Source organism: Rhizobium sp. BK418, from assembly GCF_004341105.1.
Classification (GTDB): Bacteria; Pseudomonadota; Alphaproteobacteria; order Rhizobiales; family Rhizobiaceae; genus Rhizobium.
The window spans coordinates 1-57671 of sequence record NZ_SLZK01000004.1 but is presented as its reverse complement, the minus strand read 5'-3'; the positions used below and the strand labels follow the sequence as shown (position 1 = coordinate 57671).

Annotated in this window: 52 protein-coding genes and 4 pseudogenes (1 of these 56 running past the window's edge); 28 read left to right on the top strand and 28 right to left on the bottom strand. The window is 59.6% G+C overall.

The annotated features are described in order from the left end of the window. Both EV281_RS17275 and EV281_RS17270 read right to left on the bottom strand, forming a co-directional pair. Positions 1-337, bottom strand: the 5' end (the start) of a protein-coding gene (locus EV281_RS17275; protein WP_165911930.1) for a sugar ABC transporter ATP-binding protein. Its footprint begins 1202 nt before the window's first position; only the first 337 of its 1539 coding nucleotides appear in the window; its start codon is at positions 335-337; its stop codon lies beyond the left edge, outside the window. Between the two features lie 52 nt (positions 338-389). Continuing rightward, entirely contained in the window at positions 390-1091 is a 702-nt protein-coding gene (locus EV281_RS17270) for a GntR family transcriptional regulator (protein ID WP_132655411.1), read from the bottom strand. A gap of 510 nt (positions 1092-1601) precedes the next feature. Here EV281_RS17270 and EV281_RS17265 point away from each other — a divergent pair. The 3 genes from EV281_RS17265 to EV281_RS17255 are packed head-to-tail and all read left to right on the top strand — an operon-like array spanning position 1602 to position 5164. Further along, positions 1602-2825 (top strand): iron-containing alcohol dehydrogenase, encoded by a 1224-nt coding sequence (locus EV281_RS17265; RefSeq protein WP_132654479.1) that lies wholly within the window; start codon positions 1602-1604, stop codon positions 2823-2825. Between the two features lie 16 nt (positions 2826-2841). Continuing rightward, positions 2842-4329 (top strand): NAD-dependent succinate-semialdehyde dehydrogenase, encoded by a 1488-nt coding sequence (locus EV281_RS17260; protein WP_132654477.1) that lies wholly within the window; start codon positions 2842-2844, stop codon positions 4327-4329. A 13-nt stretch (positions 4330-4342) separates the two neighbouring features. Beyond that, positions 4343-5164 carry an alpha/beta hydrolase gene (locus EV281_RS17255; protein WP_132654475.1) on the top strand — a complete coding sequence of 274 codons (822 nt, stop codon included), beginning with the start codon at positions 4343-4345 and terminating at the stop codon, positions 5162-5164. Positions 5165-5375: 211 nt separating this feature from the next. Here the strand turns inward: EV281_RS17255 and EV281_RS17245 are convergent, their stop codons facing one another. Both EV281_RS17245 and EV281_RS17240 read right to left on the bottom strand, forming a co-directional pair. After that, positions 5376-6020: a TenA family protein gene (locus EV281_RS17245; protein WP_132654473.1), complete on the bottom strand. Its 645-nt coding sequence runs from the start codon at positions 6018-6020 to the stop codon at positions 5376-5378. A 5-nt stretch (positions 6021-6025) separates the two neighbouring features. Then, complete coding sequence (locus EV281_RS17240; RefSeq protein WP_132654471.1) at positions 6026-6868, bottom strand: BtpA/SgcQ family protein; 843 nt, start codon at positions 6866-6868, stop codon at positions 6026-6028. 25 nt (positions 6869-6893) lie between these two features. Here EV281_RS17240 and EV281_RS17235 point away from each other — a divergent pair, with 25 nt between their 5' ends. Then, on the top strand, positions 6894-7796 hold the full coding sequence (locus EV281_RS17235; RefSeq protein WP_132654469.1) for a PfkB family carbohydrate kinase: 903 nt from the start codon (positions 6894-6896) through the stop codon (positions 7794-7796). 3 nt (positions 7797-7799) lie between these two features. On the opposite strand, the gene EV281_RS17230 is transcribed toward EV281_RS17235, so the two are convergent. The 6 genes from EV281_RS17230 to EV281_RS17205 are packed head-to-tail and all read right to left on the bottom strand — an operon-like array spanning position 7800 to position 13487. Further along, the gene (locus EV281_RS17230; protein WP_132654467.1) at positions 7800-8570 is read right to left on the bottom strand and encodes a glutamine amidotransferase; all 771 of its coding nucleotides are present in this window, start codon (positions 8568-8570) and stop codon (positions 7800-7802) included. 31 nt (positions 8571-8601) lie between these two features. Continuing rightward, positions 8602-9672 carry a phosphotriesterase gene (locus tag EV281_RS17225; protein ID WP_132654465.1) on the bottom strand — a complete coding sequence of 357 codons (1071 nt, stop codon included), beginning with the start codon at positions 9670-9672 and terminating at the stop codon, positions 8602-8604. After that, entirely contained in the window at positions 9672-10676 is a 1005-nt protein-coding gene (locus tag EV281_RS17220; protein WP_132654463.1) for an ABC transporter permease, read from the bottom strand. Before EV281_RS17220 ends, EV281_RS17225 begins: the two co-directional genes overlap by 1 nt. Then, positions 10673-11479 (bottom strand): ATP-binding cassette domain-containing protein, encoded by an 807-nt coding sequence (locus tag EV281_RS17215; RefSeq protein ID WP_245508316.1) that lies wholly within the window; start codon positions 11477-11479, stop codon positions 10673-10675. The genes EV281_RS17220 and EV281_RS17215 overlap by 4 nt, the downstream gene beginning before the upstream one ends. Then, positions 11479-12429 (bottom strand): substrate-binding domain-containing protein, encoded by a 951-nt coding sequence (locus EV281_RS17210; protein WP_132654459.1) that lies wholly within the window; start codon positions 12427-12429, stop codon positions 11479-11481. Before EV281_RS17210 ends, EV281_RS17215 begins: the two co-directional genes overlap by 1 nt. 20 nt (positions 12430-12449) lie before the next feature. Continuing rightward, complete coding sequence (locus EV281_RS17205; RefSeq protein WP_132654457.1) at positions 12450-13487, bottom strand: LacI family DNA-binding transcriptional regulator; 1038 nt, start codon at positions 13485-13487, stop codon at positions 12450-12452. A gap of 87 nt (positions 13488-13574) precedes the next feature. Here EV281_RS17205 and EV281_RS17200 point away from each other — a divergent pair. Continuing rightward, a pseudogene (locus EV281_RS17200) lies at positions 13575-14054 on the top strand (TOBE domain-containing protein); the annotation flags it as partial. Positions 14055-14160: 106 nt separating this feature from the next. Here the strand turns inward: EV281_RS17200 and EV281_RS17195 are convergent. The 7 genes from EV281_RS17195 to ugpB all read right to left on the bottom strand — a co-directional run bounded on the left by EV281_RS17195 (position 14161) and on the right by ugpB (position 20749). Beyond that, the gene (locus tag EV281_RS17195; RefSeq protein WP_132654453.1) at positions 14161-14958 is read right to left on the bottom strand and encodes an HAD-IIB family hydrolase; all 798 of its coding nucleotides are present in this window, start codon (positions 14956-14958) and stop codon (positions 14161-14163) included. Beyond that, the gene (locus tag EV281_RS17190) at positions 14958-15740 is read right to left on the bottom strand and encodes a DeoR/GlpR family DNA-binding transcription regulator (protein ID WP_132654451.1); all 783 of its coding nucleotides are present in this window, start codon (positions 15738-15740) and stop codon (positions 14958-14960) included. The genes EV281_RS17195 and EV281_RS17190 overlap by 1 nt, the downstream gene beginning before the upstream one ends. Before the next feature lie 9 nt (positions 15741-15749). Beyond that, the gene (locus EV281_RS17185; RefSeq protein WP_245508296.1) at positions 15750-16484 is read right to left on the bottom strand and encodes a glycerophosphodiester phosphodiesterase family protein; all 735 of its coding nucleotides are present in this window, start codon (positions 16482-16484) and stop codon (positions 15750-15752) included. Positions 16485-16545: 61 nt separating this feature from the next. Next, positions 16546-17613, bottom strand: coding sequence for a sn-glycerol-3-phosphate import ATP-binding protein UgpC (locus EV281_RS17180; RefSeq protein ID WP_132654449.1), 1068 nt, complete (start codon positions 17611-17613; stop codon positions 16546-16548). Position 17614: 1 nt separating this feature from the next. Then, positions 17615-18463, bottom strand: coding sequence for a sn-glycerol-3-phosphate ABC transporter permease UgpE (gene ugpE, locus EV281_RS17175; protein WP_132654447.1), 849 nt, complete (start codon positions 18461-18463; stop codon positions 17615-17617). An 11-nt stretch (positions 18464-18474) separates the two neighbouring features. After that, the gene (gene ugpA / locus EV281_RS17170; protein ID WP_132654445.1) at positions 18475-19359 is read right to left on the bottom strand and encodes a sn-glycerol-3-phosphate ABC transporter permease UgpA; all 885 of its coding nucleotides are present in this window, start codon (positions 19357-19359) and stop codon (positions 18475-18477) included. Between the two features lie 64 nt (positions 19360-19423). Further along, positions 19424-20749 (bottom strand): sn-glycerol-3-phosphate ABC transporter substrate-binding protein UgpB, encoded by a 1326-nt coding sequence (gene ugpB, locus EV281_RS17165; protein WP_132654444.1) that lies wholly within the window; start codon positions 20747-20749, stop codon positions 19424-19426. A 965-nt stretch (positions 20750-21714) separates the two neighbouring features. Here ugpB and EV281_RS17160 point away from each other — a divergent pair. Further along, the gene (locus EV281_RS17160; protein ID WP_132654442.1) at positions 21715-22020 is read left to right on the top strand and encodes a hypothetical protein; all 306 of its coding nucleotides are present in this window, start codon (positions 21715-21717) and stop codon (positions 22018-22020) included. A 418-nt stretch (positions 22021-22438) separates the two neighbouring features. Further along, positions 22439-23117 (top strand): annotated as a pseudogene (locus EV281_RS17155) (LacI family DNA-binding transcriptional regulator); the annotation flags it as partial. Positions 23118-23271: 154 nt separating this feature from the next. Here the strand turns inward: EV281_RS17155 and EV281_RS17150 are convergent. Continuing rightward, complete coding sequence (locus tag EV281_RS17150) at positions 23272-24564, bottom strand: MFS transporter (protein ID WP_132654440.1); 1293 nt, start codon at positions 24562-24564, stop codon at positions 23272-23274. A 172-nt stretch (positions 24565-24736) separates the two neighbouring features. Here EV281_RS17150 and EV281_RS17145 point away from each other — a divergent pair, with 172 nt between their 5' ends. Next, the gene (locus EV281_RS17145) at positions 24737-26002 is read left to right on the top strand and encodes a glycerate kinase (protein ID WP_132654438.1); all 1266 of its coding nucleotides are present in this window, start codon (positions 24737-24739) and stop codon (positions 26000-26002) included. 35 nt (positions 26003-26037) lie between these two features. Here EV281_RS17145 and EV281_RS17140 read toward each other — a convergent pair whose 3' ends face one another. After that, entirely contained in the window at positions 26038-26877 is an 840-nt protein-coding gene (locus tag EV281_RS17140; protein WP_245508295.1) for a DUF1989 domain-containing protein, read from the bottom strand. Positions 26878-27037: 160 nt separating this feature from the next. Here EV281_RS17140 and EV281_RS17135 point away from each other — a divergent pair, with 160 nt between their 5' ends. Then, positions 27038-27907, top strand: coding sequence for a LysR substrate-binding domain-containing protein (locus tag EV281_RS17135; RefSeq protein ID WP_132654434.1), 870 nt, complete (start codon positions 27038-27040; stop codon positions 27905-27907). An 8-nt stretch (positions 27908-27915) separates the two neighbouring features. Here EV281_RS17135 and EV281_RS17130 read toward each other — a convergent pair whose 3' ends face one another. Then, a complete protein-coding gene (locus EV281_RS17130) occupies positions 27916-29484 on the bottom strand; it encodes a diguanylate cyclase (protein WP_245508294.1) in 1569 nt (522 codons plus the stop codon). A 429-nt stretch (positions 29485-29913) separates the two neighbouring features. Here EV281_RS17130 and EV281_RS17125 point away from each other — a divergent pair, with 429 nt between their 5' ends. From EV281_RS17125 to EV281_RS17105, 5 genes and pseudogenes are all read left to right on the top strand, one after another. Next, positions 29914-30942 carry an ABC transporter substrate-binding protein gene (locus EV281_RS17125; protein WP_132654432.1) on the top strand — a complete coding sequence of 343 codons (1029 nt, stop codon included), beginning with the start codon at positions 29914-29916 and terminating at the stop codon, positions 30940-30942. 44 nt (positions 30943-30986) lie between these two features. Then, positions 30987-31865: an ABC transporter permease gene (locus EV281_RS17120; RefSeq protein WP_132654430.1), complete on the top strand. Its 879-nt coding sequence runs from the start codon at positions 30987-30989 to the stop codon at positions 31863-31865. After that, the gene (locus tag EV281_RS17115; protein ID WP_132654428.1) at positions 31841-32581 is read left to right on the top strand and encodes an ABC transporter ATP-binding protein; all 741 of its coding nucleotides are present in this window, start codon (positions 31841-31843) and stop codon (positions 32579-32581) included. Before EV281_RS17120 ends, EV281_RS17115 begins: the two co-directional genes overlap by 25 nt. An 18-nt stretch (positions 32582-32599) precedes the next feature. Beyond that, entirely contained in the window at positions 32600-33976 is a 1377-nt protein-coding gene (locus EV281_RS17110; RefSeq protein ID WP_132654426.1) for an LLM class flavin-dependent oxidoreductase, read from the top strand. Between the two features lie 88 nt (positions 33977-34064). Further along, positions 34065-35129: pseudogene (locus EV281_RS17105) on the top strand (LLM class flavin-dependent oxidoreductase); the annotation flags it as partial. A 140-nt stretch (positions 35130-35269) separates the two neighbouring features. On the opposite strand, the gene EV281_RS17100 reads toward EV281_RS17105, so the two are convergent. Together EV281_RS17100 and EV281_RS17095 are read right to left on the bottom strand one after the other, a co-directional pair. Beyond that, on the bottom strand, positions 35270-36853 hold the full coding sequence (locus EV281_RS17100; RefSeq protein ID WP_132654424.1) for a DHA2 family efflux MFS transporter permease subunit: 1584 nt from the start codon (positions 36851-36853) through the stop codon (positions 35270-35272). A gap of 24 nt (positions 36854-36877) precedes the next feature. Then, positions 36878-38089, bottom strand: a complete 1212-nt coding sequence (locus EV281_RS17095) for an HlyD family secretion protein (protein WP_132654422.1) — start codon at positions 38087-38089, stop codon at positions 36878-36880. Positions 38090-38225: 136 nt separating this feature from the next. Here EV281_RS17095 and EV281_RS17090 point away from each other — a divergent pair, with 136 nt between their 5' ends. Beyond that, entirely contained in the window at positions 38226-38873 is a 648-nt protein-coding gene (locus EV281_RS17090; RefSeq protein ID WP_132654420.1) for a TetR/AcrR family transcriptional regulator, read from the top strand. A 170-nt stretch (positions 38874-39043) separates the two neighbouring features. Here EV281_RS17090 and gfa read toward each other — a convergent pair whose 3' ends face one another. Beyond that, on the bottom strand, positions 39044-39616 hold the full coding sequence (gene gfa, locus EV281_RS17085; protein WP_132654418.1) for an S-(hydroxymethyl)glutathione synthase: 573 nt from the start codon (positions 39614-39616) through the stop codon (positions 39044-39046). A 199-nt stretch (positions 39617-39815) separates the two neighbouring features. Further along, on the bottom strand, positions 39816-40841 hold the full coding sequence (locus tag EV281_RS17080; RefSeq protein WP_132654416.1) for a substrate-binding domain-containing protein: 1026 nt from the start codon (positions 40839-40841) through the stop codon (positions 39816-39818). Between the two features lie 297 nt (positions 40842-41138). On the opposite strand from EV281_RS17080, the gene EV281_RS17075 reads away from it, so the two are divergent. The 6 genes from EV281_RS17075 to EV281_RS17050 all read left to right on the top strand — a co-directional run bounded on the left by EV281_RS17075 (position 41139) and on the right by EV281_RS17050 (position 47337). After that, entirely contained in the window at positions 41139-42404 is a 1266-nt protein-coding gene (locus EV281_RS17075) for an ABC transporter substrate-binding protein (RefSeq protein WP_132654414.1), read from the top strand. Positions 42405-42486: 82 nt separating this feature from the next. Beyond that, a complete protein-coding gene (locus EV281_RS17070) occupies positions 42487-43473 on the top strand; it encodes a sugar ABC transporter permease (protein WP_132654412.1) in 987 nt (328 codons plus the stop codon). Next, positions 43473-44303 (top strand): carbohydrate ABC transporter permease, encoded by an 831-nt coding sequence (locus tag EV281_RS17065; RefSeq protein WP_132654410.1) that lies wholly within the window; start codon positions 43473-43475, stop codon positions 44301-44303. The genes EV281_RS17070 and EV281_RS17065 overlap by 1 nt, the downstream gene beginning before the upstream one ends. 12 nt (positions 44304-44315) lie before the next feature. After that, positions 44316-45344, top strand: coding sequence for an ABC transporter ATP-binding protein (locus EV281_RS17060; RefSeq protein ID WP_132654408.1), 1029 nt, complete (start codon positions 44316-44318; stop codon positions 45342-45344). Between the two features lie 74 nt (positions 45345-45418). After that, complete coding sequence (locus EV281_RS17055) at positions 45419-46204, top strand: ThuA domain-containing protein (RefSeq protein ID WP_132654406.1); 786 nt, start codon at positions 45419-45421, stop codon at positions 46202-46204. A gap of 11 nt (positions 46205-46215) precedes the next feature. Further along, entirely contained in the window at positions 46216-47337 is a 1122-nt protein-coding gene (locus tag EV281_RS17050) for a Gfo/Idh/MocA family oxidoreductase (protein ID WP_132654404.1), read from the top strand. An 80-nt stretch (positions 47338-47417) separates the two neighbouring features. Here the strand turns inward: EV281_RS17050 and EV281_RS17045 are convergent, their stop codons facing one another. Further along, positions 47418-48701 carry a cystathionine gamma-synthase family protein gene (locus EV281_RS17045; RefSeq protein WP_132654402.1) on the bottom strand — a complete coding sequence of 428 codons (1284 nt, stop codon included), beginning with the start codon at positions 48699-48701 and terminating at the stop codon, positions 47418-47420. Positions 48702-48923: 222 nt separating this feature from the next. On the opposite strand from EV281_RS17045, the pseudogene EV281_RS31665 reads away from it, so the two are divergent. The 7 genes and pseudogenes from EV281_RS31665 to EV281_RS17010 form a co-directional block, all read left to right on the top strand. Then, positions 48924-49046, top strand: a pseudogene (locus tag EV281_RS31665) (class II aldolase/adducin family protein); the annotation flags it as partial. 223 nt (positions 49047-49269) lie between these two features. Beyond that, the gene (locus tag EV281_RS17035) at positions 49270-49704 is read left to right on the top strand and encodes a helix-turn-helix transcriptional regulator (protein ID WP_132655405.1); all 435 of its coding nucleotides are present in this window, start codon (positions 49270-49272) and stop codon (positions 49702-49704) included. 9 nt (positions 49705-49713) lie between these two features. Further along, positions 49714-51555 carry a peptide antibiotic resistance protein gene (locus EV281_RS17030; protein ID WP_132654400.1) on the top strand — a complete coding sequence of 614 codons (1842 nt, stop codon included), beginning with the start codon at positions 49714-49716 and terminating at the stop codon, positions 51553-51555. Between the two features lie 10 nt (positions 51556-51565). Further along, positions 51566-51784, top strand: a complete 219-nt coding sequence (locus EV281_RS17025; RefSeq protein ID WP_132654398.1) for a hypothetical protein — start codon at positions 51566-51568, stop codon at positions 51782-51784. A gap of 48 nt (positions 51785-51832) precedes the next feature. Beyond that, positions 51833-52987 carry a YcaO-like family protein gene (locus EV281_RS17020; RefSeq protein WP_165911929.1) on the top strand — a complete coding sequence of 385 codons (1155 nt, stop codon included), beginning with the start codon at positions 51833-51835 and terminating at the stop codon, positions 52985-52987. Beyond that, complete coding sequence (locus EV281_RS17015) at positions 52984-53703, top strand: TfuA-like protein (RefSeq protein WP_132654394.1); 720 nt, start codon at positions 52984-52986, stop codon at positions 53701-53703. The genes EV281_RS17020 and EV281_RS17015 overlap by 4 nt, the downstream gene beginning before the upstream one ends. A 92-nt stretch (positions 53704-53795) precedes the next feature. Then, positions 53796-54050 (top strand): hypothetical protein, encoded by a 255-nt coding sequence (locus tag EV281_RS17010; protein ID WP_132654392.1) that lies wholly within the window; start codon positions 53796-53798, stop codon positions 54048-54050. 249 nt (positions 54051-54299) lie between these two features. On the opposite strand, the gene EV281_RS17005 is transcribed toward EV281_RS17010, so the two are convergent. The 3 genes from EV281_RS17005 to EV281_RS16995 all read right to left on the bottom strand — a co-directional run. Then, positions 54300-55745, bottom strand: a complete 1446-nt coding sequence (locus tag EV281_RS17005; RefSeq protein ID WP_132655403.1) for a right-handed parallel beta-helix repeat-containing protein — start codon at positions 55743-55745, stop codon at positions 54300-54302. Between the two features lie 316 nt (positions 55746-56061). After that, positions 56062-57243, bottom strand: a complete 1182-nt coding sequence (locus EV281_RS17000; protein WP_132655401.1) for a GTP-binding protein — start codon at positions 57241-57243, stop codon at positions 56062-56064. A gap of 101 nt (positions 57244-57344) precedes the next feature. Further along, positions 57345-57671: DUF4082 domain-containing protein (locus EV281_RS16995; protein WP_132654390.1), on the bottom strand; the 327-nt coding region annotated here is incomplete at its 5' end.

Below are 57671 nucleotides of genomic sequence, written 5' to 3'. Positions count from 1 at the left end.
CACGCCCGAGAAAAAGGTTTTCAGCAACTGTCAACGCATCGGCAAGCAGAATCTCCTGATGGACCAGAACGATCCCGGCCTGCTGAGCCTGCTCCGGCCGGGCAAAGCGAATATCGCGGCCGCCCATGCGGATCGACCCTGTCGTCGGCTCCGCATAGCCAGACAAGAGACGCATGAAAGTCGATTTGCCGGCGCCGTTTTCACCGATGATGGCGTGTATTTCGCCTGGCAGAATGTCGAGCGTTACATCCGAAAGAACCGTCACCGTCCCGTATTGCTTGGAGAGGTTCTGAGCCTGCAGTACAGGACTGCCCCCGGCGTCTTCGGCCTGGACCATCGGCGGATGTCCTTCTCTCTTGATGCTGACGACGCTCGACATCGAAAATCCTTCAATCGAAAGCCGGCAACAACCGGTCGCGAGAATGCTCAAGGTGGACACGCATCGCTTTTTCAGCCGCAGCAGGATCAGCGGCTGCGAAGGCATCGAGAAGCGCCTCATGTTCGTCGAGCGCCTCTTCGGTGACGCGCGAATGGAACATCAAGCGAAAAATATGGAAGTGGGTATGCTGATGATTGAGCGTTTCACGGATGAGTTCGTTTCCGGCAAACTCGAGAATGCGGTCATGGAACATGGCGTCCTGCCGCGCGAATGTCGAATAACGCACGCGCTCGTCGGTACCATCCCGGCGCCCCATCACGCCGGCTGCTTCGCGCAATATCTTAAGCTTTTCGTCATCCATCGCGATGGCCGCCCGAGCCGCACTGTCGGGCTCGAGGAGAAGGCGCAGGTGATAAAGTTCATCAAACCGTCGGCGGGCGATCTGCGGGGCGGCGCTATAGCCGATCAGATGTGTCTTGACGACAAGTCCCTCGCCGGCGAGGCGGCCGAGCGCCTCCCGGATCGGCGTCTGGGAAACGTTGAGCTCACGCACCAGATTGTCCACATTGATCCGCGCGCCAGGGGGGATCTTCAACGACATCAGCTGGGCGAAGATCGCCTCGTAGACGCTTCCAGCCAGACTGTTGTTTCGCGGAATGAACCCGGCGGCGTCGGGTGCGTCCTTGAAGATCGAAGGTGTTCTGTTCTGCATCATCTATTGCCTCTTGACAGAACCAACCGCTACCACGATGCTCGCCTATATACAATACCATATCCTATAGGATTTTATTTTGAAGAAAGCTGGGACGGCGGGAGGAACGGGGATGGGGGCGACGACGCGCCGGGTCAGCGGGCAAAACAGCCCATGCCTTGCGCAAGGTGAAGGGGAGGCGGCCCGCTTTGCGGCGTTGTGTCGGCGCCTTTTCAAAGAGGCAAGTTGCGGGTGTCTTTACGGGGCATGGGGACCGTGATGCCCGTCGCGCGTAAGTTTCACAGTGTTGGAGGAGGTTCGGCGTTGGACCTTGCGGTCGCCCTCAACCGGTTAGACCGCGGGGGCTCAATCCGCCAGCCCAGCCAGAACGCTGATCGCCCTTTCGAGAACCTCAGCGACGGTGTTCCGCCGAAAGGCACTTCGAGATGCGATCACGCTCTCCTCACCTGCAGGCGGACAGACAGACTGCATTTTCCTCTTGAACCAAGCTCTAGCCAAAGGACATCAACGATGACCCTTTTCGCCGCCATCCGGCTCCCACAGGAAATTCTCTTCGGGAAGGGACAGCGCCACGCGCTGCCGCTTGTCGCGGCAAGGCTTGGCAGGCGGGCATTGATTTGTACGGACCAGAGGTTCGCAAGCACGCCTCTCTTCAGCGACATCGTCAAGGCGCTCGAGGCTGCATCAATTGCCGTTTTGATTCATGACGACGTTCAGCCCGACGTTCCAAGCGAGACGGTCGCTGTCTGCGTCGAGGACGCACGCCCCTTCGATCCTGAGCTTGTGATCGGTATTGGCGGAGGAAGCTGCCTGGACATGGCAAAGTGCGCTGCACTTCTTCTGAGCCACGGCGGGCAATTGCGGGACTACTACGGCGAATACAAGGTACCGGGTCCAAGCCTTCCCATCATCGCCCTCCCGACGACGGCCGGAACCGGATCCGAAGTTACGCCGGTCGCCGTCGTCTCCGATGCAGAACGCACCCTCAAGGTCGGGATATCCAGCCCTTATCTCATTCCAACGGCCGCAGTCTGCGATCCTGAATTGACGATGACCTGCCCGCCTCGATTGACAGCCATCGCCGGAGCCGACGCCCTCACCCACGCGATCGAGGCCTTCACGGCTGCGCGGCGCGGCGCCGATCCCCTCTTGGCTCAGGACCACGTGTTCATCGGCAAGAGCGCCCTGACCGATCATTTCGCGCTGCTGGCCGTCAAGCTGCTAGGCCGTAGCCTCGAGAAAGCATATAGGGACGGTTCCGACGAGGATGCTCGAGCCGACGTGATGATGGGTGCGCTCGCCGCAGGCTGTGCATTCGGAACCGCAGGAACCGCTGCCGCGCACGCTATTCAATACCCGGCTGGTGCGCTCACCCACACGGCTCACGGCCTCGGCGTCGCCACCGTTATGCCGTATGTGATGAACTTCAATCGATCGGCGTCCATTGCCGAAATGGCGGAGATCGGAACGGCTCTCGGTCTCGGACAGTCGCCAAATCGCGAGAAACTCGCCACCGCCGCAATCGAGGAGATTCGCAGGCTGTTTGCGGCAATCGGTATCACCCGGACGCTTGCCGATCTCGGCTTGGCCGCTGACAAGCTGGACTGGACCGCCGAGCAGGCCTTCGGGATCGACAGGCTCATCAAGAACAACCCGAGGCCCTTCGATCTCGACGCCATGAAGCGGCTTGTCAGGGCTGCGTACGAAGGCGATCTCGCCGCATCCGCCATCTAATAATTGAGGAAACATCATGACTATTGCCCAACACCGCGCCCCAGTCGATCATCAAATGCCGGACGTCAAGTCCGCCGCGCGCGGCCTCTATATCAACGGAGGCTGGCATCCATCCCGATCAGGTCGACTGATCGAGGTCGTGGACCCATCCACGGGTGCCGTTCTCGCCGAGGTGCCGGATGCCACAGTCGAGGACGCGCATGCGTGCGTCGAGGCCGCTTCGGCGGCGGCTTCCGTGTGGCGCGCCACTGCGCCGCGCAAGCGCTCAGAAATCCTGCACCGCTGTTTCGAATTGATGATCGAGCGTCAGGACATGCTGGCGACGCTGATTTCGATGGAGAACGGGAAAGCTCTGCGCGACGCCCGCAGCGAGGTTGCCTACGCCGCCGAATTCTTTCGCTGGAACGCGGAGGAGGCTGTCCGCATCACCGGCGAGTTCGGTATCGCTCCGTCCGGGACCAACCGCATCATCGTCGACTATCAGCCGATGGGCGTGTGCTTGCTGATTACCCCATGGAACTTTCCCGCCGCCATGGCGACCCGAAAGATCGCTCCGGCGCTGGCTGCGGGATGCACCGTAATATTGAAGCCCGCCAGCGAGACGCCGCTGACTGCCTTTGCCCTTGCTGCACTTTACGAGGAAGCCGGTGTTCCTCCAGGCGTCGTCAACGTCGTCACGACGAGCGCGCCCGGTCCCCTGACCGCCGAAATCCTCGCAGATCCCCGTGTCAGAAAGCTTTCCTTCACAGGATCGACCGGTGTTGGGCGTCTTTTGCTCGCAGAGGCTGCCAAACATGTCATCTCCTGCTCGATGGAACTCGGCGGCAACGCACCCTTCGTTGTCTTTGACGATGCCGACCTCGACGCAGCGCTCGACGGAGCAATGATCGCCAAGATGAGGAATGCCGGCGAAGCCTGCACCGCCGCCAACCGGTTCTATGTTCAGTCGGGAATTTACGACGCCTTCGCGCACGGACTCGCAAGCAGGATGTCTGCTCTGAAAGTAGGCTCCGGCGTCGAGCCCGAAACCGAGTGCGGCCCGATGATCACCCGCAAGGCCGTCGAGAAGATCGACCGCCTGGTGAGCGAATCGAAAGCGAGAGGCGCACGCGTTCTGTGTGGCGGCGAGGCACTCTCGGGCAACGGCTTTTTCTATCCTCCGACGGTCATGACCGGTGTGCCCGATGATGCCGAGATGGCGCATGAAGAAATCTTCGGCCCCGTCGCTCCCCTCTATCGATTCGAGACGGAAGATGAAGCGATCGACCGCGCCAACAATACCGAATACGGCCTTGCGGCCTATGTCTACACGAGGGACCTCGCAAGGGGCCTGCGCGTCTCCTCCGGGATCGAGGCGGGGATGATTGCGTTGAACCGTGGCCTGGTGTCCGATCCTGCCGCGCCGTTCGGCGGCGTCAAGCAGAGCGGCCTCGGGCGCGAGGGGGGACAGCACCATGGCATCGCCGAGTTTATGGAAGCCAAGTATATCGCCACCAGTTTCTGACCGGGAGCCAAACTTGGAGACCGATCCATTTCGCATCCGCGACCACGTCGCCGACTTCGACGACATCGTCGGGGACATCGTCGAACGTAGCGAAAGAACCCGCAGTTCACTGCCAATGATGGGGGATGTCGCTTATGGTGACGGCCCCGCCGAGAGCATCGACATCTTCTTCCCCAGTGGCCCGAGGAAGAACCTGCCGGTTCACATGTTCATCCACGGTGGCTACTGGCGGATGTTCTCGAAACGTGACTATTCCTACATCGCCGACACCGTCACACAGGCAGGCGCGATTGCCGTCATCGTCGACTACGTGCTGATGCCTGGTCAGCGAATGGCGGTGCTGGTCGATCAGGTCCGGAGAGCAAAACGATGGGTGCTTGAGCACATCGCCGAACTCGGCGGCGACCCGTCGTCACTGACGGTGAGCGGACACTCGGCAGGTGCCCACCTCGCAACGTTCCTGTTCACGCGGGAGCCTGAACCGTCCAACCTGAAGAGCGCGCTGCTGCTCGGTGGCCTGTACGATCTCGCGCCGCTGCAGCAGTCGTTCCTTCACCATGAGATCGCTCTGACGGAACAGGAGGTCAGTCGGTTCACGCCTTTGTCGCAGCGACATGATCGGGCCTGCCGCGTGACACTTGCCGTCGGGGAACAAGAGACGAGACCCTTTCATTCGCAGCTCGATGCGTTCAAGATCCACCTGCGGGACGAAAGCGTGCCCGTATCCGTCAGGGTCTTGTCGGGACGCAACCACATGGACTCGGTTCGCGATCTCGGAATCCCGGGAACCGAGGCAGGCGATCTCTTGAGCGCCCTGGTGAGCGGCCGACCCTGACATTCGTTTTCGTAGACATAAAATAAACGGGCCTTACCGGACCTAGCACCGCGTTCTGTCGTCAGCTCTGCCATCAACGCCCGCGCTTCGCGGTCCAGCCCAGTCAGAGCCTGCCGACTGACGCCGTCGCACCGATCTCGGCAAATCGGTCGAGGCGAGCAAAAAAAGAGCGCGCCATTGATGTCGATATCGGCAGCCATCGCATCGCCTCTTAAGAATAGGCGGCCTCGTGAAAGTCGATCTCAAGACGTTGCACATGGCCAAATATGGCGCTCAACCGCTTCCGCTCGGCCGAATCCATAGTCTCGCCGGCCTTGTCCAAAACAGCCCTCAGCCAGCGCGCCTGCGCCTCGAACTCGGGTTCTGCATGAAGCGTAACCCATTCCTTGAGAAGAGGATCGCTGATTGCCGTCATATTCGCGGTGATCGACCAGGTCCAGTACATCCATTCTGCGGCGAACATGGCAGCAATCGTATCGAGGAAACCGCCATCGCGGGCAATTGCCAGCATACCGTCGCGGAAGGCCGCGACATCCGCCCGGCCGGTATCATAGCAGGATGGATCGATACCGCGCGCTGCGAATGTTTTTTCGAAATAGGCGATCTGCTGGTTTGCAAGCGAATCCAGAACGCCGATCAGCCAGCGCTTCTGTTCAATGCTCTCTGCCTTGGCGGTCGCATAGGAGAAGATCGCAATCGCCGTGTCGACGAAGTCGCCTTCGAAGACCAGGTATCGCTCGAAAGCCTCCTTCGAAAGGCGGTCAGCCTTGATATCCTCGACAAATCGATGGTTCACCATCGCTTCGAAGACGTCGCGGTTTTCATCGAGCATCTGTTGCGAGAGGGTGCCGGTCATGCGCCTTAGGCCTCCAGCCCAGGTTTTGCAGCTTCGACGAAGGCTGCAACGCGCGCAGGCTCGACGGGATTCCACCAGACGCCGCTTTCCTTGAGCGACGAGGCGACGATGACGCCGTTGGTGCGCTTGAGGATTTCGACGACGTTGTCCTTCGTCACGCCCGACCCGACGAGCAACGGCAGATGGGTAGCGGCACCGATCTCCTCGATCTCTTCCATCGTCGCGCTGTTGCCCGTTCTCTGACCGGTGGCGATCACCACGTCGGCATCGAAGAAGGCCAGATCGCGGGTCAATTCGTCGATCGTGCGATCGGCGGTAATGGCATGCGCCCCGTGCTTCACATGGCTGTCCGCAAACACCTTGATATGCTCGGCGCGCAGAGCCGAGCGATAGCGCATCGCCTCGGCTGCCCGGCCTTCCATGAAGCCTTCATTGGCGACATAGGCATTGGCCCATTGATTGACGCGGATGAAGCGCGCGCCGCCTGCCATTGCGATCGCGAAGGCAGGAATCGGTGCATTGGCAAGCACGTTGATCCCGAGCGGCACGCCAGCGGCGCGCGCGATGCGATCGGTCACAACCGACATGAAGGCTGCGGTCTCGTGGCCGATATCCTCGGGCTTGGAAAAGGGAATATCGCCGTGATTTTCCACGATCAATCCGTGGATGCCACCTTTGACGAGCGCGTCCGCGTCACGCATGCACGCATCGTAGATCGTCTCCATCGCCGCGCTGCGATAGCGTGGGGCACCCGGAAAAGGCGGGCAATGGATCATTCCGATCAACGCCTTGTCAGTGCCGAATATTTCCCGTATGGCGCTTGTGGCCTTATCCGATATCTGCTGCATTTTCTTTCCTTTCTGAAAGCCAGCCATGCGTGCCTATGTCATCGGTAACGTCGCCGTCGACGAAACCATTTCCGTAATGTCCATGCCTGAAGCGGGCGCCTCGATCCTTGGTCGAGAGGAAACCCGCGACCTTGGCGGCAAGGGCGCCAATCAGGCCGTCGTAATGGCCCGGACGGGCCTTCCCACGACGCTTGTGACGGCCGTCGGCGAGGATTTCCGCGCTCAGACGATCCGCGACCAGCTTGCCGGCGAAGCATTAGATGCCCGTCTATTGGGCAGCCCGAACCGCACCAGCGATTTCTCCATCATCTTCACCACACCGGACGGCGAAAACGCCATCGTCACCACGACGGAATCGGCCGAAGCCCTGACCCTGTCAGAGGCGCTTGCCCCGCTTGGCGATGCCGTCAGCGGCGACCTCGTCGTGCTGCAGGGCAATCTCAGCGAAGGCGTCACCCGCGGCATTCTCGCCGAAGCCAGACACCGCGGCCTCAAGACTGCCTTCAATCCCTCGCCGCTCCGCTCTTACTTTGCCGAGCTCTGGCCGCTTATCGACATCGCCTTTCTCAACAGGGGCGAGGCTGAAAGCCTGACCGGATCCTCCGGCGAGGCCGCGATCCGTCACCTGGCAGAAGCCGGAGTGGCACAGACCGTCCTGACGCTCGGCGGCAGCGGCGCTATCCTTGCAAGCGGACATCAGGTGCTTGCAACCGTTCCCGCCTGCGTCACCGAGGTCGTTGACACGACCGGCGCCGGCGACACGTTCATGGCCGTGGCACTTGCCTCGGCCGCGCTCCGCTCCACAGCACTCGACGCCAAAGCGATCCATCACGCAACCGCGGCCGCAGCCATCACAGTCGGCCGCCGGGGCACGCGCTCGGCCTTCCCGAGCAAGGCAGAGCTTGCCGGCATTCTTGCTGGCAAGTAACAGCTATTTCGCCTCCGTCAGCCAGCCAAGGATATTCTTCCAGAGACGCCCATAACCTTCCCATTCGCAGAAGGCGGGCGAAAGCCAGTGCGGACCGATATCGGACGTCCATGCGGCAGTCTTGCCCTTGCCGAAACGGCCGGTCACCAGGAGCGGATGACCGCCCTCCTCGGCAGGCAGACGAGCGATGACCTCCACATCGTCACGCTCGCGCACTTCCACCTCGTTCACTCCGAGAAGAACCGGCCATTCCCCCGAGAGGCCGGCGACGGTCTCGTGACCGGACTTGACGAGGACAGCTGCCGTACCCTCGGGGATTTCGACCCGGTCGTCATAGGGAAGGCAGGTGACGGGGAGAACGTCCTCGACCGGTGTGCGGCGCCAGCGCGCCTTGCCATCAATGCCCTGGAAGGAAAAATAGCCGCCGACCATCAAGAGGCCGCCACCCTTCTCGACCCACGCCTTGATGAGTTTCAGGCGGTTCGGAACGGTCTTCGACTGCAGCCAGACCGCAGGCGGAAGAAGCAGCGAATTGGCGCCGATATCAGACAGGATGATGGCGTCATAGACATCGAGCCCTGCCATATCGAAAGGGAATTGTTCGACCGCTTCGTGGGCCGGCATGTAAGTGAGCTCGAATGCGCTACCCTTGAGCGCCTTGACGAGCGGTTCGGCACCGAGATGGAAGGTGACGCTGCCGAACTGATCGAAGCCCTTGTAGTGCGTAGCCGAGCTGACCCAGCTTTCGCCGACGAGAAGAACCTTCTTTGTCATGATGTTTCCATTTCTTTTTATGGTTTGCGGGTCAGGCACCCGCCTGAAAGACCGATCGCGGATTGGCGCGCATGAAAATGTCGAGCGTCGCATCATCAAGACCGTGACGCTTCAGACGCGGCAGGAAGTGACGCAGAATGTAGGCATAGCCGTTGCCCCCGTAATGCTTGAGCATCATCTTCAGGAACACGTCGTGGGACAGGAGCAGACGGTCGGCATGGCCCATCTCGACGAGTTTGACGAGCGCGCGCGCCGCCTCCTCGTCGCTCGGGCACTGCACCTGCTGGTCGGCGTAGAAGAAATCCATGCCGATCATGTCATATTCGAGAAAAGCGCCGCGGGCAGCGAGCTCGGACTGGTATGCGAGATCGTCATGCGACGGGTTCATATGGCAGAGCACCGTGTGCCTGAGATCGCCACCTTCGGAGGCAACCACGTCCAGGACCCTGTGCCCCAGGCGAAACCAGCCCGGAAGATGAACCATCAAGGGCAGGCCGGTGCGTACCTGCGCCTGTGCGGCACCCCGCAACGACTTTTCCTCCTCGGCAGTGAAATCCGACGACACCCCGATCTCGCCGATCAGGCCGATTCTGACATCGGTGCCGTCAGCACCAACAATTGCCTCGGAGACGATCTCGTCGGCAATCTGCCGAACCGACATGCCGGCAACCTTTTGTGGATGCGAGGAACCGAGATAGAATCCAGCCCCCATGACGATGTTCAGTCCCGTCGCCCCGGAGATCCGACGCAATGCAGGCGGATCGCGGCCGATGCCCTGGCATGTCGGCTCGACGACCGTGTGGCCGCCAAGGCCGGCAAAATCCTCGAGCTCGGTGACAGCAAGCTTCTCGTCGTCGAGCGTGATGTTGTGCTTGTTGACGAATGGATCCTGCCTGAGTTCACTGAGGATCTCCATGCAGACGAAACCTTCGGCAAGATATTGCCGCTCGGGTTCCTTCGGTGCGTGCCACCAGCAACGGCAATCATTGAGGATGTGCTCATGCATCAGCGTGATGCCGATGTCCGCCACTGGAACTGGCCCCCGGACCGTCATCACATTGCCGGAGCGTACGTGGCCCGGCGATAGCTCGTTTGTCGCCATCAGCTCTTCCTCCTTGCCGCCAAGCGGAAATTGGCGGTGAAGATGCGGGTGTTCAGCCAGATCGCAACCAGGATGATTGCGCCGGTGACGATTTGGGTGAAGAAGGGCGAGATATGCATCAGGATCAGGCCATTACCGATGACAGCAATCGTCATGGTGCCGAGGACGGTCCCGATCATCGTGCCGCGCCCGCCCATCAGCGAGGTGCCGCCGAGCACGACCGCGGCGATGACCTGCAGTTCGAAGCCGACGGCCGCATTCGACGAGCCGGAACCGAGACGGGCTGCAATCAAAAGGCCCGCCAGGGCAGAGGCCACACCCGATACGAGATAGACCGAGGCGACGATCCATTTTGCGGGCATGCCGACCCGGCGTGCGGCCTCCATGTTGGACCCGACCGCCACGATCTGCCGTCCGTATTTCGTAACGGCCATGACGACATATCCGACGATCGCGACCAGAATGGCAATCAACGCCGGGACGGGAAAGCCGGCCAGTTCGCCGCGACCCAAATAGAAGAAGCCCGGCTCGTTGTTGATCGGAATGGAATAGCCCTGTGTCAGATAAAGCGCCACGCCGCGTAGGATGGAAAGCCCGGCAAGAGTGACGATGAAGGCAGGAATATTCTGATAGGCGATGAACCATCCCTGCAGAAGGCCGACGATGCCGCCGAGAGCGAGCATGCCGAGGCAGACGACCGGCCAGGGAATGCCGGTGGCGAGCGCAATGGCAGCGACAGCGTTGATAAGGGCCAGCATGGAGCCGACCGACAGATCGATGCCACCGGTTACGATCACGAGCGTCATGGCGACCGCAACGGCGAGGATGGGTGCTGCCTGCCGCACGATGTTCAGGATGTTTCCTGCCGTCATGAAGGTGGTGGTCGTCAATGAAAAGAAGACGAGGCATGCGAGAAAGAAGAAGGCGATCGACAGGACCTGGGCATTTTCGCTCAGGAAGTCAGCCATCGGCGAGCCCTTGGCGCGTTCTGTGTAGACGGTCAATGTCTTTCTCCCCCGACGATGAGCTTGACGAGATCCTCGAGATTGGTTTTGGCGATATCGCGCTCGGCGACCTTCGTACCCTCATACATGACGGCGATCCGGTCGCAGACGCGGAACAGGTCCTGAAGACGGTGAGTAATGAGGACGACGGAAACGCCCTTTGCCTTGACCCTGTTTATCAGGGAAAGCACGGCTTCGACTTCGGCGACCGCGAGGGCAGAGGTCGGCTCGTCCATGATCAGAACCTTGGGGTTGAATGATGCCGCTCGGGCGATCGCAATCGCCTGGCGTTGGCCACCCGACAGCTTCTCCACCTTGGCAGAGAGACGCGGGATGCGGATCTCGAGGGCGTCCAGCATCCTGCGCGCCTCGCTCATCATTTTCCGACGGTCGAGAAACGGTCCTCTGGTGAGCTCACGGCCGAGAAACAGATTGCCGACAACATCGATGTGATCGCACAGGCTCAGATCCTGGAAAACCATTTCGATATTGCGATCGCGGGCATCCGCAGGCCCGGAAAAGCGAACCTCTTCGCCGTTGAGCAAAATTGTCCCTTCGTCCGGCAAGTAGGTTCCGGAAATGATCTTGGTCAGCGTTGACTTGCCGGCGGCATTATCGCCGACAAGGCCGAGGCATTCGCCAGGGAAGAGATCCAGGTCAACGCCACGTAGCGCCTGATGCGAACCGAAGGTCTTGCGAATACCGCGAAGGGAGACGGCAGGCGTTCGCGCGGACGAGCCGGAGAAATGCGGAGAGGCTTGCGCCTCCCCGGCTCCGGCATGAACAGGCCGGTTGTCACTCATCATTTGAAGACGGCCCGGTATGGCTCGACATTTTCCTTCGTCACGATGGTAATCGGGACGGAGATGTTCTTTTCGACGCTCTGGCCCGCGGTCAGCTTGGCGAGGGCCTCGACCGCCGCCTTACCTTCACCGGCAGGATCCTGCTGGACGACAGCAACGACGTAGCCATCATCAAGGCCGGAGATCGCCTGCGCGGTCAGATCCCAGCCGAAGACCTTGATGCTGTCCTGCTTGCCCTGGCTCTGAACGGCGGCGATAGCGCCGAGAAGTGCCGGCTCGCCGGTTGCGTAGATCGCCGTCATGTCCGGATTGCCGGTGATGAGGTTTTCGGCGGCGGCAAGTGCGTTGTCCTGGATATTCTGGCCGTCGACGACCCCAGAGGTCTCAATGCCATCGCTCTTGATGGCATCCTCGAAGCCTTTCTGCCGAAGGTTCTGAATGTAGGAGTTCAAGGCGCCGACTATGCCGACCTTGGCCTTGCCGCCCATGTTCTTCCTTACGTAGTCGAGAAAATAGGCGCCCATGTCGGCGCCGGCCTTGCCGTTGTCGACGCCAATCTGCGACTTTTGAGGACCGTCCGGCAGGACCGCGTCGATGGCAACGACCGGGATGCCGGCATCCGACGCTTGTTTGACGGCCGGCATGATGCCGTTGACATCGATCGCCACGACGATCAGTCCATCGACCTTCTGCTGGATATAATTTTCGATGGCGCTGTTCTGTGCGGAAGCGTCATTATTGGCGTTGAAGATGACCAGCTTGTCGCCGGATGCATCGGCCGCCTTCTGGGCGCCCTCGTTGATCTGGTTGAAGAAAAGCGCCTGCTGATTGATCTGCACAAGCGCATAGGTCTTGCCGGCAGCCTGGGCCAGGCTAGCGCAAAGGGTGGCGCCGGCGAGCGCGGTGAAGGCAAGAGCGGCAGTAAACGCCCGACGTCTGATCTGTTTCATGTTCTCATCCTCTGGTTTCGTTATCGTTGCTTATTATGGGTCGACGGCGGCGCAACGGAGTTCCGCACGACGATTTCGACTGGCACGAGTTCCTCGATGGCGAGCGATTTGCTCTCTTGCCAGTTTGTCTCGAGAAGAAGGGACAGGGCACGACGGCCGATGGCGCGCACGGGCTGCCTGATCGCGGTCAAAGGAGGCGCGAAGAGATGCAGCGGGCTGACGTCGTCAAAGCCGATGAGCGACAGGTCCTCAGGGATAGAAATACCTCTTTCCCGCAGGACTTCGATCATGCCGATTGCGATTTCATCGGAGCTGGCAAAGATCGCCGTCGCCGGCATGCCTTCGTCCAGGAACCGGCGCGCCATATCGCGCCCGCAGTCGATCGTATATTCGCCGCTGTAACGCCTTATCGATATACTATCTCCGAATCGCTCCCGAAGCCCTTCACGCAATCCTTTAAAACGCCGTTGAGTACTGATCATAGCATCGGGACCGCCGACATAGAGTACGTGGCGATGGCCAAAATCGGCCAGATGACGACCCGCTAGATGGCCGCCTTGAAAATTGTCGCAGAAGAGCTTGGGAACGGCGGCAAGGGGAACGTCTTCGTCGACGACGATGACCTTTCCGGTCCGGTTGATGAGCGCCGCCAGATCGCCGTTGTCGGGGTGATTGGTGACGAAGACAAGTCCGTCGACATGATTGTGCTCGATCAGCCTTAGATAGGCGACTTCGCGACCCGTTCTGTTGAGCGTGGCATAGAGCGAAACGGCAAGACCTCTGTCATTTGCCTCTTCCTCGACTGCGGCCACCATGGTTGCAAAGAACGGATTGGCGATATCGGGGACAACGAGGCCGATCGTGTCGGAACGACCGCGGCTCAGACGCCGGGCGTGCGGATTCGGTTGGTATTTGAGCGAGGCAATGGCGTTTTCGATGCGCTGCTTGGTAAGAGCTGGCAGATCCAGTGAGCCGTTCAGCATGCGCGAGACGGTCGTCACCGAAACGCCGGCGGCTTTCGCAACATCTTTTAGCCCTGCAGTTCGTTCCTGCGCCATTGAGGCCGCCTCTTGTAAAACGCTTTAGTAAAGCGGTTTACTTACTTTCCACCGAGGGACATGAACTGTCAAGAGAGGCAAGACGACCACGTTGCGCATGCTCGCTGGTCACTGGCCGTCTCCGACGAGATCATCGTCATGAAGGACGGCGAAATCGCCCAGAAGGGTGCTCCGCGCACCCGCTATGACGAACCGGCGTCGGCCTTCATCGCAGACTTCATGGGTGAGGCCAACGTGGTGTCGTGCAACGTCGTCGATGTCGACCGCTGCAAGGCCACGATCAAGGTCGAGGGCCTTATCCATCGGCTGACGGGCCGCAATGTCCGCCCCGGACCGGCCAAGCTCGCAGTTCGACCGAACGCCATCACGCTTTCGCCGAAAAATGGCGGCGCATTCAGCGGCGAGGTCACCCACGCTGCTTATCTCGGTGATCACGTCGAATATGAAGTCAAGACGAAGAACGGCACGCTCTTCGTCGTCTATCCCGAAGTCGAAAAGCCCCTTGCAATGGCAGCCGAAGTCGAGATCGGGTTCAAGGACCGCGGCCTGGCGATCGTAACTAGCTGACGACTGCTGGCGCGACAAAGGCGCATGTCATCGCAGGGGCCGGAGGGCCGCCTGATCGACCAGCGACGGCTGCCTCCCATGCCCAGATCTTGGGATTATACCGGCTTCAGGCTTTTGTATGTCTGGCGGCAGCGAGAATGGTTGCCCCGATATCCGCAAAACCGAGACCCGCCGGACGGTTCGAAATCCATCGAGGGGCATGGGGTAGCTGCGGCAATACCGACAGGACATTGTTCACGCCGAAAGAGTTGCCGATGTAGCCGAACATCGGTGCATCGTTGCGGGAATCGCCGACAAAGGCCGTCACCCGCGCAACGTCGTCCGGACTCACGCCGAACTCATGGATGAGGACACGTTCACTCATTGCGCGCTTGTCGTAGTTGCCAATCCACGTGTTGATGTGAACCGAGCTGACGGCAACCGTTGCCCCACGGGCGCGCAGCGACCCCGCGAGACGGTCAACCTCCGCCGCAGGGTGGCCAACGATATCGACGGCGACGTCCGCCAGCCGAAAGGCTTGATCGTGCGCAATCTCAAACGGCAGGCCCTCCCGTGCAATAATGTCGACCACAGTTTCGAGATGACGCCGTTGCCGCTCGCTTTGGGTTGCCTGCCCCTCCCAATAGTCGAAGACCACATTGCGTCCGCGGCGGAACACGGCGTAGGCGCCGCTTTCGCCGACGACGGCCCTGACGGGCCAGGCGCGGACAATGTGCTCGCACCAGCCCGCCGAACCGCCCGTGACGGGAATGACGGCAATGCCGGCATCGTTCAGATCCCAAAGCACCTGATAAGTCTCAGGCAACAACTGCCCTTCGGTTGTGAGCGTGTCGTCAATATCAGTAAAGAGAAAGCGGACGCCCCTTAGTTCGTCTGCAGATGGCGCTCGATCAACAAAAGTCATCAATTTTCCTCGTCGCTCGTGACGATTTCGACGCCGCTTGCGGCAAGTGCTTGCCGGCTCTGCACATCGCTTGGCAGGCGGTCGGTGTAGAAGCGGTTGAGTTGCTTGAACGGAGCGACGCGAACAGCTGCCGTTCGCTCCCATTTACTGACGTCAGCAACGAGAAAACGCGTTTGCGAATTCTCGATCAGCGCATTGGTGATCTGCGCCTCGCCGTAGCTGAAATCCATGATCCCGTTGGCTGCGCTCAGCGCACCGGCGCCAAAGACCGCGTAATTGGCGTAGAACTTCTCGACGAACTTGACGACATCGGCCCCGACCACGTCGCGGTCGTCGTGGCGCAGCAGCCCTCCCGTCAGATGCACTTCCACACTCGGCGCATCGCAAAGGGTCAGCGCGACATGGATATTGTTGGTCACCACCGTGAGGCCCTTGTGGTCGCGAAGCGCCTCGGCCACAAACTGGACCGTGCTGCCGATCCCGAGAAAAACCGTTGCATCGGGGCCGATATCGCTCGCCAGGCGCCTGGCAATCGAGCGCTTGGCCCGCTTATTGAGTTGGGCGCGCGCATTGAGCGAGATGTTGCTACCCTCGACGGGAAGATCCACTCCGCCATGAAATCGCCGTGCGAAACCAAGGTCGCACAAGGTGTTGATATCGCGGCGGATTGTCTGCGTCGTCAGGTCGTAACGGCGCGCGAGCTCCTCGATGAACTGGGTTCCTTCATTTTCGATCAGCGTCAGGATTTCACGCTGTCGCGCCGAGATCGTGCGCTGCGCCATCGGCCGTTCCTACTTCAGAAAAAGGCTCGGATCGTCGGTTATCACGCCAGTCAGTCCAGCCGACCAGAAGGATGTCAACAGACGGGGATCATTGCAGGTCCACGCACGCACTTTGATGCCACGACTGGCTGCATCTTCCAGGAAGCCGATGCTCAGCGATTTGTAGAGGAGATGGATCGTCCGTGCCGGCACGGCTGCAAGGCGGTCCGCCCAATCCTCGGGCAGCTTGCTCCAAAGCATCGCGAGATCATAGCTCGCGTCCAGTGCATGCATCGCCCTCAATGCGTCCGGATCGAAGCTGGAGATCATCACCTGTGTTTGAGCTGCGCGGTTTTGCAGGTGCTCGTGGACTGTCCTGGTCAGGTGCTCGAGCGATGTCTGATGCGGATGCTGCTTGATCTCTACGTTGATGTTAAGACCGAGGCGCCCCAACTCCGGCACGACATCGGCAAGCAGCGGGATCCTCTCGCCCTTGAACGCCTCTCCGAACCACGAGCCTGCATCGATCCCCGAGAGATCGGCGGCAGTCATGTCCTTGAGGTGCCCCTTCGAAGAGGTACAGCGGTCCACGGTCACGTCGTGAATGACGACGGCGGTTCCATCGCCTAGAAGCGCCACGTCCAGTTCAACCCATTGGGCGCCCTGTTCAGCAGCTGCCTTGAATCCGGCGATGGTGTTTTCGGGTGCGACGGCAGATGCGCCGCGATGCGCCTGGATCTCGTTTCTTGCTGGGCCCGTAGCCATTCGGTGCTCTGTCATCATGTCCACTTTTCAAAATGAAGATCGGTATCGTTGACGTTGTTTACTATGCTGCGACGTGTGGGGACTTATCTGTTCGTTTGCCTGTCTGGCGATCGAAAAGATGAAGAGCTGAAGCGCGAATATAGACGGGGATCCTGGCGGCTTCGCTGAGGTCTGGTCGTCCAGGCACCGTCAGAACGGCCGTCTGATTACTATCACCCAAGCGGATGTGCAAATGACTTTCGCCACCGATCGGCTCCAGCAGCTCCACCGTCGCACCGAGGCGGATTGAAGGCTCACTCGGCTTCTCTGTTAAGATGTCGTCGGGTCGGATGCCGATCGTGTCCGTTCCGGCCGGCAGCTTCAGCAATCCACCATCGTCGGCTTGCATGAGGAGGTCGAGCGGCAGGATGTTCATTGGTGGCGAGCCGATGAAGCTCGCGACAAAAAGGCTGGCAGGACGGTCGTACACATCAACAGGTGTTCCTACCTGCTCGACAAGGCCGCCGTTCATCACCACGAGGCGATCTGCCAAAGTCATCGCCTCGAGCTGGTCGTGGGTGACATAGATGCTGGTCGTCTTCAGTCGGCGTTGCAGGCGGCGAATTTCCACCCGCATCTGCACCCTCAGCTTGGCATCGAGGTTGGACAGCGGCTCGTCGAAGAGGAAGGCGGCCGGCTCGCGGACGATGGCCCGTCCCATGGCGACGCGCTGGCGCTGACCGCCAGACAGTTGGCGCGGCTTGCGCTCGAGCATCGGGCCGATCTCCAGGATATCGGCGACCTCTGCGATCCGGCGATCGATTTCCGCCCGTGGCGTGCCGCGGTTCTTCAGGCCGTATTCCAGATTCTTGCGCACGCTCATATGCGGATAGAGCGCATAATTCTGAAACACCATGGCAATATCCCGTTCGGCAGGCTCTGCCCTGTTGACGTTGCGTCCGCCGATCTGGATCTCACCGCCGCTGACTGTTTCCAGCCCCGCAATCATTCTCAACAGGGTCGATTTTCCACAGCCCGACGGCCCAACCAAAACGATGAATTCGCCATCTGCGACCGAAAGATTGATGCCTTTGACCGCAGGGACCGAACCATAGCTCTTCTTGATGTCGATTATATTGATCGTTGCCATTTCATTTCTCCGTTTCGACCAAGCCCTTAACGAAAAGGCGCTGCATGGCGACGATGACGAGGACAGGGGGAAGAGCCGCCAGAATGACGGCCGACATGACGAGGTTCCAGCGTGGCTCTGCATCAGCGACGGCCGCCATGCGCTGAATTCCCATCACCACGGTATAGAGACTCTGATCGGTGGTGACGATCAACGGCCAGAGATACTGGTTCCAGCCGAGCACGAAGAGGATGATGAAGAGCGCGGCGATGTTGGTAACCGATAGCGGCAGGAGGATGTCCCAGAAGAATTTCATCGGACCCGCGCCATCGACGCGAGCCGCCTCCATCAGTTCGTCGGGTACGGTAAGGAAGAACTGACGGAACAGGAATGTCGCCGTGGCCGACGCAATCAACGGGACGATAAGGCCGCCGTAATTGTTGAGCATGCCGAGATCCGCCACAACCTTGTAGGTCGGGACGATCCGAACCTCGACCGGCAGCATCAGAGTGATGAAGATCATCCAGAACGCCAGATTCCTGAACGGAAATCTGAAATAGACGATCGCGAATGCCGACAGGATCGAAATGGCGATCTTGCCGACTGCGACACCGACTGCCATGACCAAGGAGTTCAGCATCATCGGGCCGATGGGCGGCGCGCCCGCATTCGTCATGCCGGCGCTCAGCATCGTGGAATAGTTTTCGATCAGGTGCGAGCTCGGCGTGAGCGGCACGACACCAGAGAGAAAGTCATTGGACCCATGGGTCGATGCGATGAAGGCGACATAGACTGGGAAGACTACGACAACGACGCCGACAATTAGAACCAGATGGGCAAGGAAAGTAAGAAAAGGACGATTTTCGACCATTGCCGTGACCCTCAATACTGAACGCGCCGCTCGATGAATCGGAACTGGATGGCCGTCAGCGCGACGACGATCAGCATCAGGATCACGGATTGGGCGGCCGAAGAACCGAGATTGAGGCCGATGAACCCGTCAAAATAGACCTTGTAGACGAGGATTTCGGTCGCCCGTGCGGGACCGCCTTGCGTCGTTGCATGGATAATGCCGAAAGTATCGAACATCGCGTAGACGATGTTGATGACGACGAGATAGAAGGTCGTCGGCGAGATCAGCGGCAAGACGATCGTCCAGAAGCGTTTGAGGGGACCCGCTCCGTCAATAGCTCCCGCCTCCTGCAGCGATTGCGGTACGGACTGAAGCGCGGCCAGAAAAAACAGGAAATTGTAGGAAATCTGCTTCCAGGTCGCGGCGATGACGATGAGCACCATCGCATCGTTCGGATTGATCAGATGGTTCCAATTGACGCCCATCGATCGCAACAGGTAGGCAATGATGCCGATCGATGGATTGAACATGAACCACCACAGAATGCCCGCGATCGCGGGCGCCACGGCATAAGGCCAGATCAGCAGGGTCGAATAGACCCGTGAGGTGCGCAGCACGCGGGTTGCCGCCGCTGCCAGGATCAGGGCGATCGATGTCGACAATGCTGTGACCAGAACGGCAAAGACCAGAGTATGGCCGAAGGCGTCGAGATAGAGTGGATCGGCAAACAGCCGTCGGTAGTTGTCAAACCACACGAAGCTGGTTTTGAAGCCGAAGGCGTCCTGGCGCAGAAATGATTGCCAGAACGCCGTTGCGGCTGGCCAAAGAAAGAAGACGACGGTCACAAGGATCTGCGGGGCAATCAGCAGATAAGGCAAAAGCTTGCCTGGAAAGACAGTCCGTTTGGTTTGCATAAGTCCTCACGTCCCGATGGGTTTGTGGAAAGGGCCGGCGCAAAAGCCGGCCCTTGGGTGCGGACTATTGATTGGAGGACTGGAAGTCGCGAAGCTGTTCGTTGCCGCGTGCCACGACGGAATCGAGCGCTTCCTTGGCCGTTTTCTTGCCCGACAGAAGAGCGGCAAATTCATCGTCGATGATGCCGCGGACCTGTACGTAGTTTCCGAAGCGGATGCCCTTCGAATTTTCCGTAGGGGTTACGCGCGTCAGCTGCTTGATGCCGATATCAGCGCCGGGGTTCTTGTCGTAATAGCCCTGCTCCTGTCCGAGCTTGTAAGCAGCTTCGGTGATCGGCAGGTAGCCGGAGAACTGATGCCAGTCGGCCTGGACTTCGGGCTTTTGCAGATAGCTGTAGAACTTTGCGACACCCTTGTATTCTTCCTCGGGCCGCCCCTTGAGCGTCCACAGCGTGGCACCGCCGATGATCGAGTTCAAAGGCTGCTCGATGACATCATTATAGTATGGGAGAGGCGCAAACCCGACTTCGAAGCCCTTGGCATTGTTCACGACACCAGCCCGGCCTGCGGACGAATTCATGTACATGGCGCATTCCTGCGAATAGAACATCGGCGGGGCGTTATCGCCGCCGCCAGGCCCGCCGAACTTGAACAGGCCTTCGTCCTGCCATTTTTTCAGATTGCCCCAATGGCGAACCGTCAGCTCGTTGTTGAAGGTGAATTCGGCGTCGAGACCACCAAAACCGTTGGCCTTGGTCGAATAGGGCTTGTCATGCAGTGCATTGAGGTTCTCGGTCTGGATCCAGGAGATCCAGGCGCTAGTAAACCCGCATTTGGCCGCGCCCGATTGCATGATCTTGCGCGAAAATGCCTCGACATCGGCCCAGGTCTTAGGTGGCGTTTGAGGATCAAGTCCCGCTTTTTTGAAGACATCCTTGTTGTAATACATGATCGGGGTCGAGGAATTGAACGGCAAGGACAGGACATTTCCGTTCGTGTCCGAATAATATCCTACGACGGGAGCGATGAACTTGCTCTGGTCCCAAGCTTCCCCTTCGTCCTTCATGAGTTCGTAGACGGGATAGATGGCGCCTTGCGCTGCCATCATCGTTCCGGTTCCCACCTCGTAGACCTGAACGATTGCCGGCTGCTGGTTGGCGCGGAAAGCAGCAATGGCTCCGGTAAGGGTCTCGTCATAGGTTCCCTTGAAGACGGGGACGATCTCATAATCGGTCTGCGACGCGTTGAAGTTCTTGGCGATTTCCTCAAGCTTGGCGCCGTTCTCGCCACCCATCGCGTGCCACCATTGTATCTTGGTCGCCGCCATGGCTGGCACAGTCAAAGACAGGCTGAGCAGGCCCGCAGACAGATAATAAGCAGCCTTATTCATCTCTCACTCCCAATGTTGATGTTTGGAGCCTCCCGCTCCGAACGCCGCACAACCCTACCAGCTGACCTTCCTATTGCAACAAGGAAATGTTCAAATGAACATCTTCGACACGTCTTCGAGCAAAAGAAGCGTCAAAACGCGGGGAATATGTTGGCATTAAGGAGCAACATCCCCCCTGGCTGAAAACGGGAAGCTCTCTGGAGGGTGCCGGCCCAAAGAGCGAAGACCGGAATGTTCAAATGAACATTGGCGGCGGGAACATTTCGGACTACTGTATCCACTGTCGCGCCGTTGCCATTGCGACGGCGTCTCGGTGTCATTGCCGTCCCCTGCGGGCCTTACTAGGTGCTTGATTGAGCTTTGGGAGATATGACTTGCCTGCCGCTGGACGGCGGACTGCGCATTTAGCAGGAATGAATTTCGGTCCGATGTCGTCCTATGCGGCGTTTGGACAGATTGAGGTGATGGCGCATGATGAAAATCGCTCGGAGCAGAAATCGGGGCGTTCTCACACGATCGCGGCGGCGTCAGCCAGACGAATGCCATCGACGACGACTAGTTCCGGCGGAATACGATTCCTCCACCGCACACGTCCGCCGCTGGGCAGCCCCCTCCGCCGATTCCCAATATTCGGCCTGAGGTACCGGTGCAGCTGATCGCGCCGCTGGTAACGCAACGAATGGGCGCGGAGACAATCGCTTCTGATGGGCCGCGCAGTGCTTTAGTATATTCCGGGCCTGGCGCACGGGGAGGTGCGTCAGAGGGCGGCGTCAACGGACCACCGCCCGGCGTCTGGGGTCGCATCTTTGGCGCCAACAGCGATCTTGGTCCCATCGGGCGTTATTTTGAGGGTTGCGCCGATACTGACGGAGGGTCTGCCTTAAAAGGCGCACGATTTGAACGAACAAACGCCGTGCTCACGCATTTATATTCCATGGGGCGTTTGAGACTAAATGGAGAATGCCATGAAGAAAATTATTAGCAGTCTGTTGATCGCGACGGCCCTGCTGGGCGCAGCCATTCAGCCTGCTGCCGCGCGCGACCATCATCACCACGACAATACGGGGCGCATCATTGCCGGCGGCGTTGCCGCAGGTGTTGTGGGCGGCCTGGTCGGTGGTGCGCTCGCCAATAGCGGACCGCGTTATGTCGAGGGTCCTCGTTATTATGATGCAGGCCCGCCGCCTCCGAGATGCTGGTATGAGGACCGTGATGTCCGGAACCATTACGATGGCGGCTATCATACGGAAACAGTGCGGGTCTGCGACTAGCCATCCGCCGACCCATGGCCGGTTAACCCAGGTCTTGTAGCGGCGCTGGCTCGATCATTCGTCACTGCCGCTGAACTCTGCCCCTTTGTCGAGATTGCATCCGGCAATCTCGACTTTCCACGACAGCTGAGATCAACGAGCGCCGCCGTCCGTCGCTGCGAAATCTGATGCCTTTGCGAGCGATTTTATTCCTCTGTCATTCGCGTCGAGAACGATGTCGATACTTGGCTGGTCAACGGCTCGCGGAGCCTCTTTTCAACGGTCCGCGTCCTCACGCCGGCTCCTTAGCGATGCCTTTCGTTCCTCCGGAAAATCCCGCGGAATTCAAAGCCAGCGCTTTCGTCGGTGCTCGGGTGTCGATTTACTGCCATTGCTTCTCTATACAGTGGTAGGGAAAGCCGATGAGCAACGGCCCGTAATGAACGACACGAAGGCGACGAAAAAAGACCGCATGCGCTTCGTGAGCGCCGAACCGGTGGCGCAACTCGCCGGCGTTTCCCGCTCGGCGGTCTCGCGTACACACCCGGGGCAAGCGTTGCGCCGGCAACGCGCGAGAAAGTGCTGCGCGCTTTCGAGGAGCTCGGCTACCACGTCAACGATCTCGCGCGGCGTACTTGCGAACCAGAGTCGCCTCGTCGGTTGCCACCAGCCGGAAGTCGGCTTTCGTGCGCATCTCGCCGCAGCACTTGCCAAATTACTTATTCAGCGTGGCAGCATCCCTATCCTCATCGATACCGGCCAGACCGAAGACGAACTACTGCTCGCCCAGAAGATGCTGATCGGCCGTCGCGCAGAAGCAATCGCCATTTCTCCGGCTGACCGCCCGCAAGTTCCTTCCAGCTCGCGCAGCGCAACGGTCAGCCGCCATCGTCATCGGCTGTTCCGAACCGGACGCCAATCATGTGCGTGCCGAAATTCGGAAGCCTCGCGCAAGGCGGCAACAGTGTTTTTCGAGGCTGGACCGCGCCGGTTGGCGGTCGCCGGCTCCAACACGGGCACGCCGAGCATGATCGAGCGCGAAAGCGCTTTCTTGCCGATCGCCGAAGGACTCGACGCCGAGGTCTTCACTCGGTCGCCGAGCGGATTCGGATTACGAGAGCGCATGACCGCGGGCCGCGCGCCGTTTTCGAAAACCGTGCGCCGGACGTCGGAGAGGCTTCCTCCTAGGCGCCGCCATACGCTTCCCCGGCAGCCCGTCCCATGCAAAGAGACCCGGCACCGTTCGTGCCGGGGCTTTCGACATTAAAACCCTCAAGCGCCGCGTGGTACGGCGTCACGCTGTTTGCGCGCCATCATCATGGCAACCGCAAATACGAGCAGGGCGCCGGCGGCAAGGCAGACCGCCAGGAAGAACATCGGCGCAATCGTGCTTCCGGTTTCGTCCTTGATCCATGGCACGGCGTTCTGGGCGATGAAGCCGCCAAGATTGCCGACGGAATTGATGGCGGCGAGACCTGCCGCGGCGCCCGCTCCTTTCAGGAAGCGGGAGGGCAGGCTCCAGAAGACCGGTTGCGGCGCGAAGATGCCGGCTGCAGCAATGCAGAGAAAGATGAACTGTAGCGTGTTATTGGGAAGGAGCGCCGAGAGCAGCAGGCAAGCCGCACCGATGAAGGCCGGGATGACGATATAAGGCGTCTTCGCCTTCACTTTGTCGGCGGCAGCCGGCACCGCCCAGAGGGCGATCGCCACCAGTATCCACGGAATGATATTGAGGAAACCGTTCACGGTGTTGCTGACGCCGAAGGCCTTCACGATGGTCGGCAGCCAATAGCTGAGGCCATAGGCGGCCAGCGGAAAGGCGATGTAGCAGAGCGCCATCAACAGGACACGGGGGTCGATCAGCGCCTTGAAGCCGTTTTCGGCATTGTGGTCCATGCCGGAATTCTCTGATGCGAGCCGGTCTGCTAACCAGCTCTTCTCCTCACCACTGAGGAAGCTCGCATTCTCGGGCCGATCCCAGAGATAGAAGAAGGTAACGACACCGGCGATCACAGCCGGAATACCCGTCGCCAGGAAGACCCATTGCCAACCGGCATGGCCAAGGAAACCATCGAGATCGAGCAGCATGCCGCCAACAGGAGCGCCGACGGCGTTGGCGAGCGCACTGAAGATCATGAAGAGCCCCACCATGCGGCCGCGATAGTCCGACGGGAACCAGAGCGTCAGGAGATAGAGGACACCCGGAAAGAAGCCTGCTTCGCAGACGCCGAGCAGGAAGCGCAGGATATAGAACATCGGCGCGTTCTGCGTATAGGAAAGCAGGATGGTGACGATGCCCCAGGAGACCAGAATACGCGCGAACCAGACACGCGCGCCGAACTTTTCAAGAAACAGGTTGCTCGGCACTTCAAAAAGGAAATAGCCGATGAAAAAGAGAGAGGCGCCAAGCCCATAGGCATATTCGCTCATACCGAGAGCGTCGACCATTTGCAGCTTGGCGAAACTGACGTTCTGACGATCGATATAAGCAATGAGGTAAAGGATTCCGAGGAATGGCATGAGCCGCCAGGTAATTTTCGAGATCAACTGCTGTTCGTTGACCATGCAAATTCTCCAAATGATTGTTGATTTTCCCTTTGATAGATAGCCGCATAGGGACGATTATCAATCGCACCGAACGGAGAGGTGTTGTCGCTGCATTGACAAGCGATATGTCGACAGTCAAGCGTATGAGAGCGGAAGCCATCCTCCTGCCCGTGTCTCCAGAGAGATCATCATGCCCCTGTCCTCCCCCCGCGATTTCCTGACGAGCCTGTTTTCGACAGCCGTGCGCGCCGCCGATCCGCTGACCGGCATCACCGCGCATCTGCCGAAAAAACCAAAGGGCAAGACGGTGGTGATCGGCGCCGGCAAGGGTGCTGCGCAGATGGCGCGTGCGCTGGAAAGCGTGTGGAATGGGCCACTCGAAGGCGTGGTCGCCACCCGCTATGGCTATGGTTGCGAAACAAAACACATCGAGATCATCGAAGCCGCCCACCCCGTTCCGGATGCAGCCGGCCTCGCCGCCTCCAGGCGGCTGACGGAAGCCGTTGCCGGACTGAGCGAAAACGATCTCGTCATCGCCCTGATCTGCGGCGGCGGCTCAGCACTGCTGCCCTCTCCGCCCGAAGGCCTGACGTTGCAGGACGAGATCCTGCTCAACGAGCTGCTGCTCGCCTCCGGCGCGCCGATCTCGGCCATGAACGTCGTGCGTAAGCATCTTTCCACCATCAAGGGCGGCCGGCTTGCCGCCGCGACCAAAGCCCGGGTCGTCAGCCTGATCGTCTCCGATATTCCCGGAGACAACCCCGCCCATGTCGCCTCAGGGCCGACCGTCCCCGACAACTCGACCCGGCATGACGCGCTTCAGATCATACAGCAATACAGTCTCAAGCTCCCGCAGTCAGCCATTGATCATCTGAACTCCTCGAAAGCCGATGCGCCGCGGCCGGACGATCCGGTCTTTGTCCGTCACGAACATCATATCATCGCTTCGGCCGGCGTATCGCTCGAAGCCGCAGCCGCGCTCGCCCGCGCGCAAGGCATTGCGCCGGCGATTCTGTCGGATTCCGTCGAAGGGGAATCACGCGACGTGGCGCTGGTGCATGCGGCGATTGCCCGAGAAGTCGCCGGACGCGACCGGCCGTTCAGCAAGCCGGTTGTCATCCTCTCCGGCGGTGAGACGACGGTGACCTTACGCGCCAAGGGCGGCAAGGGCGGACGCAACGGCGAGTTCGCGCTCGCTTTGGCGCTGGCGATCGACGGCTATGACGGCGTTCACGTGCTTGCGGCCGATACCGATGGGATCGACGGTTCGGAGAAGAATGCCGGTGCCTTTGCCGATGGTGGCACGGTCAAGCGGCTGCGCGCAGCCGGCTTCGGCCCGCGCCACCTGCTCGACACCAATGACAGCTATTCCGGCTTCAAGGCCATCGGCGACCTGTTCGAAACTGGCCCGACAGGCACCAATGTCAACGACTTCAGGGCAATCCTGATCGTCTGACCGCTCGCCTCCGAAAGTCCCCGCGGCTTACCGCTTTACCGGTGCGTTCTCGGGTAGGGATTTGGCTTTGGCGGCGTCCAGTCGGCGAGCGTCGCCGGATCGGCCTTCCAGATTTCGACCTTCAGCGGATGGCAGGCAGCTGCATCGCTGGAATGGCCTGCACCGCAATCGCCACCCGGGCAGGCCGATAAGGCGCCGATAAGATCGATCTCTGCAAAGAATTCGATGAAATCTCCTGGCCGAACGGGACTGGCCTTCATGAAATATCGGTGTGTATCCTTGGTGAAGCCGGTGCACATGAAAACGTTGAGCACATCATGCACATGCATCTCTGCCTGCTCAAGCGGCATGCTCCTGTCGGCGGCAAGCGCTCGGGTCAGGTTCGAATGGCAGCAGTGATGGTAGTTGTCGCCCTTCAGCAACCGGTTGGTATAGGGATCGCAACGGGTGCCGATAACATCATGAACGCCGGCGCCATCATCGTCCCAGCCGTACCAGCCGAGGCTGTCATAGGTGATGGTCGCCATGGGGCGCAGGTATGGCAGCGTGCTCCAGAGACGATCACCGACACCGACATGCGTGGCATGCAGTGCCCTCGTCTTGCCGCTGAAAAACCGTTCGGTGAGATCCGCGGCGTTCCACAGATTGAGGTCGCCGACCTGCGGGCCGTCCACGCTGACGATTCGAAAAAAATGCCCCTGCGGAACATGGAAGCTGCCTGCTTCGCGCGGCGGCACGATCGTTTCACCGACCTTCGTCAATGTTTGGCGGGCTGTCTCAAGAAGACTGAGATCGGCCGACGGCAGTGTCTCGACGGGATAGACGACGACGGGCGGTGCCGAGCGTCGCTCGGCTGCGTCAGAAGGAACTGGCATTTTCGACTGCTTCGGCATCCTGATTTCCGTTTTACTGGCAATCGGCACGCGGCATGCCGCCGCGCCCCACGATAAGTTGCGATCACTCTTAACGAGGCTACGCCTTTGGGCAACCGAGATGATCCTTGCCCTTTGAGCAAGTTTTACTTAGTCATACCATATGAGAAATTTCCCCCTCGCATCGTTGCGGGCTTTCGAAGCCGCCGCGCGCCACGAAAGTTTCGTCAGGGCGGCGGACGAGTTGAATTTGAAATCCGCCGGCATCAGCCAACATGTGAGAGCGATGGAGAACTGGCTTCGCGTTCCCCTGTTTTTGCGCCATAGCCGCGGCGTGACACTGACGGCTGCCGGCAGGGAATTCGGCGCAGCGGCCACGCATGCGCTAGCCCACATCGAAGTCGCCGCTGGGCAATTGCGGCTGGAGGCAAACAGTCGGCCGGTCAGTGTTGCCTGTATTCCTTCCATGGCGGTGCGCTGGCTCATTCCGCAATTGCCTCGGTTGAGAGCGGCCTATCCCGAAATCCGGATCAATATTGTCTATGCGCTCGATGCCAGGACACCGGAGGCGGCAGGCGCCGACCTCCTGATCTGCCACGGCCCCCGGCCGAGTGCCGGCGCGATCAAGCTCCTGAATGCCGAGACCAGACCCACCTGCTCGGCGGGATTTCTCGCTCAGCGCGGTCCGTTTCACGCGCCGGTCGACCTGCTTGCCTGCGAACTCCTGCATGACGAGACGACCGACGCCTGGGCGCGCTGGTTGTCAAGCGCGGGCATTCATTCCGCACCGAAAGCCGGGCCTGTCTTTGCCGATTTCAATCTCATGATCGGTTCGTTGATCAGCGGTCAGGGTATCGGCCTTTGCCCGACTGCGTTGATCGCAGAAGAGATCGCCGCGGGCACCCTCGTTTCCCTCTTCGAAAGGGCGTCCGATATGGACAAGGCCTACTGGCTGATCGAGGCGAAGGGGCTCTCACGCGAGGCAGGAATCCTGCGTGATTGGTTGCTGGTGACAAGACAGGACAATGGCTGACCGCCCGGTCAGGCTTTGGCCCGTTTGAGAACAGGCCCATCCTCCGACATCATCTGCCAAGTGTTGCGACCATCGGCCTTGGCGCGATAGAGCGCCCGGTCCGCCTCCTGCATGAGCGCTTCGCCATCGGACCCGTCGGCGGCGGCAATGCCGATGCTCACTCCAAGCCGGATGGCAAGACCGTTGATGGCGAAAGGCTCCTCGAAGGAGGCGATACAGCGTTCGGCCAGGTCAACCGACTCGGCTCTCTCGCCGGTCATCAGGATTGCAAATTCATCGCCGCCGAGGCGGGCAACCAGATGCTCTCGTGCCTGTATCTGCAGCCGCTTGGCGACACTCTTTAGCACTTCATCGCCGGCCGCATGGCCAAACGTGTCGTTGACGGGCTTGAACCCATCCAGATCCAGATAGCAGATGACGACCTTTTCCCGCTGCCCCGACACAAGCGCACCTGCGAGCGCCTTGTAGAACTGCATTCTATTCGGCAAGCCCGTGAGAACATCATGATGCGCCAAGCGATTGGCTTCGGCCTCTGCAAGAATTCTGTCGCTGACATCGGCCACGGTGAGCAGCAACCGGCGCTCGGAGCCCTCGTAAAGCAGCCGGACATAGATCAGCACATGGCGCTCCAATCCCTCACGCGTCGTCTGACGCCAGATCGTTCGCGCATCGCAGTGACCTTCCAGGTCGAGCAAAGCCTTCTCGAAAGCGTGGACTTCGCCTTCAGCATGCATGTCGCACGCCCGCTTCGACAGAAGGTCCGAACGCTGGAAGCCGTAGAAATCAACGGCTGCCTTGTTGGCCTGAAGAATGGCGAGGCTGTTGCCATCGCATAGAAGCATGGGCATTGGATTGGCATCGAACAATTGGCGGAGCCAGTCCTCCCGCTGCTTGAGGTCGGTAATATCGATACGCATGCCGATCGCGCCGCCGTCGGGCGTGCGCCGGTCGTCGTGGCGCAGCCACCGGCCATCCCGCAACTGCTGCTCCTCTTGCGCAACAGGCTGATGGAATTTCTTCATGCGCTCTCTGAACCAGGCTTCCTTGTCCTCGACAAGTTCGCGCATCTCGCCGCCGGCAAGACTGATCCTCAAAATTTCTTCAAAGGCAATACCGGGCCTAAGGTGCTCCGCAATGTCAGCATAAAGCTCGGCATATTTCTGGTTCCAGAGCACATAGCGGTCACTCGCGTCGAAAACGCAGACCGCCTCCGGCAACATCTCGATGACATAACGCAGGCGCAAATTGGCCTCGCGCGCCGCATAGCCTGCCGGGCGCTCGGCATCGGCAGGTTCGAGGAAAATCACCGTGGCCGCCTTCGTACCAACCGGCCAGTTCATCACCCGCACGCGGCATAGTTGACGATGACCGAAGCGATCGCAGACGAAGGCAGTGGAGACACCCGAAAGCAAGGGCCATTCCGGCATAAATCGGGCGATATCCATGCCGACAAGCCTGTCTTCGAGATGGATAAGCTTCCCGGCTTCATTGACAAAGATGATGCGGCCGGCAGTGTCGAGCACGAGCACCGTCATCGGACATGCCTGCAGGAATGCGAGGATCTCGGCACCAAGCATCGTTATCTCAACCGTAAAGCCGCGTTAGCGGATCTTTCGGACGTGACTTTAACAGCGGAACGTAAAGGAATGTAACCATTCTGCACCGAAGGAGGTTTTCATCTACTCTCCGAAGCAAGACAGGGTTTCTGGAAAGTTAAGAGAAAGTCCGGTTGTAGGTTTATGTTACGAAAGGCTGGGGGATTGTATCGGCTTCGCTGCTCTGACCTCGATCTCATCGAAACTTCAGACCACGTCTTCTCGCCCGTACCGAAACTAAACCTGTCTGCGGCAAGCGACGTCGGCACCCATCTGGTCTTTTCCCTTGGTATGATTTTTCATGAACCGGCGAACGAAAGGAATAAATAGTCTATAGATTCTATAGAAAATTAGACACCCTCTCTGTCATCGCTCCCTGCCCATTGCAACCATAAACGGGAAACATCGACGATGACACTGGCAAAGACATTGGGAACGGCTGTGCTTGGCCTCGGCCTCATCTCCCTCGGCATGTTCGGCAACGCGGTGGCCGAAACGAGCGCACCACTGCTCGACAAGGTGCCACCGGAAACGGTTCTGACAGTCGGTGACCCGGTCACGCAGAAAGCTCTAGAGGTTTCCGGTCTCATTAAGGAACTGACCTTTGAGGTCAAATGGGCCAATCTCAGCGGCGGCCCACAAACCTCGGAGGCCTTCCGCGCCCACGCGCTCGACGTCGGCTCCGTCGCCGAAATCCCCTCGATCTTCGCGAACTGGAACAATCTGCCGGTCCGCAATATCGCCTATCGCGAACGGAAGGACCCGATTGCCAATCCGATCTACCGTTTTGGCATAGCACCCGGTGTCGACGTCAAGTCGCTGGCAGATTTCCGCGGCAAGCGCATCGCCTTCAGCCCCGGCCAGGCGCAGGGCACCCTCGTCCTTCGCGCGCTCCATGCCGCGGGACTGACGAAGAAGGACGCCACCCTCGTCGAACTGCCGAGCACGGGCGATGTCTATCCAAAGGCACTGGCAAGCAAGCAGGTCGATATCGCGCCCCTCGGCGGCGTCTATATCCGTCGTTATATCGCTCAATACGGTCGGGAGGGCGCCACCCTCATCGAACATGGCCTGCGGGACGACCCGTCGCATCTCTATGCACCGCAATGGGTGCTGGATGATCCTGCCAAAGCGGCCGCTCTCGCCCAATATGTCCGCCTCTGGGCACGCGCCACCGAATGGATCGATCAGCATCCCGACATCTGGATCAAGGAATATTATATCGGCCAGCAGGGCCTGAGCCGCGAGGATGCCGAATTTCTCGTCGAGCTCGCCGGCACGCAGGTGATCCCCGATAGCTGGGCCGACGTGAAAAAGCGCCACCAGGACACCATCAACCTGCTGGCTGGAGAGCTCGGCTACAAGCCGTTCGACGTCGAAAAGATCTTCGACAACCGCTTCGAAAAAGTCGCTGCATCCGCTCTGAGCAGGAGCCAGTGACCAGCGTGCCGTCCCAACAGGCATAGATTGAGGAGATCGGAAGCATGGCAACCACTTGGGATGCAGATAACGTCAAGACACGATGGACGTCGGCGCGCGAAAGCGTTGCCGTGCGCGCGGCGCCGAAGCCGGGCCACGCCCGCGCCCGCCGCAGGCTCGGCCCCGGACGCGAAATACCCTTCGGACTGCAGATCGGTCCGGCCCTGCTGGTGCTGGCATGGGTTGCCGGGTCGGGGCTCGGATGGATCGATCCGCGCATTCTCTCGGCACCCTGGACGGTCGTCGAGGCCTTCGGGCGTCTGATCGCCGAGGGCCGCCTGCAGGACAATTTCGTAACATCTGCGACCCGTGCGCTGCTCGGCCTCAGCATCGGCCTGGTCGTCGGCACCGCCCTCGCGCTCATCGCCGGCCTGTCGCGCATCGGCGAGGCGCTAATCGACGGACCGATCCAGATCAAACGCGCTATCCCGACACTGGCGCTGATCCCGCTTTTCATTCTTTGGTTCGGGATTGGCGAAGGCATGAAGGTCACGACCATCGTGCTCGCCGTCGTCATTCCAATCTATATCCACACGCATAATGCCCTGCGCAGCATCGACAGCCGCTATGTCGAGCTCGCGGAAACCCTACGCATGAGCCAGAGGGATTTCATCTTCCACGTCGTGCTACCGGGTGCTCTGCCCGGTTTTCTCCTCGGCCTGCGCTTTGCCGTCACCCTGTGCTGGGTGTCGCTCGTGGTAGTCGAACAGATCAATTCCACCAGCGGCCTCGGCTATATGATCGACCTCGCCCGCACCTACGGCCAGACCGACGTCATCCTCGTCGGCCTCGTGGTCTATGTGCTGCTCGGTCTCGTTTCGGATGGCATCGTCCGCCTCATCGAACGGAGGGCCCTCAAATGGCGCCGCACCCTGGCCAACTGAAACCTGCCGTCCACGTCGAAAAGCTCGTTCGCCGCTTTGCGGCAAAGACGATCCTCGACGGCGTCGATCTCGATATTGGAGAGGGCGAGTTCGTTGCCCTGCTCGGAAAGAGCGGTTCGGGCAAGAGCACCTTTCTGCGTGCCCTTGCCGGTCTCGATCATGAGGTCGAGGGAACCGGCGCGCTGGAGACGCCCGAAAGGCTTTCGGTGGTGTTCCAGGATGCGCGACTGCTGCCATGGCGTACAACCATCCAGAATGTCACGCTCGGTCTGCCGGGCGGCGCCGGACAGGAAGCCGGTCGCAAGGCGCTCGCCGAAGTCGGTCTCGAAGGACGGGAAACGGCCTGGCCAAACCAGCTATCGGGCGGCGAGCAGCAGAGGGTGGCCCTTGCCCGTTCGCTGGTACGGGAGCCGGCCCTGCTTCTCGCCGACGAGCCGTTCGGCGCCCTCGACGCGCTGACCCGGCTGAAAATGCATGACCTCTTGCGCGAACTCTGCGCCAGGCACCGTCCCGCCGTTCTCCTCGTTACCCATGATGTCGATGAGGCGATCTCGCTCGCCGACCGGATCCTGGTGCTCGACGAAGGGCGTTTCGTCGAAGATCTGCACATCGATCTGCCGGCGCCCCGTGATCACGGCGATCGGCGTTTCGCACAAATCCGGACCCAACTGCTTGGCCGGCTCGGGGTGAATGTTCCCGGCCGCCGCGCTGCCTGAAACTCAACGGAGATCATCATGGCTAGTCAGAAAAGACAGATGCGGCTTGGCGCATTCATCATGGCAACGGGCCATCACATCGCCGCCTGGCGCCACCCCGATGCGCAGGCCGATGCCGGCCTCAACATCGATCACTATCGCGAGCTCGCGCAAACTGCCGAGCGCGGCAAATTCGATTTGGTCTTCGTTGCCGATAGCCCGGCCGGCTGGGAGCGGGCAAAAGATCCCGAGGCGCTGCGCCGAACGGCGCAAGGCGCTCATTTCGAGCCGGTCACGCTGTGGGCGGCGCTCTCGCAGGTAACAAGCCATATCGGCTTTGTCGCAACCGCCTCCACCACCTATGAAGACCCCTATCTGCTTGCCCGCAAGTTCGCTTCGCTCGACTATATTTCCAAGGGACGGGCAGCATGGAACGTCGTCACCACGGGAGCGGATGTCTCCAAGAACTTCTCAATCCCCGGACATCCCGCCCATGCTGACCGTTATGCGCGTGCTGAGGAATTCGTCGATCTGGTGAAGGGTTTGTGGGATTCCTATGAGGATGACGCCTTCATCCGCGACAAGGAAAGCGGCGTCTATCTCGATCCCGACAAAGTGCATCAGCTCGACCATAAGGGCCAGTTCTTCACCGTCAGCGGTCCCCTGAATGTCGGCCGCCCGGTTCAGGGTTATCCCGTCATCGTCCAGGCCGGCGCATCCGAACCGGGGCGCGAGCTCGCGGCGCGTACTGCCGAAATGATCTTTACCGCCAACCAGACGCTGGAAGACGCCCAGGAATTCTATTCGGACGTCAAGGGACGGCTTGCCCGCTACGGGCGTAGCTCCGACGAGCTGCTGATCAGTCCCGGCATCTTTCCCGTCCTCGGCGGCACGCAGGCTGAGGCCAAGGCGAATTACGACTACATCCAGTCGCTCGTTCACCCCTCGGTCGCCTGGAATATCCTGTCCCGCCATTATAAGGGCGTCGATCTCTCCGGCTACTCCCTCGACGATCCGGCCCCGCCGCTGCCTGACACGACCGAACTCAACAAGAGCCGTCTGAAACTGGTCACCGACCTCGTCTCCCGCAACAACATGACGCTGCGAGAATTCTATCTGGCGGTCGCCACGGCTCGCGGACATCGCACCGTCGTCGGTACGCCGGAACAGGTGGCCGACGCGATGCAGGAATGGTTCGACAATGGTGCGGCCGATGCCTTCAACATCATGCCGCCGATCCTGCCGACAGGACTGACGGATTTCGTCGATCAGGTCGTGCCGATCCTGCGCAAGCGCGGTCTTTTCCGCGAGGAATATGAGGGCACGACGCTGCGCGAGAACCTCGGCCTGCGGCGTCCCGCAAACGCGCTCGCACTCAAGGCCCGGCAGAGCGAAGCGGCTCGCGCAGCGGGATAGTTTCTTGTTTCTGCCACGCAGGCGACAGGGCTCGAATTGGAGCCCCGTCGCCCATCCTTCGAACCGGTAAAAACCGCAGGCGCATCGCATGAGCAGCAACCCGGAATTCCTCTGTTATATCCCCAATGCCGTCAAAGCCGGCCACCGCGGCGATTCCGCGGTCGAAAACCACAACAGCCTGGAAACGCTGACGAGCCACGCCAAGGCGCTTGAAGAGCATGGCTGGAAGGGCGCGCTCATCGGCACTGGCTGGGGCCGCCCGGACACCTTCACGGTCGCAACGGCTCTTGCGGCCCGCACGACCACTTTCGAACCGCTGATTGCAATCCGCCCCGGCTATTGGCGGCCGGCCAATTTCGCCTCGGCGGCTGCCTCTCTGGATCACCTCACCGGCGGACGCGTGCGTGTCAACATCGTCTCGGGCAAGGACAATCTTGCCGCCTATGGCGACAACGAGGGTGATCAGGCCCATCGCTACGCCCGCACCAAGGAGTTCATGCGCCTGGTGCGAAGGCTCTGGACCGAAGAAAATGTCACCTATGCAGGTGAACATTTCGGGGTCAGCGACTCCACTGTCGTGCCGCGCATCGAAGCCCGCGGAGTGCGCCGTCACCCGAAACTCTATTTCGGTGGGGCATCGGAAGCAGCCGAGCGAGTTTCGGCCACAGAGGCCGATATCCAGCTGTTCTGGGGGGAGCCGCTTGACGGCGTAAGGGAGCGGATAGAGCGTCTGAAGCAGCTTAGCCGCGACCTCGACCGCGATCTGCCGCCGCTTGAATTTGGACTAAGGATCACGACACTCGTCCGCGACACGACGGAAGAGGCCTGGGCCGATGCCGAAGCCAAGGTGGCCGAAATGGCAAAAAATAACGGTGTCGGCTGGCATGATCACCAACGGGCGGTCGCCGTCGGCCAGCAGCGCCTGCTCGACCTGCATCAGCGCGGCGAAGTGCTCGACGACAATCTCTACACCACGCCCGGCAAGTTCGGTGGTGGTGGTGCGGGCACCACCTGGCTGGTGGGCTCCGCTGCGGATGTCGCCCGCTCGCTGCGCAAATACCAGGCGCTCGGCATCAGCCATTTCGTGCTTTCCGACACGCCCTATCTCTCCGAGATCAAGCGCCAGGGGGAGCAACTATTGCCTTTGTTGAGAGTTGTCGCACCCTCCGCCGCGGATCTACAAGCAAGACATCAAGCCGACGTCGCCCAAGCGCTCGCGTGAGCTCACCCGGCCGTCTCCGACCGGTGTTGGTTGCTGCAGATCGTCTGGTTGATATGTGCTGGACAGGTGCCTCAATGGGCGCCTGCGCCTCCGCCAGCCTGTGGCTTTTTGGTGAGAAGCAGAGCAATTGCCGCCAGAGCCAGCACCACGCCGATGACAGCAAACGTATCGCTGAAGCCCATGATCAGCGCCTGGCGCTTGACGACCTGACCAAGCGCGACGATCGCCTTCTGCGATGCGACCGCCGGATCGGTGACACCATGCTGGGTGAAATAACCTGTGAGCTGGGTCAGGCGGTCGCGGACTTCATCACGGGTCAACGTAATCGACTGGCCGATGATGTTGGAATGGAACTGCTCCCGCTTCGTCAGGATCGTGCCGAGCGAGGCCGTGCCGACCGCGCCACCGAGATTGCGCAGCATATTCGTGAGGCCCGAGGCGGCGGCGGCATCTGCGGGCGCAATGCCGGCCGTGGTAATGGCCGTGATCGGGGTCAGCACCAGGGCCTGGCCGATGGCGCGCACAATATTCGGGATCCAGAACTGGTCGCCGGCATTGTTGGCCGAGAGCGTGATGTTCATGAAGCAACTGATCGCAAAGATCGAGATACCAAGGAAGCCGATATAGCGAGCGTCGAAACGCTTCATCAGAACCGGCACGAGCGGGATGAGCAGCAGCTGCGGCAAGCCGGTCCAGGCAAGCACATTGCCGATCTGCTCGGCATTGTAGCGCTGCACCTGGCCGAGATATTGCGGCAGGATATACACCGTGCCGAAGAGCGCCACGCCAACCAGCACATTGACCAAGACGCCGATGCCGAAGTTGCGTTGCGTCAACAACCGCAGCTTGACCAGCGGCTTCTTGACCGTCAGCTCGATCCAGATGAAGGCGGCAAGAAAGACGAAGGCGACGATGCTGAGCTTGACGATGAAGGGCGAGGAGAACCAGTCATCCTTATTGCCTTCCTCGAGCACGGTCTGCAGCGCCGAAAGGCCGATCGCCATGGTGATGATGCCGGCCCAATCCCCTTCCTTCAGGAGATGAAGCTGCATCGGCTGCTTGTCGAGCGTCAAGGCAAGAGCTGCCGCCATGATAAGGCTCGGGATGGTGTTGATGAAGAATATCGTCTGCCATCCGTAATTTTCCGTCAGGTAACCGCCGATCGTCGGGCCGATGGCCGGAGCGAAGGTGACCGACAGGGCAAATATGGCAAGGCCAAGCGGCTGCTGCCCCTTCGGCAGCTTGGTCAGCACCATGGTGAAGGCCATAGGGATCAGCACGCCGCCGGCAAAGCCCTGCAGGCCGCGCAGCAGGATCATCGTGCCGAGGTCATGGGCGAAGGCACAAGCCATCGAGAAGAGCGGGAAGAGGATGGAATTGACGAGAATATAACGGCGGAACGAAAAGACATTGCTGAAATAGGCCGTCAGCGGTATGACGACGATCTCGCCGATCAGGTATGACGTGGAAATCCAGGCGCCGTTGTCGACGCCCGTCCCGATGCCGCCCTCGATATCGAGAAGCGAGGCATTGGTAATCTGGATATTGAGGATCGCCATGAAGGCACCGATCATGCCGGCGAGGACGGCGATCCATTCTTTGGCGCTGGCGCTCGGCTGCGGCGTAGCGCCTGATGTTGCTGCGATACTGGACATGACACGATCTCCTGCCCTCAGCGCTTAGCGGCTGCCGGCATCGGCTTTGGTGTCGATGCTTGGCTGGACGGACATTCCGGGACGTAGATCATCTTTTTCGGTGGCATCGCCATCGAGGACGATCTTGACCGGGATGCGCTGGACGACCTTGGTGAAGTTGCCGGTGGCGTTGTCGGGCGGCAGGAGAGCGAATTCCTGACCGCTTGCCGGAGCAAGGCTGTCGACATGGCCGTGATAGGTGCGGCCTGGGAACATATCGACCTCGATATCGACAGGCTGACCGGCGTGGACGTCGGTGAGCTGCGTTTCCTTGTAGTTGGCGACGATATAAGCGGCCGTCGTCGGAACCACCGCCATCAGCTGCGTGCCGGCCTGGACGTATTGGCCGACGCGCAGGGTGCGATTGCCGACCGTGCCGTCGACCGGTGCAACAATCGTCGCGTAGGAGAGGTTGAGCTCGGCCTGATGCGCAACGGCCTGGTCATGGGCGAGTGTTGCGCGCGCCTGGGCAAGCTCGGCATTCAGGAGATCGACCTGTTTCGCTGCGGCTTCGAGCCCAGCGGTGTCGCGCACGATCGTTGCTTGAGCCGCCGCGATTGCCGAGGCAGCCTGCTGAGCGGTCTGAACCGGCGCATAGCCGCTGGTGGCAAGATTGCTGTAACGCTTGCTGTTTTGCTCGGCAAAAGTCTCATTGGCCTTGTCGACATCGAGTGTGGCCCGGGCGGCAGCAATCGTCGACTGCTGGATATTGAGCGAAGCCTGCTTGGCATTGACGGTCGCTTCGGCAGCTGCGACATCGGCCTTCGCCTGATCGAGTGCTGTGCGGAAATCGCGGTCATCGATGCGGGCGAGCGGCTGGCCGGCCTTGACCGTTTCATTGTCGCCGACGAGAACTTCGGCAAGATAGCCGGAGACTTTCGGAGCGACCGTGGTGCTGTCGGCCTTCACATAGGCATCGTCGGTCGAGACTTCAAAACGGCCGACCGTCCAGTAATTGTGCCCATAATAGGCGGCCGCGGCAATGATGGCGATGGCAGCCACGCCGAGCAGCAGAGAACGGCCGCCGCGCTTGCGGGCTGGTGCTTCCGCAGCCGGGGCAGCGACGGCCGGCTCGATGACACGCGACGTCTTGCCGGCATCGAGCTCTGCGGGCATGGCTTCGGCTGCCGTTTCGGGGGCCGATGCATCGACCGGCGTGGCGTTGTTGTTCAGGGCATGCAGCTTCTTGACGGACATTCTCTCTCTCCTGGTGAAAGGTCGCTGTCATCTCGGCCGCGGCCTTGAAATCTGGCTCAAGCACCATTTAGGAAACTTGATGTTTTCCAAAATATGCGCTAAACAGAAGATGTCAACTGGAATTTGGAAAATCGAGATGGTCCAAAATCACGAAATCGAGAAGAGACCGCGTGGCCGGCCGCAGATCCGCTGCGACGAGGACACACGCAGCGTGATCATCGAGGCCGCCAACAAACAGTTTCACGAGAATGGTTACGCAGCGGCCAGCATCGCCGCGATCGCGCAGGAAGCCGGCGTTTCGACGAAGACGCTCTATCGCCTGTTTCCGACAAAGGCAGATCTGTTTTCCGAAATGGTTTCGGATCGAACCGGACGCTTTCTTCTGGCGCTCGACCCCGGCACGCTTGCAACCGCCGAGCTACGGCAGGGGCTGGAACGCATGCTGATGGCCTATGGCATGCTGACGCTTTCACAGGACACGATTACCGTCACGCGCCTCGTCATCGGCGAATCCGACCGCTTTCCGGAAATCGCCAATTCCTTCTACGAGAAAGCGATCGTCAGAACCAATACGTCTATGGAAAACTGGCTGCGCCGCCAGGTAGAGCACGGGCTGATCAGGCTCGAGGACCCGCACGCAGCCTGCGGCATGCTGCGCGGCATGATGATCATGGAGCCCCAACGCGCGGCCATGCTGCGTCAACTTCCGGCGCCCAATATCGAAGAAATCGCTGCAAGGGCAAGAATGTGCGCGGATATCTTTCTGAAGGGATGTGCCGTTTAGGCGGCGGGAACAGATCAGACGACGGGCATGGCCAGATGATCTGCCGAATATCCGCAGGCGACGGTCAAGCTATCAATCACCGAAATGCCCGCCTCATATCGTGAGCCGTCACAGTGATATGGGAGTACCGCCGCGATACTGGCGGCGGCACCCGGTGAATTTGCGCCAAATCAGGCCGCGAGAACCCCTGCCTTTTTCGCCGTCCAGGTAGCGATCGCGTCCATCAGCGCGGGTGAAAGGCAATCGTAAGGCTCAAGCCCAACCTCCCTGAGCCGCGAGCGTACGGCGCCCATTTTACCGGGGTCGTATCCGCTTTCGATAATTGACGATACGAAGGCCGCAAAGCCGGGTGCTGCCCAACTCTTCTCCTGGAACCGTTCGGGGTGGACGAAGGAAAGGCCCTGGAAGGCATGCTCGCGCTCAACCGGCCCGTACATGTGAACCCCGCATTCCTTGCAGGCGTGCCGCTGGATCAGTGCGGAGGTATCCACGACCGCGAGTTTGTTCCCATTCTCTAGCACCTCGATGTTGCTGGTCGGCGCCACTGCAACCACAGAAAAGACTGCCCCATTCGGCTTCCAGCATTTCGTGCAGCCGCAGGCATGGTTATGGGCAATGTCGCCCTTGACGCGGACTTTTACCGGATTGTTCGCGCAGTTGCATACAAGCGTGCCCCCGGCGAATGATGCATCGGTCGCTCGGTATCCCGAATCCACGATCGGGTGGATCGCTACATTAGTCATGCTTTGTCTCCTTCCCTTCCTGGGCCGAAGCGGGATGCCGCGGCCAAGCCCCATGCATCGGGGCGCCGCCGCGAGGCAATAATCTCTGAAAGCGCGGCGCCGTTCTCTGCCTCGCAATATACGTCTCGCCTTGGGGAGAGTCGAACCGGCCAAGCTCCTGTGCCGCTGCTGTTCGGAAGGCCCTACAGGCGTCCCTCGCTCAAGTCTGGAGCGTCCGCACGGGTCCTGTGGATTCGCGCAGGATGAGCTCGACCGGCCAAAGCTCATGAATTTCCAGTGGTGAACGCCCGGCCAGAAGCTGCAGCACAAGATCGGCGCACCGCGTTCCTGCGGCGCGCATCGACGAACGGGTGGCCGAGAGCGACGGGACCATGTTGTCGGCCGTCAAATAGGGAAAGACGTCATCGTGGGCGATAACCGAAACGTCGCTGCCGACCTGAAGACCGAGTGAACGAGCGGCCCGGTAAACGCCGAGCGCCGTCATCATGGACCCGGCGACAAACGCGGTTGGCGGCTTAGGTTGTTCGAGGAATGATCGCGCAAAACGGAAGCCAAGCTCATCGGTAAAATTGCCGTTGGCGATCAGCTGCGGATCGACTTCGATCCCGTGGCTCTGCAACGCGCTGCGATAGCCGATATCGCGATGCAGTGCATAGGTCGCTCCCTGGCGGCCGTTGATCATCGCGATCCTGGTATGACCAAGATCGAGCAGATGTGAGGTCGCGCGGCGCACGGCCCCTTCATTGTCGATATCGAGCCAAGAGTGCGGCACGTCGATGTCGGAACGGCCATGAACGAGAAACGGCATTCCGAGCTCGTGCAGCAGCGCGATGCGCTGGTCGTTGGGTCGGGGCGAGTGCACGATGATTGCATCGACCCGCTGGCTTTCCGCCAACCGCCTGTAAAGTTGCATCTCGGCATCGTGTTCAGGATCAGCCATCGGAATGACCAGAATGTCGGTGTCTTCCGTCACAAGACGTTCTGCCATACCGGCCATGAACTCCGCGAAATGGAACTCACCGGCGCGCCCCATGACGACGCCGATGGCGCCGACCCGCCCGGTCTTGAGCCTCACGGCGTTGACGTTCGGTCGATAGCCCAGGCGCACCGCCTCCTGAATAACGCGGGCGCGCGTTACCTCGCTCACCTCGGGATACCCACTGAGCGCACGACTGACGGTCGTCGGGGACAATCCAAGTTGTTTTGCGAACTCTTTGAGTTTCATTGACTGAAATGACTTTCACCACCTGCGTTGCCTGGCTCTATACCATCGGCGCCCCGAACTCGACATTCTATACCGTCAACTATATTTTCTCAAATCGATTTCAATTTCGTTGCCACCGGAACGAACAGCCGTGTCCTTCAAAAAACATCATGTCCAGCATTCTCATTGATTTTAAACGAATTTTCGCGGTTATTCACAAGTTATAGTCGCGAGCAGAGCCAAGTCTTGACATGATACCGGCCTTCTGACAGTTTTTCCTAACCAAATCGATTTCAATTTGGTCTTTGGGAGGGAAAAATGAAGTTTCGTTTCACAGCAGTCGCCGTGGCAGCTGCACTTATTGGCGCGACATTGCCGTCCTACGCCGCCGAGATCAGTGTTTCAGCGAGTTCCACCGGCAAGAACCTTGATCTGTTCCGCAAGCAGCTTGACGCCTTCGAAAAAGCGACGGGCAACAAGGTGAAGATCGTCACCATGCCGTCCTCGTCCACGGAACAGTTTTCGCAATATCGGCTGTGGCTCGCGGCCGGCAACACGGACGTCGACGTCTACCAGACGGATGTCATCTGGGCTCCGCAGCTCGCCGACCAGTTCATCGACCTGAAGGACGCCACCAAGGACGTCGTCGGCGACTTCTTCCCGGCGATCGTCGCATCGCAGACCGTGAATGGCCGCCTGGTCGCGATGCCGCTTTACACGGATGCGCCGGCGCTTTTCTATCGCAAGGATCTGCTCGAGAAATACGGCAAGCAGCCGCCGAAGACCTGGGACGAGATGGAGGCAACCGCCAAGGAGATCCAGGAAAAGGAGCGCGCTGCAGGCCAGAAGGATTTGTGGGGCTACGTTTTCCAGGGCAATGCCTATGAGGGCCTGACCTGCGATGCGCTCGAATGGGTGAAGTCTTCGGGCGGCGGTCAGATCATCGAGACGGACGGCACGATTTCGATCAACAACGAGAAGGCGGCGGCAGCACTCGATCGGGCTAAGGGCTGGGTCGGCACGATTTCGCCAAGCGGCGTGCTTGCTTATCAAGAAGAGGAATCCCGCGGCGTCTGGCAGACCGGCAACGCCGTGTTCATGCGCAACTGGCCTTACGCCTACGCGCTGGGCAATGGCCCTGACAGCCCCGTCAAGGGCAAGTTCGACGTCACGACCCTTCCCGTTGCCGCCGAAGGCGACAAACCTTCCTCGACGCTCGGCGGATGGAATCTTGCCGTCTCGAAATACTCGAAGAGTCCGGATGTGGCCATCGCACTCGTCAAATTCCTCACATCGGAGGAAAGCCAGAAGCAGCGCGCTATCGAGCTTTCCAACCTGCCAACCCGGTCTGCGCTTTACGACGACAAGGACGTCGCTGCTGCCCAGCCGTTCATGCCGAATTGGAAGCCGATCTTCCAAAATGCCGTACCGCGTCCCTCTGCAGTCGCGAAGGTCAAGTACAACGAGGTTTCCGCAAAGTTCTGGACCGCGGTGCATAACACGCTCTCCGGTAACGGTACCGCCGAAGAAAACCTCGAACTTCTCGAAGCCGATCTGACCACGCTCAAAGGCGATTCCTGGTAATCGATTGAACCGGCAGCGGCTGGCCTTCCGCCGCTGCCGACCCAACCATACTTCCGTCGACGTCCCATGAAGCGGATATTCCATGAGTGAAGTTGCAGTCTCGCAAAAGCTGAGGGCGGGCGTGCGCGCCAAAAGCGTCTCATCGGAGTTGCGCTTTGAACGCGTCCGGTCCGCCTGGATGTTTCTGGCACCAACCCTGTTCATCCTTGCGGTCGTTGCCGGCTGGCCGCTGTTTCGCACGATCTATTTCAGCTTCACCAATGCGTCCCTGACGAACCTTGGCGACGCGAAGTTCGTCGGTTTCGACAATTATCTGTCCTGGGTCACTCTGAAGAGCGGGCGCACGGTCTATAAGGGATTGCTGGCTGATCCCGCGTGGTGGGGTGCCGTTTGGAACACGGCAAAGTTCACGCTGCTGTCAGTGATGATCGAAACCGCACTTGGGCTGATCGTCGCCCTTGTGTTGAATGCTCAATTCGTCGGTCGCGGCATCGTTCGCGCCGCCATCCTTATCCCCTGGGCGATCCCGACCATTGTCTCGGCCAAGATGTGGGCCTGGATGCTCAACGATCAGTTCGGCATCCTGAACGATATCCTTCTCGGCTTCGGGCTTATCAGCCACAAGATCGCATGGACGGCCGATCCCCAGACCGCGATGATTGCCGTGTTGATCGTCGACGTCTGGAAAACGACGCCCTTCATGGCGCTTTTGATCCTCGCCGCTCTGCAGATGGTTCCAGCCGATATCTACGAAGCGGCAAAAATCGACGGCATCAATCCGATCAGGGTATTCTGGCGCCTGACGCTGCCGCTGGTGCGCCCGGCAATCATGGTCGCGGTAATTTTCCGCATGCTCGATGCTATGCGCATCTTCGACCTGATTTACGTGCTGACGCCCAACAACGCGCAGACAAAGACCATGTCGGTCATGGCGCGCGAGAACCTGTTCGATTTCGATAAGTTCGCCTACGGTGCGACTGCCTCCACCGTTCTCTTTCTCATCATCGCTTCAGTCACCGTGCTCTACATCTGGCTCGGCCGCGTCAGACTCGGGGGGAGTGAACGCTGATGCTGCTAACAGCCACAAAAAACACCCTGTTCTATCTGCTGGTTGCCGTCATCGTCATCGTCGCAGTGTTCCCGTTCTACTACGCGATCCTGACGAGCTTTAAGGCCGGCACAGCCCTTTTCGACGTGACCTACTGGCCGACATCGATCTCGCTCGAGAACTATACCGGCGTGCTGACGACAGGCAGCTTCATCCGCAGCCTCGGCAATTCACTGCTCGTTGCCTGCATCGTGGTCGCCGCCTCAATATTGCTCGCCGTGACTGCATCCTACGCGCTTGCCCGTGTACATTTCCGGGGCCGTGCACTTCTGATGCTGACCATCCTGTCGGTGTCGATGTTTCCCCAGATTGCCGTGCTGGCAGGGCTTTTCGAGCTCATTCGCTGGATCGGCATCTTCAACACGCCCTTCGCGCTGATCTTTTCCTACATGATCTTCACCCTGCCCTTCACGGTCTGGGTCCTGACCACTTTCATGCGCGATCTGCCAATCGAGATCGAGGAAGCGGCCATCGTCGATGGCGCCTCTGCCTGGGTCATCATCACCCGCGTGTTCATGCCGTTGATGTGGCCGGCATTGGTCACCACGGGCCTGCTCGCCTTCATCACGGCCTGGAATGAATTTCTTTTCGCCCTAACCTTCACATCATCGGATGCCCAACGGACAGTGCCCGTCGCAATCGCTCTCTTGTCAGGCGGAAGTCAGTTCGAAATTCCCTGGGGCAACATCATGGCGGCCTCGGTCATCGTCACCGTGCCCGTCGTCATCCTGGTTCTTATTTTCCAGCGCCGCATCATTTCCGGTCTGACGGCCGGCGGCGTCAAAGGCTGAAGAAAGCGCGATATGGCAAGGATCAGATTAGACAATATCCGCAAGAGCTTCGGTGCATTCGAAGTGATCAAAGGTGTGACCCTGGACATTCGCAAAGGCGAATTCATGGTCTTCGTCGGTCCCTCCGGCTGCGGCAAGTCCACCCTGCTGCGACTGATTTCCGGACTGGAGGACATCACGTCAGGCACGCTCTCCTTCGACGGCGAACCCGTCAATCGGCTGTCCCCCTCCAAGCGCGGTATCGCGATGGTTTTTCAGTCCTATGCGCTCTACCCGCATATGACCGTCTTCGAAAACATGGCCTTCGGCATGAAGCTCTCCGGTCGGAGCAGAGAAGAATGCAAGGCGCGCGTCGAACAGGCGGCCGGCATGCTGCAGCTCTCGTCCTATCTGGAGCGCCTGCCGCGCCAGCTTTCGGGCGGCCAGCGTCAGCGTGTGGCGATCGGCCGTGCCATCGTTCGTGACCCGCGGGTCTTCCTGTTCGACGAACCATTGTCTAACCTCGACGCGGCCCTGCGTGTCGCGACGCGGCTGGAGATCGCCAAGCTTCACCGCAGCATGCATGACACGACGATGATTTATGTCACCCACGACCAGGTCGAGGCGATGACTTTGGCCGACCGCATCTGTGTGCTTCGCGACGGTGTCGTCGAACAGGTCGGGACACCGATCGAGCTCTATGAGACGCCGAACTCGATCTTCGTCGCAGGCTTCATCGGCTCGCCGAAAATGAACTTCCTCTCCGGACCTTTCGCGGCGCCCCATCATGCCCACACCATCGGGGTCAGAGCAGAGCATATCGAGTTCACGGATCAGGAACCTGTCTGGAGCGGCACCGTTATCCATTCAGAGATCCTTGGGTCGGACACATTCGTCTATCTCGACATCGGCTCAGGCGAACCTCTCGTCGTTCGGGAAAGTGGCGTATCGGGCCACCAGCCCGGCCAGCAACTGGGCGTATCGCCGGCCAGGGATCGCATTCATCGTTTCGACCAATCCGGGCGTGCACTCGAGAGGATACCTTTCAAGGGCGCAGCCTGACCACCATCATATAAACAGGATCTGACCGCCTCCCATCGGTTCCGGTCCGCCATTTGCTATGAAGGAGCAGAAACTTGTCTATCCGCACCGTCGTCTGGGGTGAGAACATCCATGAGACAACCAATGAGATCGTCCGAGGCATCTATCCCGAAGGCATGCACACGACGATCGCCAAGGCGCTGAATACCGATCCGGCCATTTCGGCCACGACCGCAACGCTGCAGGAGCCGGAACACGGCCTGAGCGAAGCCCGGCTTGCCGAGACCGATGTCCTGACCTGGTGGGGTCACAAGGACCATGGCGCAGTGTCCGACGTCGTCGTCGAGCGTGTCGCCAAGCGTGTCTGGGAAGGCATGGGCCTGCTCGTGCTGCATTCCGGCCATTTCTCCAAAATCTTCAAACGGCTGATGGGCACGCCCTGTGCGCTGAAGTGGCGCGAGGCGGGTGAACGCGAGCGTCTATGGACCATCAACCAGCGCCATCCGATTGCCGCCGGCCTTGGAGAAAACTTCGTTCTGGAAAACGAGGAAATGTACGGCGAGCAGTTCTCCGTGCCGGAGCCGCTGGAAACGGTGTTCATCTCCTGGTTCCAGGGCGGTGAAGTCTTCCGTTCGGGCCTGACCTGGCGGCGTGGTGCGGGCAACATCTTCTATTTCCGCCCCGGCCATGAGACCTATCCGACCTATCACGATTCCAACGTGCAGAAGGTGCTGATCAATGGCGTGAAGTGGGCCTATAACCCACACGGCGATCTGAAGAGCATCACCGATGCGCCGAATGTGCCGGTAGAAAAAGCCCTGGAGCCGATCGTCGAACGTGGTCCCAGGCTGCATCAGGCCGGCGAAGCCGGTTACCGCTGAGGAGATTAGCAATGCGTCTACTCGTTCTCGGCACGGGCGTCATGGCCAGAAACCAGGTTGCCAACTTCCTTGCCATCGATGGTGTGGAAGTCGTCGGCGCCGTCGATACCGATCGGACACGGCTCGATGAGTTTGCCGATCATTTCAATATCGAAAAACGGTTTAGCACCCTGGATGAAGCGATCGCCTGGGGTGACTTCGATGCGGCGACGAATGTAACACCCGACCGTATCCACCACCCGACCAGCCTCGCACTGATTGCCGCCGGTAAGCATGTGTTCTGCGAAAAGCCATTGGCGGAGAATTACGGGCACGCGCTGGAGATGACCGAAGCTGCCGAAGCCGCTGGTGTCATCAATATGGTGAACCTCACCTATCGCAATGTCGCACCGCTGCAGCGCGCCCGCGAGATGGTGCTGGCGGGCGAACTCGGTACGATCAAGCATGTTGAAGCCTCCTATCTGCAGAGCTGGCTCGTTTCGCGCGCCTGGGGCGACTGGCGCACGGAGTCGCGCTGGTTGTGGCGTTTGTCTACTGGTCACGGTTCGAACGGGGTGCTCGGCGATGTCGGCATCCATATCCTCGATTTCGCAGCCTACGGCGCCGCAACCGACATCGATCATGTCTTTGCACGGCTCAAGACCTTCAACAAGGCGCCGGGCGGCCAGATCGGCGAGTATATGCTCGACGCCAATGACAGCTTCACCATGTCGGTCGATTTTGCCAACGGTGCGCTCGGCGTCATTCATGCCAGCCGCTGGGCGACCGGCCACCTGAACGAGCTGAAGCTGCGCATCTATGGCGAGAAGGGCAGCCTCGAGGTCATCCACCGCCCAGACGGCTCCGATCTTCGCGGCTGCTTCGGCGACGACATCGAAAACGCCGTCTGGCGCGGCATAGACGTGCCGCCAGTGCTCACCAACTACCAGCGCTTCGCCGAAGCAGTGAGAACCGGCAAGCAGGACGATCCCAACTTCCGGCATGCCGCCAACCTGCAGAAGGTCATCGACCTCGCGATCGTCTCGGAGAAAGAACGCCGGGAGCTCAACCTGCTGGCCTCCGACAGGCCGCCCGCCCAGGAGCAGGAAAACAAGACCGACGATCAGGGGCCGACGCTGGCTCTCGTCGTTTGACGGCATGGTGAAATATCGAAGGCCCGGGTGACCGGGCCCTCTTTGAGTTCAAAGCTCATGCCGTTTAAGCATCGCTGCCGCTACGCTGCATCGAGTGCAAGGGTGAGATCGGCAATGAGGTCGTCTGGATGTTCGATGCCGATCGACAGCCTGATCGTTGCATCGAGAACACCGATGCGCTGGCGCACCTCGGCCGGCACGCCCGAATGCGTCATCGTTGCCGGATGCGATGCCAGGGATTCCGTTCCGCCGAGGCTGACGGCGAGCTTGAAGATTTTCAACGTGTTCAGAAACAGGAACGAGGCCGGTTGACCACCCTTGATATCGAAGGAGAATGTCGAACCAGCGCCGCTGCACTGGGCCGCGAACGTTCTGCCAACAGCGGAATCGGGATCGTTGTATGGCAGGTAGTGGATCGTCTCGACCTTGGGATGCTGCCTTAAGAAATCGGCCACCGCCTTGGCATTGCTGTCTGCCCGCTCCATGCGGATCTGCAGCGTTTCGAGTGAACGCCCGAGCATCCAGCATGAATGCGGATCGAGCTGCGTGCCGATTGCGCCGCGAAGCGCCTTTACCTGCTTGATGAGTGGCCGACTGCCGAGTGCTGCTCCGGCGATCAGATCCGAATGACCGCCGACATATTTGGTCAGGGAATAAAGGGAAACGTCCGCGCCGTGCTTGATCGGGCGCTGGAATACCGGACCGAGCAACGTATTATCGCAGGCGACAACAGGCCTGTGACCTTGCTTCTCACCGATAGCATCGGCAATCCGCCGGATCATCGCGAGGTCGACGAGGCTGTTGGTCGGGTTTGCGGGCGTCTCGACGAGGATGACCGAGACACGGCCTTTGGCCATCGCCTCCTCGGCTGCAGCTTTTACCGAGACTTCGCTGACGCCGTCAGCAAAACCGACAGCGGAAACGCCGAGATTGAGGAAGGTCTTCGCAAGCAATGTTTCCGTCCCGCCATAGAGCGGCTGTGAGTGGAGGATCGCATCTCCCGGACGGACGAAGGCAAGCAGGAACGTCGCAATGGCTGACATCCCCGATGAAAATACCGCGCCGCTCTCGGCCTGCTCGTATACCGCCAGACGATCTTCGACGATCTCACTGTTTGGATGGTTGAATCGTGAATAGACGAGGCCCGCACCCTTGCCTTCCGGCGGCTCCTTCCGACCCGAGACGTAATCGAAGAAATCGCGACCATCTTCGGCTGAGTTGAATACGAACGTCGACGTCAGGAAGACGGGCGGCTTGACCGCGCCTTCGGAGAGTTCCGGGTCATAGCCATAGTTCAGCATCTGGGTTTCCGGATGCAGGGCATGATTGCCGATGTGGGTTCTTGGAGGATGCGGTGCAGTCATGGATCGTCTCCCTCAATGAGCGGCTTGCCGGCATCGATATGCCGGCGCCTCGCTAATATCTGGAGCGCCGCAGCGGCAGAAAAACACCCCTTGCGAATGACTAAGCAAATTTATCGGATTGAACGACAGGCAACAGAGACGCCCCAGCCGCAACCTTCTCATTAAGCGACCTGTGACGGCAGTGGTTGATTAGAAAAGTGAGCGACCAGGTTGGCACAACCTCGTCATAGGGCAGTTCTCCTCGCAAACCACGGACCTGTCGTTACTGGAAGCTCGCTGGAGAGTGCGGTGTTTGAGGCAGAAGAGCTGGAGGAAACGGCCAAGCTGCTCATTCTTACACAGGGATGGCGGCGAACAGACTTAGTAGCGAGAACATCCGTGAGCTGGAAGCAAGCTTCGATCTTGCATGATCCTGATGTGTCAACATCGTTTGAGATCGACGATTGCCCGTCAAGCGCTCCGGCTCGGCGTAAAAGCCGAATGCGCCAGTCGCGAAATTATTATATTACTTTCGGTTGCATTTTGGCACAAACCTCGCAATGATCATCCGCGACCGGAGGTTCCAGCCATGAAGGCCAAATCGCCTACATCGATCGATACCTATGTCGGCAGCAGAGTACGAGCGCGCCGCAAGCTTCTCGGGCTATCGCAGGTCGGGCTTGCCGAGCGGATTGGCGTCACCTTCCAGCAGATCCAGAAATATGAAAAAGGCACTAATCGCATTGGCGCCGGCCGGCTTCAGACGATCGCCAAAATATTGGGCGTACCCGTTCAATTCTTCTTCGAAAATGACACGGAGCCAACCACCTACAGCCTTGTCAGCAACGGCCGCGATGATGTGAATGCCTTTTTAATGTCGAAGGATGCGCAGGCGCTCAATCGCGCGTTCATGGCGATCGAGAGCCCCGAGATTCGACAGAAGCTCATTGCCTTGGCCAAGAGTCTTGCCAAGAGCACGAGTTCTGACATTGATGATGTCGTCCATCCAGAGGCCAGCGCCTGAGGAATTTTCGTGCTTCATCTCCAGACCTTTGGCGAGTTGCGACTGACAGACGGCCTTGGTGCGCCGATTCGTTATCCAGTCAAGGCTCTGGTGATGCTGGCCTATCTGTATTGCTCGCCGGATCATCAGCGCAGCCGGCAGGAACTCGCACGGTTCTTGTGGAACGAGAGCGGAGATCATCTTTCCGATCTCAATCTGCGGAAGCTGATTTCACGCATTCGCGAAACAACAACCCCATTCGAGGAAGAGATCCTGAATTTCGGGCCGCCTTTCGTCCGCCTGAACAAGAACGCCATATCGGTTGATCTCGACATATTGCGCACGGAGAAGCCGCCGGTGGCACGGCTGGGGGCAGTCAGCGACCTTGTGCAACGCGGCTTCATTCCCGGCCTCAGCGCATCGACCAAGGCAATCGATGGATGGATCGAGCGCGAACGGCAGCTGCAGGTGCTCACTCTCAGGGATATTTTCATCAAGGCTGCAGATCATATTCGCGACGATGAGGAACGCCGCCTTCTGCGCCGCTCGGGACTTCAACTCCTTGAAACCTTTCCCGGTGACGAGCAGATTCGCTCGATCCTTCGCGGAACGGCAGATGATCATTCGCAGCGCCGCCTGCAGGCGACAGGATCTGTGGCAATCGCCAGCGGTCGCATCGCCGAGCAACAAGACGGCACCTTACCGCAAATCATGCCCGCAACACCTGCGCCGCGGCTTGTTTTGTTGCCTCCAGGCGCCCCGGCCCTCACGCAGCAGGCGACAATTGCCGACGCTCTTATCGAGGATGTTACGATCGAGCTCTGCGCCCTGCGCAACATATCTGTTGTCGCACCCCATACAGCCGAGCAAATCCGCCGTGATTCCGACAAGGCTGCCATCGTGGAGCGGCATTCGATTTCCTACCTCCTGGATACACGCCTTTCCGGAGAGGGGCTTTATGCACAGCTCATCTATTTTCCGACCGACGAGATCTTGTGGGCAGCCCGGTTCGAAATGGCGGTCGAAACGCTGCCGACGCAAAGGCGCTTGATCGCCCATAAACTGGCCGACGCCGTCTCGGGACAACTAAAGCGGAACGAAAGCATTCGTCTCCGCAACGAAGCCGACCCACAAGCCTATCATTCCTATCTCGTCGGCGCCGGCTTCCTGACCAAGTTCAGCCTGCCGGATATCCGGCGCGCGCGGAAATACTTCAAGCGCTCATTGCAATTTTATCCGGATTACGCCCCCGCTTTCACAGGCCTGTCGCGAACATTCACCAGCGAGTGGCTATTGACCACGCAAGGCGATCCCGCCCTTCTGAAGCTTGCCGAGGATCAGGCGCTTCGGGCGATAGAGACGGATTTAGAATCGGCAGCCGGTCATCGCGAACTGGGTGTAACGAAGCTTTACCAGGGTGCCGTCGATGAAAGTGTTGCAGCGCTTGAACTCGCGGAAGGCCTCAGCCCGCATTATGCCGACGTCATCTATAGCCATGCGGACACGCTGGTCCACGCGTCGCGACCGCAAGACGCGCTGGAGAAGATCAAGAAAGCGATCTCGCTCAATCCGATCGCACCCGACGCCTACCTCTGGTGCGCGGCCGGAGCGAGCTACTTCCTCGAGCGCTACGAGGAGGCGCTTGCCTATGTCGATCGAATGAAGGACAAAGCTCCCGCATACCGCATCGCGGCGGCCAGCTATGCGATGATCGGCGATCGAAAACGGGCGCAGTTTTATCGGCAACGCGCCGAAGCGCTCAATCCTGCTTTCGAGGTCGAGAAATGGCTCGCCTTGGTGCCCTTCAAGGAGCAATGGCAAAAAGAACTTTATCGGGACGGTCTTTTCAAGGCGGGATTTTCAAGAACCTAAAGGAGAAGTTATGGCAAAAGTTGTTGTACTGGGCCTGTCGGGCGATAACGGACTTTGGCTGGTGGATATCGACGCAAGGACCGTGACACCGCTGCAGGTGCCTGCCAGCGGTGATCTGGCGACAGCCGTCCAGCAGCGCGATGCCGGCGGCACATTCATCAAGAATGTCGATTTTGCAGTCGCCGTCTCATCGGCGCAGGTGGTCTTCTCCGGCCATGTGGACGGTTGAAGGACAGCGACGCTGATCGCTCATCTCAATCCTTATTCTGATCGAACAATCGCGCCGCGAGACACATTGTCCCGCATCGTTCCCTATTTAGAGGCAATGGGTATCACGCGCCTGTCGCGACAGACGGATCTCGATTGTGTCGGTGTTCCGGTCTGGTGCGCATATACGCCAAACTCCCGCTCCATTGTCATCGCACAAGGCAAAGGACTTGATGACATCGACGCGAAGGTATCGGCGGCGATGGAGGCGCTGGAACGCGCCGTGGCGGGCGAACCCATTACCATAACAACGGTTTCCTCGGCACGAGACCTAAGACGCCGCGGTCGTGTCGAACCGCTCGATTGTCTCACCGCAAGCGGTGAGCAAGTCGTGGGGGAAGATGAGGAGTTGGCCTGGAGCATGGCAACCGAACTGCTGCACGACCAGCCGATCCATGTCCCGCAGGATGCCGCCCTCCTCGACCGAACGAGGCATAATCGGTTCTGGATGTCGTCGGATGGACTTGCCGCTGGCAACACCCTCGAGGAGGCAGTATTTCATGGCATCCTGGAGCGGATCGAGCGCGATGCCTACGTCCTTTGGCAAATCGTCAGCGACGACAAGCGCGATGCATGCTGTGTCGATCCGAGAAGTTTTGCCGACGCCGCGCTTGCAGGCTTGATCGACAGGATCGAGACAGCCGGACTTGTCGTGAAACTGTTCGACGTCACCAGCGATATCGGCATTCCCTGCTATGCCGCGCTCGTCGCCCCACCAGCGGTCAACAGCAAAGCGCCGCTTCGGTTCGTCGAGGTCACCGGAGGAAGCGGCGCTCATCCCTGGGCCGTGCGGGCGGCAATCCGCGCCGTGACGGAAGCGCTTCAGTCGAGACTGACCTATATCAGCGGCGCCCGGGACGATGTCTGGCCCGAACTGTTCACGGCGCCTCTACCGGCACAGACCCGCAGCGCCTTTCTTGCCACCCCTGCCCTCGTATCTGCAGCCGCCATCCGAAGGCCGGCCGGCACTGTGTCGACGCTGTTGAGTGAATTGCTGGCCAGACTTCGCGCCAGTGGCATCAGTTCGGTTATCGCCCTGCCTCTCACGTCGACGGACCTGCCATTTTCGGTGGTGAAGATATTCATCCCCGATCTCGAGAATCCGGCAGGCAACAGGCTCCATCGCTTCGGCAAACGTGCCCTTGCAAAGGCAATGCGCGCGTGAAGGTGATCTTCATCGGCCCGAGCTTACCGGATGCGGCAAGCCACATTTCAGGAGACATCGTTCTCCGTCCGCCCGCCGTTCAGGGAGATGTTTTAAGGGCGGTGGAGGATGGCGCCAGCGTCATAGGCCTGGTTGACGGCGGCTTTGAACATACCGCACCGGTTTGGCACAAGGAGATCCTTTTTGCTCTCTCCCTCGATGTCACGGTCCTCGGCGCCGCCAGCATGGGCGCCTTGCGTGCCGCCGAGTGCTCCGCGTTTGGCATGATCGGTGTTGGCCGGATATTCAACGATTATGCCAGTGGAACAATCGTCGACGACTCCGATGTTGCGCTTCTGCACGAACCAAGGGAGTTGGGCGGCAGAGCGTTGACCGTGCCGATGGTCAATGTGAGAAGCACCCTGGACGAGATGGAACGGCTACAGCTCCTCGATAGAGCATTTCGCCGCGCTCTCGAACAAACAGCTGCCAACCTCTTCTTCAAGAAAAGAAGCTGGGCCCTCATTGTTGAGGCATGTGCGGCAATATCGGAATCGCAAAAGCAGTATTGGCTGGGTATGCTGAAGACCCATGCAATCGATCAAAAGCGAACCGATGCCTTGGCGCTTCTCGAAGCTGTTGACGGCGCAGATAACCAGCGCGTGCCCAAAAATCGCCATTGGGAGTTCCGGAAAACCGCGCTTTGGACAGAACAACTAGCCCGCTCAAAATCTTAAGACGACTTGCAGCCATGACGTGTTTCACGCGTTTTTCACGCACTTTAGTACCGAACTGTCCTTATGGTCATCTCCGTAATCTGGAGATGGATATGTCAGTCATAGGTTCGGGAATGCGTAAGCAAGCATTAGCGGCAGCCGCCACGGATGATCTTGACGAGTTGGTGGCTTTGGCTCGCATGATCACCTATGCAAGAGCGCTGGCGGAAGATTTGAAGATCGAACTCGGCGCCCAATCTCTCGACCTTGCATTGACGGCGGTTACCCGGGAGCTGCGCAGGGCGACGGATGCAGATCTTGCCGGTCTGGAACCGCTGCTCGCAGACGTGAATATCGAGCTGCATTGATCGGCACTGCGGCTGGCTCAGTTGTCATCCGATGCAAGACGAGAGCTGGCAGATGCGATCAGCCGAAAGGCAGGATCTGAACAATTTCGAGATGCGCTTTGCAGGCGCCCATCATGGCGGGCACTCCAGGACCCGCCATGATATTTGTCGAAACAGGATTCGGTTCTCCCGCTCGGATGTAGACCTCCGGCTCGTTCATGGCCTCGATCAGGTACGATTTATCTCCAGGTCGATAATCTCCGGATATTGTCAGATCAGCAGGCCGTCCCCATCGAAGTGGGCGTTATGCGCGTGGGAGTCGATATGGTGCCATGCCACGTCAGGGATATGATGGTGCGAAGGTTCGCTGCCGCCGGCATCAGGACCTGAGGGATCAATGGCTCTGCTCGCGTTGTCGTAATCGCCATGGGTCGAATTCAGACCGTGTGCGTCAGAATTGTTGCTCGCAAAGTGACGAAAGTGGAAGGCATCGTCGCCGTTATGGGCAACATCCTTGTGATTTCCGTCGGCCTTGTCCGACGACATCTTCACGCTGTCGTGGGTGGAGGCGGCCGCCGGGTCTGCGAGAGTATGCGTGGCGTCAGCAGCAAGTGTGTGCGCGGGCTGGGCTTGGGTCGCATCAAACGTCTGGTTATCGCTGACGGTAAACGTGTTTGAGGCCACGATCGTCGGAGATATGTAGGTTGGCGTCACATCGCTAGCAATGAGATTGTCATGGAAAGAGCCTGAGGCAGGCCTGTCGACTTTCAGTGCCGCGTTAGACAGATGGTCGAATGTGTTCCCGTAAATATCGATCCCTTCGCGAACATAGGGCAGGGTACTGGCAGCGCTGACCGAAACACCCCAGACACCATTATGGATATGGTTGTCCGATATTGTGTAGTTCCGCGTATCACCCTCATCGCCGAAACCGATAGCGTAGGACCAGCTATAGCCGCCATATCCGGAGATATCATTGCCGTGGATATCTATATTCGTGCCGGCCTGCGCACTGATCCCAAAGCCGCCACCGAGCAGCGCATTGTTTTCGACGACGGCATTTTGAACCGTGCCGAGCACCAGGACACCCTTCGGACTGGTGGCATTTGTCTGGTCGAAGGTATTGCCGCTGATGAGAACGTTGCTGCTGTGGTCCAGCTGAACGGCATCAGCCGTCTTTCCATGGGCATTGGTGACGGTGTTGTTGATGAGGTTGACGCCGTTGATCTTTTCGATCCACATGCCGTCACTGTTGACGTCGCTGATCCTGCTGTTTTCGATCGTGATATTCTGACCGGTCCTGAAGAAGACGGAGCCGGCGGCACCCGACAGTCCTGTATGTTCAACATCGACGTTGTTGACCGTCCAGTTCGAGACATTGCTCGCCCAGATGGCGGTGCCTGCAGTATCGGCGATCTTTATGTTCTCGATAACGATGTTCGACGTATTTTGGCTGGCAATGCCATTACCGGCACTGCTGTGGATAACAGGCGCTTCGCCCACCCCGTAACTGCCAATCGTGATCGGAGCAGCTGCGGTGCCGGAATATTTGATATCAAATTGCTCGTTAAAAACGCTTCCAGCAGCAAGAAGCACGCTATCGCCGGGCTGCAGTCTCAAGGACTCTACCTTGGACAAGCTCGCAAAAGCGGAATTTTCGCTTGTGCCAGTGTTGGTGTTGGATCCTGTTGCGGAATTTACATAATAAATCGTCATTGCGCCCTTGCCTTTCGCGCAGCCCTTGGGTCCGGCTGTGATTGAACGGATCAGATATGGTGGGGCCAATGCCACGCCAATGAGGCGCTTTCGTGTTGTAATTGCAGCGGCATTAAGCTGATAGAAAAACACCCTCTGTGGTTGAGTGGGCCGAGGTGGTGGCCGTCCGGTTACGCCACATCATGGCGTTTCCAGGCCAGGCCGACGGCAGGGCGATCGAGTCGATTGCGTCGTCAGCCAGACACTGTCGCGAGAGTGGACAGTGTGTGGCCTCCGCAGTGCGTTGATGGCACGACCATTGCAACGCCGCCCCTCGTTACCAGGCCGGAAACGGATCTTCGAGAACGGACCAGTCGCGCGGATTCGCACTGGCCAGACAGGCTTCCAATGCGATCCGGATGCCTGTCTCGTCCATGTCCATGCCGATGAACACGAGCTCCTGCCGACGATCCCCCCAGGCGCTGTCCCATCTGCTCTGGAGATGTTGCAGGAACTGCTCATGACTCGGCCAGTCCTGCCGGGGAACGGCGGCCCACCAGAGCCCCATCGGTTCGCAGCGCCGTTGTATGCCTGCAGCCGACATCAAGCCTACGTGACGCGGGCGCGTAGCAAGCCAGAAATGGCCCTTGGCACGCAACACTCCCGGCCAGGGCCTGTCCAGGAATGCCCGAAACCGCATCGGGTCGAACGGTCGTCTCGTCCGATAGACGAAGCTCGATATCCCGTATTCCTCCGTCTCCGGAACATGTTCGCCGGGACTATAGAGCTCCTTGTGCCACAAGGGATGCGCCGCAGCCTTTGCTTCATCGAAGAGATCCGTATTGAGGACGGCTGCCAGAGAAACGTTGCCGAAATCGGTCTCCACCTGACGCGCATCCGGATTGAGTGCGGCAACTGTCTTGCGGACTTCGGCGCGCATCTCTTCGCTCACGTCCGAGATCTTGTTGATCACGATAACATCGGCAAACTCGATCTGGTCGACCAGCAGGTCGATAAGGGTGCGCCGATCCTCACCATCCCGCTGCAGGCCGCGGTCTGCAAGCAGATCAGCGCTGCTGTAGTCGGCCAACAGGCTCGCCGCGTCGACTAGGGTGACCATCGTGTCCAGTTTGGCAAAATCAGAAAGCGAAACACCGTTCTCGTCGCGGAAGGAAAAGGTTGCCGCAATGGGGCGTGGCTCGGCAATGCCAGTTCCTTCGATCAGCAGATAGTCGTATCGCCCCTCTTCGGCCAGTCGCCGCACTTCCGTCAGCAGATCATTGCGAAGGGTGCAGCATATGCAGCCATTGCTGAGCTCAACCAACGCCTCCGTCGTGTGTGACAGATTACAACCGCCGTCTCGAATGAGACTGGCGTCAATGTTCACGTCACTCATGTCGTTGACGATGACGGCAACCCGCAGGCCCTGACGATTGTTCAGGATGTGACTGAGAAGCGTCGTCTTGCCAGCGCCGAGAAAACCGGCAAGCACCGTCACCGGCAGGCGCTCCCTGTTCAGCGGCACCCCTCGATTAGGGACATTCGCAGCGACCGTCGCGACGGCCGGGAGTTGCATCCTATGAGCCTCATTCAAACCCGTTCCCGCCCTCCTCCGATGCTTCATGCGGCAAGCTGCGGCCGGAAGACCACATCGGCATAATAGTTCGCTGAATCGAATGTGCTGGTCGGGAAGAGACCTGTGGTGGCGGATCCTCCATAGGAATAGACGCCGTTGCCACCGGCAGCCGCACTGGATAGTGCCGACAGCGGCCCGTTGCTCACACCGTTGGTGAAGAAGCCATCGGTCGCCACATAGGTACCGGTGGTGTGGTAGGAGGCGACATAGGTGGTGTTGGCGGCGATAGTGACGGGCGTTGTAAAATTGACCGTCTGCCAGCCGCTTGCCGTGGTGTTGGTGAAGGTGGCGCTGGCAAGCTTGGTGCCTGT

Excerpts from the sequence above, each read along its gene's own strand:
- EV281_RS17270 (WP_132655411.1), bottom strand. The coding sequence starts at position 1,091 with ATGCAGAACAGAACACCTTCGATCTTCAAGGACGCACCCGACGCCGCC.
- EV281_RS17265 (WP_132654479.1), top strand. The coding sequence starts at position 1,602 with ATGACCCTTTTCGCCGCCATCCGGCTCCCACAGGAAATTCTCTTCGGG.
- EV281_RS17260 (WP_132654477.1), top strand. The coding sequence starts at position 2,842 with ATGACTATTGCCCAACACCGCGCCCCAGTCGATCATCAAATGCCGGAC.
- EV281_RS17245 (WP_132654473.1), bottom strand. The coding sequence starts at position 6,020 with ATGACCGGCACCCTCTCGCAACAGATGCTCGATGAAAACCGCGACGTC.
- EV281_RS17240 (WP_132654471.1), bottom strand. The coding sequence starts at position 6,868 with ATGCAGCAGATATCGGATAAGGCCACAAGCGCCATACGGGAAATATTC.
- EV281_RS17235 (WP_132654469.1), top strand. The coding sequence starts at position 6,894 with ATGCGTGCCTATGTCATCGGTAACGTCGCCGTCGACGAAACCATTTCC.
- EV281_RS17230 (WP_132654467.1), bottom strand. The coding sequence starts at position 8,570 with ATGACAAAGAAGGTTCTTCTCGTCGGCGAAAGCTGGGTCAGCTCGGCT.
- EV281_RS17225 (WP_132654465.1), bottom strand. The coding sequence starts at position 9,672 with ATGGCGACAAACGAGCTATCGCCGGGCCACGTACGCTCCGGCAATGTG.
- EV281_RS17215 (WP_245508316.1), bottom strand. The coding sequence starts at position 11,479 with ATGAGTGACAACCGGCCTGTTCATGCCGGAGCCGGGGAGGCGCAAGCC.
- EV281_RS17210 (WP_132654459.1), bottom strand. The coding sequence starts at position 12,429 with ATGAAACAGATCAGACGTCGGGCGTTTACTGCCGCTCTTGCCTTCACC.
- EV281_RS17205 (WP_132654457.1), bottom strand. The coding sequence starts at position 13,487 with ATGGCGCAGGAACGAACTGCAGGGCTAAAAGATGTTGCGAAAGCCGCC.
- EV281_RS17195 (WP_132654453.1), bottom strand. The coding sequence starts at position 14,958 with ATGACTTTTGTTGATCGAGCGCCATCTGCAGACGAACTAAGGGGCGTC.
- EV281_RS17190 (WP_132654451.1), bottom strand. The coding sequence starts at position 15,740 with ATGGCGCAGCGCACGATCTCGGCGCGACAGCGTGAAATCCTGACGCTG.
- EV281_RS17185 (WP_245508296.1), bottom strand. The coding sequence starts at position 16,484 with ATGGCTACGGGCCCAGCAAGAAACGAGATCCAGGCGCATCGCGGCGCA.
- EV281_RS17180 (WP_132654449.1), bottom strand. The coding sequence starts at position 17,613 with ATGGCAACGATCAATATAATCGACATCAAGAAGAGCTATGGTTCGGTC.
- ugpE (WP_132654447.1), bottom strand. The coding sequence starts at position 18,463 with ATGGTCGAAAATCGTCCTTTTCTTACTTTCCTTGCCCATCTGGTTCTA.
- ugpA (WP_132654445.1), bottom strand. The coding sequence starts at position 19,359 with ATGCAAACCAAACGGACTGTCTTTCCAGGCAAGCTTTTGCCTTATCTG.
- ugpB (WP_132654444.1), bottom strand. The coding sequence starts at position 20,749 with ATGAATAAGGCTGCTTATTATCTGTCTGCGGGCCTGCTCAGCCTGTCT.
- EV281_RS17160 (WP_132654442.1), top strand. The coding sequence starts at position 21,715 with ATGAAGAAAATTATTAGCAGTCTGTTGATCGCGACGGCCCTGCTGGGC.
- EV281_RS17150 (WP_132654440.1), bottom strand. The coding sequence starts at position 24,564 with ATGGTCAACGAACAGCAGTTGATCTCGAAAATTACCTGGCGGCTCATG.
- EV281_RS17145 (WP_132654438.1), top strand. The coding sequence starts at position 24,737 with ATGCCCCTGTCCTCCCCCCGCGATTTCCTGACGAGCCTGTTTTCGACA.
- EV281_RS17140 (WP_245508295.1), bottom strand. The coding sequence starts at position 26,877 with ATGCCAGTTCCTTCTGACGCAGCCGAGCGACGCTCGGCACCGCCCGTC.
- EV281_RS17135 (WP_132654434.1), top strand. The coding sequence starts at position 27,038 with ATGAGAAATTTCCCCCTCGCATCGTTGCGGGCTTTCGAAGCCGCCGCG.
- EV281_RS17130 (WP_245508294.1), bottom strand. The coding sequence starts at position 29,484 with ATGCTTGGTGCCGAGATCCTCGCATTCCTGCAGGCATGTCCGATGACG.
- EV281_RS17125 (WP_132654432.1), top strand. The coding sequence starts at position 29,914 with ATGACACTGGCAAAGACATTGGGAACGGCTGTGCTTGGCCTCGGCCTC.
- EV281_RS17120 (WP_132654430.1), top strand. The coding sequence starts at position 30,987 with ATGGCAACCACTTGGGATGCAGATAACGTCAAGACACGATGGACGTCG.
- EV281_RS17115 (WP_132654428.1), top strand. The coding sequence starts at position 31,841 with ATGGCGCCGCACCCTGGCCAACTGAAACCTGCCGTCCACGTCGAAAAG.
- EV281_RS17110 (WP_132654426.1), top strand. The coding sequence starts at position 32,600 with ATGGCTAGTCAGAAAAGACAGATGCGGCTTGGCGCATTCATCATGGCA.
- EV281_RS17100 (WP_132654424.1), bottom strand. The coding sequence starts at position 36,853 with ATGTCCAGTATCGCAGCAACATCAGGCGCTACGCCGCAGCCGAGCGCC.
- EV281_RS17095 (WP_132654422.1), bottom strand. The coding sequence starts at position 38,089 with ATGTCCGTCAAGAAGCTGCATGCCCTGAACAACAACGCCACGCCGGTC.
- EV281_RS17090 (WP_132654420.1), top strand. The coding sequence starts at position 38,226 with ATGGTCCAAAATCACGAAATCGAGAAGAGACCGCGTGGCCGGCCGCAG.
- gfa (WP_132654418.1), bottom strand. The coding sequence starts at position 39,616 with ATGACTAATGTAGCGATCCACCCGATCGTGGATTCGGGATACCGAGCG.
- EV281_RS17080 (WP_132654416.1), bottom strand. The coding sequence starts at position 40,841 with ATGAAACTCAAAGAGTTCGCAAAACAACTTGGATTGTCCCCGACGACC.
- EV281_RS17075 (WP_132654414.1), top strand. The coding sequence starts at position 41,139 with ATGAAGTTTCGTTTCACAGCAGTCGCCGTGGCAGCTGCACTTATTGGC.
- EV281_RS17070 (WP_132654412.1), top strand. The coding sequence starts at position 42,487 with ATGAGTGAAGTTGCAGTCTCGCAAAAGCTGAGGGCGGGCGTGCGCGCC.
- EV281_RS17065 (WP_132654410.1), top strand. The coding sequence starts at position 43,473 with ATGCTGCTAACAGCCACAAAAAACACCCTGTTCTATCTGCTGGTTGCC.
- EV281_RS17060 (WP_132654408.1), top strand. The coding sequence starts at position 44,316 with ATGGCAAGGATCAGATTAGACAATATCCGCAAGAGCTTCGGTGCATTC.
- EV281_RS17050 (WP_132654404.1), top strand. The coding sequence starts at position 46,216 with ATGCGTCTACTCGTTCTCGGCACGGGCGTCATGGCCAGAAACCAGGTT.
- EV281_RS17045 (WP_132654402.1), bottom strand. The coding sequence starts at position 48,701 with ATGACTGCACCGCATCCTCCAAGAACCCACATCGGCAATCATGCCCTG.
- EV281_RS17035 (WP_132655405.1), top strand. The coding sequence starts at position 49,270 with ATGAAGGCCAAATCGCCTACATCGATCGATACCTATGTCGGCAGCAGA.
- EV281_RS17025 (WP_132654398.1), top strand. The coding sequence starts at position 51,566 with ATGGCAAAAGTTGTTGTACTGGGCCTGTCGGGCGATAACGGACTTTGG.
- EV281_RS17010 (WP_132654392.1), top strand. The coding sequence starts at position 53,796 with ATGTCAGTCATAGGTTCGGGAATGCGTAAGCAAGCATTAGCGGCAGCC.
- EV281_RS17005 (WP_132655403.1), bottom strand. The coding sequence starts at position 55,745 with ATGACGATTTATTATGTAAATTCCGCAACAGGATCCAACACCAACACT.